The organism is Stenotrophomonas maltophilia complex sp. Om-AH-Sm3 (assembly GCF_059337855.1).
This window is the reverse complement of record NZ_JBYBLQ010000017.1, coordinates 1-56,066: the sequence shown is the minus strand read 5'-3', so window position 1 is coordinate 56,066 and position 56,066 is coordinate 1. Positions and strand designations below refer to the sequence as shown.

Below are 56,066 nucleotides of genomic sequence, written 5' to 3'. Positions count from 1 at the left end.
AGGAACGCAGCAACGGCAGCGTGGCCAGGTCGCGCGGCTGCTTCAGCCGCCGCGCCAATGCCGGGGCGCACAGCGGCGCGAAGGGCGCATTGAGGATCGCCGTGCAGGCCTGGCCCTGCCAGTCGCCATCACCGAAGCGGATGGCCAGATCCAGCCCCTCGCCGGCCAGGTCGATGCGGTTGTTGTGGGTCTGCAGGCGCAGCTCGATGTCCGGATGCGCGGCCTCGAATGCGGCCAGCCGTGGCAGCAGCCAACCGGTGGCGAAGGTGCCGACCACCCCCAGCGTCAGCACTTCGCGGGCGGGCCCGCCGGTGTAGCGCGCGATGCTGGCCGAGATGCGTTCGAACGATTCGTTGAGCACCGGATACAGTGCTGCGCCTTCATCGGTCAGCGCCACGCCGCGCGGCAGGCGATGGAACAGGCGGATGCCGAGCCGGTCTTCCAGACCCCGGATCTGGTGGCTCAGCGCGGCCTGGCTGACGCACAACTCGAGCGCGGCACGGGTGAAGTTCTGATGGCGGGCGGCGGCTTCAAAAGCACGCAGCGCGTTGAGCGGCAGGGTCGGGTGCAGCATCGGAAAGCCGTGAGCCAGGGTGATGGCTGATCCTACCGTTCAATAAGGAATTTCGTAAATCTCAACAAGTTGATTACGACAGGCATGAGTTCAACTTATGGCTTTCCTTGATTCTTCGCGCTGGTCGGCTGCAGGGGAAGCGCCAATAATCGAGCGGTCACCAGGAGAACCCCTATGCTCGCCCGTCGCCGATTCCTGCAGTTCAGTGGTGCTGCCGTTGCTTCCTCGCTGCTTGCCCCGGCGTTGGCGCGAGCTGTTTCCCCATCGTCCGGCATATCCGCCGCGAACGCCGCCATTGCCGGCGCCGCCGATTTCGCCGCGCTGGAGAAAGCCAGCGGTGGCCGTCTGGGCGTCACCGTGCTGAACACCGGTAACGGCCGTCGCATCGGCGGACATCGTCAGGACGAGCGCTTCCCGATGTGCAGCACGTTCAAGTCGATGCTGGTTGCCCATGTGCTGAGCCTTGCCGATGCAGGCCGCGTTTCGCTCGACACACGTGTGCCCATCGCCGAAAAGGATCTGCTGTCCTACGCCCCGGTGGCGCGCCGCCATGTGGGCAAGGACCTGACGGTGCGCGACCTGTGCCGGGGCACGCTGACCACCAGCGACAACACGGCGGCCAACCTGCTGCTGGAGGTGGTGGGCGGGCCGTCGGCGCTGACGGCATTCCTGCGCGGGCAGGGCGACCGCGTTACCCGCAATGACCGCAACGAGCCGGACGTGAATCTGTTCGCGAAGGGAGACCCGCGCGATACCACTAGCCCGGCCGCGATGGCCACCAGCTTGGCCCGCTTCGCGGTGGGCAATGGCCTGCAGCCGGCATCGCGCCAGCAGTTCACTGATTGGCTCATCGACAACCAGACCGGCGATGCCTGCCTGCGCGCCGGGCTGGGCAAGCGCTGGCGGGTGGGGGACAAGACCGGCAGCAACGGTGATGACACGCGCAACGACATTGCCGTGCTGTGGCCGCATGCGGGCGGCGCAGCGTGGGTGGTCACCGCCTATCTGCAGGGCGCGTCGGTCGATGACGATCAGCGCGCAGCGGTGCTTGCACGGGTGGGGGCGCTGGCTGACGCGATGATCGGATGAGGTAACCGGGGTCATTCGAAAATGGCTTGCCGGATCGGTTCAGCGCGCGCATCCTGCGCGCGTTCCAACCCCACGGAAGACCCCATGAGCCATGAACTGATCTACCTGTTGCTGATCTTCGCGCTGCTGGTGATCCCACGCGCGTTGCAGCGTTTCAGCCTGCCTGCCCCGTTGACCTGCCTGCTGTTCGGCATCATCGGCATGCTCTGGCTGGGGGATCAGGCACATGATGCGGTGATCGGACTGCTGGCCACCCTGGGCATTTCCTCGCTGTTCCTGTTCGCCGGCCTGGAAGTGGATCTGCAGGCGCTGCGCCGGGGTATGTGGCCGCTGCTGGCACATCTGGTCATCCGTACCGGCACGCTGTTCGGCGTCGGCTGGTTGGCCTGGCGTTACGCAGGATTGCCGTGGCAGGCCGCCGGGCTGCTGGCGTTGGCGCTGCTGACGCCCTCCACCGGTTTCATCATGGACTCGCTGTCGCGGCTGGGCCTGAGTGAGGACGAACGGTTCTGGGTGACCAGCAAGGCCATCGCCGGTGAGCTGCTGGCGCTGGCTGCCTTGTTCATCGTGCTGCAGGCCGGCGATCCGGGCCACATGGCGCTGTCCAGCCTGGCGCTGCTGGCGATGATGGTCGGCCTGCCGCTGCTGTTCATCGCGCTGGGCCGCTGGGTGGCGCCGCACGCGCCGGGTTCGGAGTTCTCGCTGCTGGTGATGGTCGGCATGGTGGCGGCCTACATCACCTACCTGCTGGGCGTGTATTACCTAGTCGGCGCGTTCATTGCCGGCCTGGTCGCGCGCCTGCTGCACCAGCGCATGCCGCTGCTGGCCTCGCACGAGAACCTGCACGCGCTGCGTCTGTTCGCCTCGTTCTTCGTGCCGTTCTACTTCTTCAACGCGGGCACCAAGGTGCCCAGCGAAGCGTTGAGCTTCGAGGCGCTGGGGCTGGGCATCGTGATCACCCTGGTGGTGCTGCCGCTGCGCATCGGCGTGGTCTGGCTGCAGCGCCGGGTGATGTTCGGCGAGAGCTTCCGCAGCAGCCTGCGGGTCTCGCTGGCGCTGGCCCCGACCCTGATCTTCACCCTGGTGCTGGCGGCGATCATGCGCGAGCGCTTCCAGATACCCGCAGTGCTGTTCGGCGCGCTGCTGCTGTACGCCGCACTGACCACGCTGCTGCCGTCGCTGGTGTTCCGCACGCCGTTCGACGTCGATCCGGTGGAGCAGGAACCGGCGGGCGAGGGCGAGGCCGCACCGGTCGCGGCCACCGAAGTCAGCCACGCCGAGCCGCCGAAGGCGCCGCTGCCACCGCTGGGCTGAGCCGCAGCCGCGTGCAGCGGCTTGCACTCCCGCGTGCCAACACAGACACTGCGCGCCCGTGAAGCGCGCCCTGCCGTGGGCGGCCACAGCCAGGAGCAACAGGCGTGACCCAGGAAAGCAACCCAGACCGCAGCCTGTTGCCGGGCAAGATCCTGTTGTGGTTTTCGGCAATCGCGCTGCTGGTCCTGCTGGGCTGCAGCTGGTCGATGCCCCCGGTCGATGCCTCCGGTTTCCGGCAGACGCAGACTGCCCTGTCGATCGACTGGTTGCTACGTGGCGGGCCCTGGCTGGACTACGTGACCCCGGTGCTGGGCGCGCCCTGGTCGATCCCCTTCGAGTTCCCGTTCTACCAGTGGCTGGCGGCGTTGCTGTCCAGCGTCACCGGCATGAGTGCCGACAACAGCGGGCGGCTGGTCTCCACCGTCTTCCATGCCGGCTGCATCTGGCTGGTCTATCGCACGCTGCTGGCATGGCGCCCTGACCGCACGCTGGCGCTGTGCGTGGCCGGCGCATTCGCCGTCTCACCGTACGCGCAGTTCTGGGGGCGCTCGGTGATGATGGAGTCCAGCGCGGTGTTCTTCGGCCTGCTCTTTGTCTGGGCGATGGCACGCCTGCGCAGCCAGCCGCGCGTGTGGGTGGGCCTGGTCGCCATCGTCGCGGCGGTGCTGTCGGCGGCCATCAAGGTCACCTCGTTCTTCGGCTTTGCCGCGTTCGTTGCGCTGGCCTTCCTGTGGCTGGCCCTGCACGAGCACGGCTGGCGCCCGCGGTGGCTGCAGCAGCATTGGCAGCTGCTGTTCTGGGGTGGTCTGTCCGCGCTTGCCGCGCTGGCCACGCTCAGCCTGTGGCTGCAGCATGCCGATGCGCTGAAGGCGCAGTCGGCGCTGGGCCGGCAGATCACCTCCGATGCACTGTCCACCTGGAATTACGGCACCCTGCAGCAGCGCCTGGATCCGGCTACCTGGTGGGGCACGGTGTTCAAGAAGCGCTTCTCCGGTGCGATCGGCTCCAACTGGATCTTCCTGGTCTTCGTCATCGCCGGGCTGTGGCAGAAGCGCACGCGCACGGCGGTGGGGATCCTGCTGCTGGCCTACCTGGCGCCGTTCCTGGTCTTCACCAACCTGCACATCGCCCATCCCTACTACCAGGCGGCCAATATCGTGTTCGCCACGTCGATCATCGGCCTGGTGCTGTGGTCGACGGTGCTGGCGGCCGAAGCGGCGGGCAAGCCGCGCCGTGGCGTTGCGCTGGCGATCTTCCTGTGCGTGCTGTCGGTGGGCTTTGGCCTGGTGAAGTCGCTGAAGGACATCAAGGAAGCGCGCGAGCCGACACCGGTTTCGCAGATCGCCGAGGCCATCCGGACCGGCACCCCGGCGCAGGGCGTGGTGGTCGCTTTCGGTCAGGACTGGTCCTCCGAGCTGCCGTATTTCTCCGGCCGCCGTGCCGTGATGATTCCGGACTGGGCATCGGACGACGTGCTCGCATCGCTGGCTGCAGATGACGCAGCACTGGGGGGACTGCCGCTGGCCGCGCTGGTCAACTGCCCCAACCAGGTGGGCAGCAGCCCCGGGCGCGTGCAATGGCTGGCCGAGATCACCCGGCGCTATGCCGCCGGTGGCCAGAAGCAGGACGTGGGCGGTTGCGAGGTCTGGCTGCACCCCTGAAGTGACGTGGCCGGTCAGCGCGGTTTGCGCGCACCGGCCCGGGTCGTTAGGGTTGGGGCATGAGACTGCCTGCCGTTGTTGCCGCTTCCGCCCTCCTGCTCAGCCTCGCTGCCTGCTCGCAGCGTTCCGATACGGTCGCCCATGATCTGGCGACCGCACCGGCCGATGCCTTCATGGCCGCCATCGCCGCGCATTGCGGCCAGGCCTTTGAAGGCCGGGTGGTGGAGGACACGCCGGCGCCGACCGGCAAGGATCCGTTCGCCGGGCAGCGCCTGGTCATGCATGTGCGCGGCTGTGCCGATCCTGCCCATGAATTGCGGATTCCCTTCCATGTGGGGGATGACCACTCGCGCACCTGGGTGCTGACCCGCACCGAAAACGGCCTGCGCCTGAAGCACGATCATCGCCATCAGGATGGCAGCGCGGATGCGATCACCCTCTATGGCGGCGACAGCACGCCACCGGGTACCGCCGAGCGCCAGCAGTTCCCGGCCGACTCCGATTCGGTGGCGATGTTCCGTCGTGCCGACATGCTGGCCTCCACGCACAACACCTGGGCGATGGAGATCGACCCCGACCAGACCTTCGTCTACGAGCTGGGCCGCCCGGACGGCCGCCGCTTCCGCGTGAAGTTCGACCTGAGCAAGCCGGTCGATCTGCCGCCGCCGCCGTGGGGTGACGACAAAGCGCCCGCACCGTGATCGCGGGGTCGGATGCCTCCTGTAAAGCGCTCCGCCCCCGAAAAGACCCCCAGTAGATCCGCGCCATGCGTGGAAGCGGGATACCTGGTCGGGTCAGAGCCGCGGCCGCTGGCCAGGGATCCGACCCCGTAACTCAACGCGTACCGAAGCGCGCCCGGCAACCGTTGCTCACCCACACCTGGCCCCGTGCGTAGCCCCAGCTGCGGCCCTCCTGGCAGGCGCTGCCGGACAGCTGCTGCTGCAGCACCGGCCGGCCCTGGCGCTCATCCCAGTCACAGTTCTGCGTGCGGTTGTTGTTGCTGCTGCAGGTGATGGAGTAGTTGCTGTTGCCGCCGCCCCAGCCACCGCCCCCGCCGCCACCCCATCCGCGAGCTTCGGCGAATTCGGCGCGGCAGCCGTTGCTGACCCACACCGCGCCGTTGCGCACCCCCCAGGTACGGCCTTCGTCGCAGGGGCTGCCGGACAGCTGGCGGACCAGGCGGGCATTGCGCCAGCCGACCGGGCAGCTGCGTTCGCGATTGTTCTGGCTCTCACAGCGGATGGTTTCGCCGGGCCGGCCGTTGTTGCCGCCCCAGCCACCGCCGTTGCCGCCGCCCCAGCCACCACGGGCCTCGACGAATTCGGCGCGGCAGCCATTGGTGACCCAGATGCTGCCATTGCGGCTGCCCCAGGTGCGGCCCTCGTCGCAGGCGCTGCCGGACAGCTGGCGGACCAGCTGCGCATTGCGCCAGCCTGTGTTGCACACGCGTTCTCGGTTGTTCTGGCTCTCGCAACGGATCACCCCGCTTTGCGCGGCGGCCGGGGCCGAGGGCAGGGCGAGCGTGGCGATGGTGCCCAGGCTCAGGGTAAGGGCCAGGCGGGCCAGGGACAGCGGATTCATGGCGGCATCCCATACGGTGGCAGGTGCCTGACTATAGGGAGGGGGATGATCAAGCCGGTGTGACTGGCCGGATTTGCCCCGGCCGGGGCCTCGGCCGCAGAATACGAGGCTTTCCGGCCCCCATCCGGTGCCGGCGTTCTCCAGCGGAGCTTCCCCCAATGCGTACCCACTTCTGCGGCCTGGTCGACGAGACCCTGATTGGCCAGACTGTCACCCTCGCCGGTTGGACCGACGTGGCCCGTAACCAGGGCGGCGTCTGCTTCATCGATCTCCGCGATCATGAAGGCATCGTGCAGGTGACCGTGGAGGTCGACAACGCCGAAGTGTTCGCCGTGGCGGCTTCGCTGGGCTACGAGGACGTGCTGCAGGTGGAGGGCGTCGTGCGCGCCCGCCACGCGGTGAACGACAAGATGCGCACCGGCAAGGTGGAAGTGATCGCCACTGCTATCACTGTGCTGAACAAGGCCGCGCCGCTGCCGTTCCACGCCCACGAGAACCCCGGCGAGGAAACCCGCCTGAAGTACCGCTACCTGGACCTGCGCCGTCCGGAAATGCAGCGCATGCAGCGCACCCGCATCAAGCTGGTGCAGGCCCTGCGCCGCCACCTGGACGAGAAGGGCTTCCAGGACATCGAGACCCCGATCCTGACCAAGGCCACCCCGGAAGGCGCGCGCGACTTCCTGGTGCCGGCGCGCATGCACCCGGGCGAGTTCTACGCCCTGCCGCAGAGCCCGCAGCTGTTCAAGCAGATCCTGATGGTGGCCGGCTTCGACCGCTACTACCAGATCGCGCGCTGCTTCCGCGACGAAGCGCTGCGTGCCGACCGCCAGCTGGAGTTCACCCAGCTGGACATGGAATTCGCCTTCGTGCGCGAGCGCGACGTGCAGGACTTCGTCGAAGACATGATCCGCGCCATCTTCAAGGAAGTGGTCGACGTCCAGCTGGATGCCAGCTTCCCGCGCATGACCTGGGCCGAGGCGATGCGCCGCTACGGTTCGGACAAGCCGGACCTGCGCATCGCGCTGGAGCTGGTCGACGTGGCTGAACTGGTCAAGGACAGCGAGTTCGCAGTGTTCACCGGCCCGGCCAACGATGCCGAAGGCCGCGTCGCCGCGCTGCGCATCCCGGGCGGTGCAGCGCTGAGCCGCAAGCAGATCGACGAGTACGCCGCGCACGCCGCCAAGTACGGCGCCAAGGGCCTGGCCTACATCAAGATCGCCGACAACGGCGAAGTCAGCTCGCCGATCCAGAAGTTCTTCAGCGAGGCCTCCTTCGCTGCGCTGGTGGCCCATGTTGGCGCCGGCAACGGCGACATCGTGTTCTTCGGTGCCGGTGGCTACAACAAGGTCTCCGACTTCATGGGCGCGCTGCGCCTGAAGGCTGGCAAGGACTTCGGCCTGATCGCCGATGGCTGGGCGCCGCTGTGGGTCACCGACTTCCCGATGTTCGAATGGGACGAGGAAGAACAGCGCTACGTCGCGCTGCATCACCCCTTCACCGCACCGGCCGTGGATGACATCGCCGATCTGCGCGCCAACGCCCGTACCGCCGTCTCGCGCGGTTACGACATGGTGCTCAACGGCAATGAAATCGGCGGCGGTTCGATCCGTATCCACCGTCCGGACATGCAGAGCGCAGTGTTCGAGCTGCTCGGCATCGGTGCCGAAGAAGCCCGCGCCAAGTTCGGCTTCCTGCTCGACGCGCTGAACTACGGCGCGCCACCGCACGGTGGCATCGCCTTTGGCATCGATCGCATCGCCGCGCTGATGGCCGGCACCGAATCGATCCGCGACGTCATCCCGTTCCCCAAGACCACCGGTGCACAGGATCTGATGACCGACGCGCCGTCGCCGATCGTCGACGCGCAGCTGGCCGAAGTGCACATCCAGGTTCGCCCCAAGACCAACTGATCAGGAGATCCAGGCAATGACCGAGTTTGCGTTTTCGCTGGAGTGGGAAAAGCTGGGCAATGAAGGCTCCGAGGCCAACCTGGTCACCGAGCGTGCACGCGTGTTCGGTGGTTGGCTGGTCCGCGTCGGTACCAACCCGGCGGCAATGGCCCTGACCTTCGTCGCCGACGGCGAAGGCCGTTGGGACGGTGAAGACTTCGGCGTCGAGGATTACGAGGACGACGAAGAGGAAGAGTACGACGAGGACGAGGAAGGCGAGGAAGAAGACGACGAGGACGAAGAAGAGTACGAGGAAGAGGACGAGGAAGAAGAAGCGGAGTCGCCTGAAAAGGCTTGACCCCCGCTTCGCCCTGGCGTCAACTTCCTGCATGTATTCGATCCGCCGCGCCACTGTGGACGATGCGCCGACCCTGTCGGCGCTGGCCGCCCGCACGTTCACCGAAACCTTCGGCCATCTGTACCCGCCGCAGGACCTGCAGGCCTTCCTGGAGGAGGCCTACACGCTCGAGCGCCAGCGCGTGATCCTGGCCCATCCCGATTACGCGGTGTGGCTGCTGGAACTGGATGGGGAGGCGGTCGGCCATGCCGCCGCCGGCCCCTGTGGCCTGCCGCATCCGGATGTGAAACCCGGTGACGGCGAACTCAAGCGCCTGTACCTGATCAAGACGCAGCAGAGCTGCGGCTGGGGCAGCCGGCTGCTGGAAACCGCGCTGGCCTGGCTGGAGCGCGAAGGCCCGCGCACGCTGTGGCTGGGCGTGTGGTCGGAGAACTTCGGCGCGCAACGCTTCTACGCCCGCTATGGTTTCGAGAAGGCCGGCGAGTACCTGTTCCCGGTTGGCGATACCAACGATCTTGAATTCATCCTGCGCCGCGCACCGCGCGCGGCCTGACGTTCACCGCCGCTTGCTGCGCGCGCGTGTTCAATCACCTCACGTTCCTGCCCCGCTGACCGCCAGGCTGTTTGCATGACTCCCCCCGTATTGCTGCTGCATGGCATCTGGAATGCCCGCGCCTGGGTCGGGCCGCTGGCCTGGCGCCTGCGCGCGCGTGGTTTCCAGGTGCATGCGTTCGGTTACTCCTCGGTGTTCGGTGGTCCCGACGTGGCGGTGCCCCAGCTGCTGGAACGGTTGGCCGACGCCGGGCCGTTGTCGCTGGTCGGCCACAGCCTGGGCGGGTTGCTGGCGCTGGAAGCGCTGCGGCGCAATCCGCAGCTGCCGGTGCAGCGGGTGGTCTGCCTGGGTTCACCGCTGCGCGGCAGTGGCACCGCACGCTCGTTGTCCGAGCACGGCTGGGGCCTGGCGCTGGGACGCAGCAGCGAGCTGCTGCTCGATGGCCTGCCGGACTGGCAGGGCAGGGCCGAGGTTGGCCTGATCGCCGGCTCGGTGCCGCATGGTCTGGGCAGCCTGTTGGGTGCCATCGACGATGCCTCCGACGGCACCGTGGCACTGGCCGAGACCCGGCTGCCGGGCCTGGCCGACCATTGCGTGGTCCGCACCAGCCACAGCGGCCTGGTGGTGTCGCCCGACGCCGCGCGGCAGACCGCGCATTTCCTGCGTCATGGCAAGTTCGACCACAGCCGCGACGCGGCGGCAGCATAGGGGCAGGGGAGGCAGGCCGCCCTGTAGAGCCGAGCCCATGCTCGGCTGCATTCCGTCGGGCCCATTGAGCCGAGCATGGGCTCGGCTCTACAACAATACGGGCCTAGACACGGTTGCAGCGCCCGATCAGGTAGAATCCGCGCCTTGATCCTGAAGCAGCCAGACGGTAGCACCCATGGGTAGAGGCCCCTCCATCGAAGCCCGCAAGAACGCGTCCGACGCGAAGCGCGGCAAGATTTTCACCAAGATCATCCGCGAGATCGGCGTTGCCGCGCGCGGCGGTGGAGGCGACCCCAACAACAATCCGCGCCTGCGCGTGGCCGTGGACAAGGGCCTGGCCGTGAACATGTCCAAGGACGTGATCGAGCGTGCCATCAAGAAGGCGACCGGTGAGCTGGAAGGCGTCGACTACGAGGAAGTCCGCTACGAGGGCTACGCCCCGGGTGGCGTGGCCGTGATCGTCGACTGCCTGACCGACAATCGCGTACGCACCGTGGCCGATGTCCGCCATGCGTTCAGCAAGTGCGGTGGCAACATGGGCACCGAGGGCTCGGTGGCCTTCATGTTCAAGCGCCTGGGCGTGCTCAGCTTCGCTGCAGGGGCCGACGAGGAAGCCATCACCGAAGCGGCCATTGAGGCCGGTGCCGATGACATCGTGGTCTACCCCGATGACGGCTCGATCGATGTGGTCACCAGCCCTGACGCGTTCAACGCGGTGAAGGATGCGATGGCCGCCGCCGGCCATGTCGCCGACCACGCCGAGATCACCTTCCGCGCGGACAACGACATCAAGGTTGAAGGCGACGTCGCCCTGCAGGTCAAGAAGCTGCTGGACATGCTCGAAGACCTGGACGACGTGCAGGACGTGTATTCCAACGCCGAACTCGGCGCCGACGCCTACGCCTGAGCCGTCTTCGACGGCCTGGGCGCGGGCCGTTGAACGGTCACCGCGGACAGTCATGAGCCCCTACGCCTGCCAGCGCATCCCGTTCCGCCCCGCCAGGAGTGCAGCATGACCCGCATCCTCGGCATCGACCCCGGTTCGCAGCGGACCGGGGTCGGCATCATCGATGTCGATGCCGCCGGCCGCGTCACCTACGTGCACCACCAGCCATTGGTGCTGCTGGGCGCCGACGACTTCCCGCAGCGCATGAAGCTGCTGGTGCTGGGCCTGGCCGACCTGTGCCGCGAGTACCAGCCGCAGGAAGTGGCCATTGAAAAGGTGTTCATGGCCCGTAATCCCGATTCGGCGCTGAAGCTGGGCCAGGCCCGGGGCGCGGCGATCTCGGCCGTGGTGCTGCGCGACCTGCCGGTGCACGAATACGCCGCCAGCGAGATCAAGCTCGCCGTGGTTGGCCGTGGTGGCGCCGAAAAGCAACAGGTTCAACACATGGTCGGGCTCATGCTCAACCTGAAAACCAAGCTGCAGGCCGACGCGGCCGACGCGTTGGCGGTGGCGATCACCCATGCCCACGTACGGGCAACGGCCAACCGCCTGGGGCTCAGTGCCCGCCAGGCGTGGGGCCGCAAATGAGGAGCTGCACGCAATGATCGGTCGACTGCGCGGCATCGTCGCCTACAAGGCGCCGCCGTGGCTGGTGGTGGACGTGAACGGGGTGGGCTACGAACTGGAGGCGCCGATGAGCACCTTCTACGACCTGCCCGAGCTCGGCCGCGAGGTCACGCTGTACACCCACTACGCGCAGAAGGAAGACAGCGTTTCGCTGTACGGCTTCCTGCGCGAGGGGGAGCGGCGCCTGTTCCGCGACGTGCAGAAGGTCAGTGGCATTGGCGCGAAGATCGCGCTGGCGGTGCTGTCCGGCGTTTCCGTCGAGGAGTTCGCGCGCATGGTCCAGGCCGGTGACATCACCGCACTGACCCGCATTCCCGGCATCGGCAAGAAGACTGCCGAGCGCATGGTGCTGGAACTGCGTGACCGTGCCGCCCAGTTCGGCGCCGGCGGCGCGCTGCCCACCGGCAGCGGCCCGGCCCCGGCCGACCCGCTGTCCGATGCCACCGTGGCCCTGCAGCAGCTGGGCTACAAGCCGGCCGAAGCGGCACGCATGGCCCGCGACGCCTTCAACGAAGGCGACGAAGTGGCCACCGTGATCCGCAAGGCGCTGCAGTCGGCGCTGCGCTGAGCCGCGTCCCTTTCCTTCAACGAACCGCCTGAGCGTCGCCAGGAGTCCCATGTCCAGCAGTCAAACCCCGCACGCAGCTGCCCCCGGCAGCCACGGTCACGCCCCTCCAGCAGGAGGCATGGCGCTGATCATCGGTGCGATCGGCGTGGTGTTCGGCGATATCGGTACCAGCCCGCTGTACACGCTGAAGGAGGCGTTCTCGCCACACTACGGGCTCAACAGCGACCACGACACCGTGCTGGGCGTGCTGTCGCTGGCGTTCTGGGCGCTGAACATCGTGGTCACGCTGAAGTACGTGACCATCATCATGCGCGCCGACAACGACGGCGAGGGCGGCATCATGGCGCTGATGGCGTTGACCCAGCGCACGCTGCGCAACGGCTCGCGCTCGGCCTACGTGGTCGGCATCCTCGGCATTTTCGGTGCCTCGCTGTTCTTCGGCGACGGCGTGATCACCCCGGCGATATCGGTGTTGGGTGCGGTGGAGGGCCTGGAGGTGGCCGCGCCGGGCCTGCATGCCTTCATCGTGCCGATCACGGTGGTGGTGCTGTTGATGGTGTTTGCGGCGCAGCGCTTCGGTACCGAGAAGATCGGCAAGGCCTTCGGCCCCATCACCTCGGTCTGGTTCATCTCGCTGGCGGCGATCGGCATCTACAACATCGTCGATGCGCCGGAAGTGCTCAAGGCGTTCAACCCCTGGTGGGCGATCCGCTTCTTCATGGAGCACAGCTGGCATGGGATCTTCATCCTCGGCGCAGTGGTGCTGGCGGTGACCGGTGGCGAGGCGCTTTACGCCGACATGGGCCACTTCGGCGCCAAACCGATCCGCCACGCCTGGTATTTCTTCGTGCTGCCGTGCCTGGTGCTGAACTACCTGGGGCAGGGCGCACTGGTGCTCAACCACCCCGAGGCGCTGAAAAACCCGTTCTTCGAGGCGGTGCCGCCGTGGGCGCTGTACCCGATGATCATCCTGGCCACCATGGCGGCGGTGATTGCCTCGCAGTCGGTCATCACCGGTGCGTTCTCGGTCTCGCGTCAGGCGATGCAGCTGGGCTACATCCCGCGCATGCGCATCAAGCACACCTCGCACGACACCATCGGCCAGATCTACATCCCAGGCATCAACTGGGGCATCGCGGTAATGGTGATCGGCCTGGTGCTGGCCTTCCGCAGCTCGTCCAACCTGGCAGTGGCCTACGGCATCTCGGTGTCGGCCACCATGCTGATCGACACCCTGCTGCTGGCCCTGGTGGCCCGGTCGCTGTGGCCGAAGGCGCGCAAGTGGATCCTGCCGCTGTGCGTGGTGTTCTTCATCATCGACCTCGGCTTCGTCATCGCCAATGGTGCCAAGCTGCTTCAGGGCGCCTGGTTCCCGGTGGTACTGGGCATCTTCCTGTTCACCATGATGCGGACCTGGCGCCGTGGCCGCGAGCTGCTGCGCGATGAGATCCGCAAGGACGGCATCCGCCTCGATACCTTCCTGCCTGGGCTGATGCTGGCACCGCCGGTGCGCGTGCCGGGCACTGCAGTGTTCCTCACCGCCGACCCGACCGTGGCCCCGCATGCGCTGATGCACAACCTCAAGCACAACAAGGTGCTGCACGAGCGCAACGTGTTCCTGCACGTGGAGACCCTGCCGATCCCGTATGCGATGGAGGGGCAGCGGCTGAAGATCGAATCGGTGGGCGACGAGTTCTACCGCGTCTACGTGCGCTTCGGCTTCATGGAGACCCCGGACGTGCCACTGGCGCTGATGCGCTCGTGCGACCACGGTGGCATCTACTTCGACCCGATGGACACCACCTTCTTCGCCAGCCGCGAAACCATCGTGGCCACCGCCAACCGCGGCATGCCGATCTGGCGCGACAAGCTGTTCGCGCTGATGCACCGGAACGCCGCGCCGGCCACGGGCTTCTTCCGCATTCCCGGCAACCGCCTGGTCGAACTCGGGGCCCAGGTCGAGATCTGAGGTCTGGTAGTGCCGGCCCCGGAATGCAACCATTTACCGCATAATCACGGTATGACCGACGACCGCATCATCGGCGCCGGCGCCACCCGCGAGGATGACGCCGCCGACGCCAGCATCCGCCCCAAGCGCCTGGCCGACTATCTTGGCCAGGCCCCGGTGCGCGAGCAGATGGAGATCTACATCGAAGCGGCCAAGGGGCGTGGCGACGCGCTCGACCACGTGCTGATCTTCGGGCCGCCCGGCCTGGGCAAGACCACGCTCAGCCACGTCATCGCCAACGAACTGGGCGTGGCCCTGCGGGTGACCTCCGGCCCGGTGATCGAGAAGGCCGGCGACCTCGCCGCGCTGCTGACCAACCTGCAGCCGCACGACGTGCTGTTCGTGGACGAGATCCACCGCCTGTCGCCGGTGGTCGAGGAAGTGCTGTACCCGGCGATGGAAGACTTCCAGATCGACATCATGATCGGTGAGGGCCCCGCGGCCCGTTCGATCAAGATCGACCTGCCGCCGTTCACCCTGATCGGTGCCACCACCCGCGCCGGCCTGCTGACCGCGCCGCTGCGCGACCGCTTCGGCATCGTCCAGCGGCTGGAGTTCTACAGCGTCGAGGAGCTGACCCGGATCGTGCGCCGCTCGGCCACCATCCTCGGCATCGACTGCACCGCCGATGGCGCCGGCGAGATCGCGCGCCGCGCGCGCGGCACCCCGCGTATCGCCAACCGCCTGCTGCGCCGCGTGCGCGACTATGCGCAGGTGAAAGCGGGCGGCCACATCGACGAGGCCGTGGCACAGGCCGCGATGAAAATGCTCAAGGTTGATCCGGAGGGCTTCGACGAGCTCGACCGGCGCCTGCTCAAGACCCTGGTCGACTACTTCGACGGCGGCCCGGTCGGCATCGAATCGCTGGCCGCGGCGCTGTCCGAAGAGCGCGGCACGCTGGAAGACGTGGTCGAGCCGTACCTGATCCAGCAGGGCTTCCTGGTGCGCACCGCGCGCGGCCGCATGGCCACCCACAAGGCCTACCGGCACATGGGCCTGAAGCCGAAGAACCCGCCGCAGGACCTGTTCGCGGAGGTTCCCGATGTCGGTTGAGCCACTATTCAGTTGGCCGACACGCATTTACTGGGAAGATACCGACGCAGGCGGCGTGGTCTACCACGCCCGCTACGTGGCCTTCATGGAACGGGCACGGACCGAATGGATGCGTGCTCTCGGCTACGGCCAGGAGCGCATGCGCGCCGAGCACGGGATGGTCTTCGCAGTGCGTTCGATGCAGATGGATTTCATCAGGCCGGCACGGCTGGATGACACCCTGCAGGTGAGCGCCCGCCTGGTCCAGCTGAAGAAGGCCAGCATGGTCTTCGACCAGCAGATCCTGCGCGACGGCGAGCTGCTGCTGTCGGCCCAGGTCCGCATCGCCGCACTGGAAGCGGCCAGTTTCCGCCCGCGTGGCATGGACGAGGCCGTCCTTGCCATGCTGCAACCCCACCTCCACCCCGAATCCGAACACTGAGGAACAACGGATGATCGCAACGCTCCTGGCCCTGCAGGCCACGGTCACCGAGGCACTGCCGGCCGACGTCAGCAACGCCGCGACACAGACCCTTGCCCAGGCCACCACCGGCGGCGGCATCAACTACCTCGAACTGATGGCCAAGGCCAGCCTGCCGGTGAAGATCATCGTGCTGCTGCTGCTGGTCGGCTCGTTCGTCAGCTGGGTGATCATTTTCCGCAAGGCCCGCGTGTTCAAGCAGGCCACCCGCGAAGCCGACGAGTTCGAGAACCGCTTCTGGTCCGGCGCCGACCTGGGCAAGCTGTACAGCGCCGCCACCGACCGCAGCCGCAGCGTGACCGGCCTGGAAGCCATCTTCGAAGCCGGTTTCCGCGAGTACACCCGCCTGCGCGACAAGCGCCGCCTGGATGGCCGTGCGCAGCTGGAAGGCGCGCAGCGTGCCATGCGCACCACCTACACCCGCGAAGTGGACCAGCTTGAGCGCAACCTGGAACTGCTGGCCAACATCGGTTCGACTGCCCCGTACGTGGGCCTGGTCGGTACCGTGTTCGGCATCATGGTGACCATGCACGACATGATCAGCAGCGGTGCGCAGGCCGGTATCGCCGCCGTCGCGCCAGGCATCTCCGAAGCCCTGTTCGCCACCGCCATCGGCCTGTTCGTGGCGATCCCGGCGGTGTGGGCCTACAACCGCTTCACCACCCGCGTGGAGCGCATGTCGGTGCGGTTCGAGACCTTCGCCGAAGAGTTCAGCTCCATCCTGCAGCGCCAGAGCGCTGGCGACGAGTAAGCGCCTGACCCGGGAGTCCAAGCCATGTCCGCTGCCATCGGTCGCCGCAAGCGCCGCAAGCTGAAATCGGAAATCAACGTCGTTCCCTACATCGACGTCATGCTGGTGCTGCTGATCATCTTCATGGTCACCGCGCCGCTGCTCACCCTGAGCTTCGACGTCGACCTGCCGCAATCCAACGCCAAGGCGCTGGAAAGCAAGCAGGACCCGGTGATCGTCTCGGTGCGCCAGGACGGCCAGCTCAGCCTGAAGCTGCCCGACGCCAAGGAGCCGACCGCCGTGTCGGCCGAGGAACTGGAAGGCCGCCTGGCCGGCATCGCCGCCCAGGACAAGGGCGTGCGCGTGATCGTCGCCGCCGACCGTACCGTGGCCTATGAAAAGGTCATCGCCGCGATGGATGTGATCAAGCGCGCCAAGGTAGACAAGGTAGGCCTGGCCACCGATGCACGCTGACGCCCTGCCACCTCCACAGCAGCGCGAGCCCGGCTGGGGCCTGCCCCTGGCGCTGGCGTTGCTGGTGCACCTGCTGGTCGCGCTGGTCTTCATCGTGGCCTGGTTCTGGTCGCCCGAGCGCAACACCGACGCCGCCGCCGGTGATCCGTCGGTGGAGGCCAGCCTGGCCCTGTCCGCGTCCGAGGCGTCCGCCGCCCGCCAGGCCCTGCGCCAGTCCGAAAAGCTGGAGGACCTGCCGCCGCCGGTGGCCGAGCCGGTTCCGGTGCCGGAAGACACCATTCCGGCGCCACAGCCGATTCCCGAGCCGCGCCCACAGGACGCCCCCACGCCGCAGCAGCAACAGGCACAGGAGCGTGTCGCGCAGCCGGATACCAAGGACCAGGAAGCGGTAAGTGCGCTGGCCATCTCGCAGGAGAAGGCCAGGCAGGAGCAGGAAGCCAAGCGCCGCCAGGAGCAGATCGACCTGACCGAACGCAAGCGCCAGGAAGAGGCCGAGCAGAAGCTGCGCCTGGCCAAGCAGCAGGAAGAAGACGCGAAGAAGAAGCTGGCCGATCAGGCGCGTCAGGCTGCGGACAAGGCCGAGGCCGAGAAGCAGAAGAAGATCGCCGAGATCCGTGCCCGTCGTGAGCAGGCCGAGAAGGAAGCCAAGCTGGCCGAGCAGAAGCTGCGCCAGGTGGCTGCTGCGCGCAATGCCGCCGGCAGTGCCGCAGCCGGTTCCAGCGGTGCGTCCCAGCCGGCTGCCGGTGGTGGTGGCAACAGCGATGATCTTTCGGCCAAGTACGCCGCGGCGATCCAGGCCAAGGTGCTGTCGCAGTGGGTGCGGCCGGACACGGTGCCGCTGGGCCAGCGCTGCCAGATCACCATCACCCAGATTCCGGGTGGCACGGTGATGCAGGCCAAGGTCAGCCCGAACTGCCCGTACGACGAGGCCGGCAAGCGTTCGATCGAGGCCGCCGTGCTCAACGCGCAGCCGCTGCCGTACCGTGGCTTCGAGTCGGTGTTCGCACGCACGCTCAACTTCACGTTTACTGCCCAGGATCGCTGAGGCAGCCGGCCAGGGAGGCTCTCGGGCCAACCGCGCCCACCGTTGTCGCGCTTGCCTCTGGTGTGCTCGGTTTCGACCGGGCAGGCTGTGGGCTGCTGTCGAACACCGTCCTCCGGGGCGGCGTGACCAGGGCAGACGGTGCGATGTTAGCCACGACGTTAACGGTGCGTGAGAAGACGGGCTGGAACTGACCCGGAATTCACGTACCCTTGGTTCATGATTGCGAAGCGGTTCACTCCCGCTTTGTTATCCCTCGTTCCGGTTTCCCCTTATTGAGCGCTCCATGAAAAAGATGCCTCGCTGGCTTGCCGTGTTTGCGGCCCTGTTGCTGCCCTTTGCTGCCGTCGCGCAGCAGAAGGGGCTGGATATCGACATCATCGGCGGCAATGCCTCCGCGCTGCCGATCACCATCGTGCCGATGCCCTATCAGGGTTCGTCGGCCGCTCCGCAGACCGACGTCGCCGGCGTGGTCCGTGCCGATCTGGAGCGTTCGGGCCAGTTCCGCACGCTGCCGGAAGCGCAGATCGTCGAGAAGCCCGTGCGGGGGGGGGATATCCAGTTCGCGACCTGGCGCGCGCTGAAGCAGAACTACATCGTGGTCGGCCGCGTGCTTGATGCCGGTGCGGGTGCCTACCGCGTCGAGTACGAACTGTTCGACGTGCCCAAGGGCGAGCGCCTGCTGGGCCTGGCGATGACCGCCCGTGGCAACGCCATGCGCGACGTTGCCCACCAGATGGCCGACGCCATCTACGAAAAGATCACCGGTGTGCGCGGCGCCTTCTGGACCCGCATCGCCTACGTGACCGCCAGTGGCAAGGGCGACGCCATGCGCTACGCGCTGATGGTGGCCGATTCCGATGGCTTCAACCCGCAGACCATCGTGCGCTCGGCCGAGCCGCTGCTGTCGCCGTCGTGGAGTCCGGATGGCAGCAAGCTGGCCTACGTCAGCTTCGAGCGTGGCAATTCGGCCATCTACATCCAGAACATCGGCACCGGTGCACGCGAGCTGGTCACCAGCTTCCGCGGCATCAACAGCGCCCCGGCGTTCTCGCCGGACGGTCGCAAGCTGGCCCTGACCCTGTCGCGCTCCGGTAACCCGGAAATCTACGTGATGGACCTGGGCAGCAAGCAGCTGACCCAGCTGACCAACCACTTCGCCATCGATACCGAGCCGACCTGGGCACCGGACGGCAGCGCGGTGTACTTCACCTCCGATCGCGGCGGCCGTCCGCAGGTCTACAAGGTCGGTGCCGGTGGCGGCAGCGCCGAGCGCGTCACCTTCCAGGGCAACTACAATGCCAAGCCCTCGGTGTCCTACGATGGCAAGAAGATCGCCGTCGCCCAGGGCTCGGGCAACAGCTACAAGATCGCGATGATGGACAGCTCGCTGGGGTCGCCCCGCTGGAGCACGCTGTCCCCGGGTTCGCTGGATGAATCTCCGAGCTTTGCGCCCAACGCAAGCATGGTGCTGTACGCCGCCCGCGAAGGTGGCCGTGGTGTGTTGTATGCCGTTTCGGCCGATGCGCGGGTTCGCCAGCGCCTGGTCCTGGCTGACGGTGATGTGCGCGAACCGGCATGGTCCCCATACCGTACCCAGCGCTAAAAGAGTGTTAATATTTTCGTTGTCTTGAACCCCTCATCGGCTTAGGAGCCACAAAGGTATCGCCATGAACAAGTCCACCCGCGTTCTGCTTGTTTCCCTGCTGTCTGTGGCCGTCCTGGCCGGTTGCTCGAAGAAGGTGAAGGAAGAGCCGGCAGCCCCGGTCGACACCGGCACCTCGACCACCACCCCGACCGGTCCGTCGACCTCCGGCCTGTACGGCCCGGGCGACCTGGACACCGACGCCTGCCTGCGCCAGCGCGTTGTCTACTTCGACCTGGACAAGGAAGACGTGAAGCCGGAATTCCAGGCCATCATGGCGTGCCACGCCAAGTACCTGCGTGACCGTCCGTCCTCGCGCATCACCCTGCAGGGCCACACCGACGAGCGCGGTTCGCGCGCGTACAACCAGGCCCTGGGCGAGCGTCGTGGCAACGGCGTAAGCTCGGCCCTGCAGGCCAACGGTGGTTCGGCTTCGCAGCTGACCGTCGTGTCCTACGGTGAAGAGCGTCCGGTCTGCACCGAGTCGAACGAGTCGTGCTGGTCGCAGAACCGTCGCGTCGAAATCGTCTACACCGCGCAGTAATCCATGCGCATTGGCATCAAACTGATGCTGGTCGTTGCGGCAGCCCTCGTGGCTGCCGCACCGGCGCACGCACAGCGACAGAGCCTGGCTGACCGTGTCGGCGCGCTCGAGCAGCAGATGTACAACAACAGTGCCAACCAGGACCTGTTGAACCAGATCAATCAGCTGCGGCAGCAGGTCACCAGCCTGCAGGCCTCGATCGAGCAGTTGCAGCATGACAACGCCCAGCTCAAGCAGTCCGCCCAGGACCAGTACCTGGATCTGGACAGCCGCCTGAATCGGCTGGAAGGGGGCAATGCCGCCCCGGCCCTGCCGCCTGTTCCGGCGAGCGCGCCGAAGGCCGCACCGGCCCCGGCAAAACCCGCAGCGGCGGCCACTTCCGAGCGGCCGCCTTCCGTCCATGGTGATGCTGGCAGCCTTGCCGCCACCGGCGACGAGCGCACCTCCTACAACGTTGCCTTCGATGCGTTGAAGGCCGGCAGGTACGACGATTCGGCGCAGCTGTTCCTGAGCTTCCTGGAGTTGTACCCGAACGGCGTCTACGCGCCGAACGCGCTGTACTGGCTGGGCGAGAGCTACTACGCCACCCGCAATTTCCCGATGGCCGAGGCCCAGTTCCGAGAGCTGCTCTCGCGCTATCCGACCCACGACAAGGCCGCGGGCGGCCTGCTCAAGATCGGCCTGTCGCAGTACGGCGAGGGAAAGGTCGACCAGGCCCAGCAGACGCTGGAGACCGTCGTGGCGCAGTACCCCGGCTCGGATGCCGCGCGCACCGCGCAGGACCGTCTGCAGTCCATCCGCCTGGGCAAGCAGATCCGCTGATCCGCTGGGCGGGCGTACAATAGGTGCCCTGTAGAGCCGAGCCCACGCTCGGCTGCTTTCGTTTCCGGACCAGCAAAGCCGTCCGGTTGCTGTTGTAGAGCCGAGCCATGCTCGGCTGTTTTCGTTACCGGCCACGGTAGCCCACCCGCCACGTGTCCCACCAAGAAGTACCCGCCATGACCGCCGTTACCCCGTCAAACGCCGTCGCCACCCCCAGCGACATCGTGCAGTCGCCGCTGCCGCGCCTGAAGATCACCGAGATCTTTACCTCGCTGCAAGGCGAGGCCGATACCGCCGGCTGGCCGACCGTGTTCGTGCGCCTGACCGGCTGCCCGCTGCGCTGCCAGTACTGCGACACCGCCTATGCCTTCCACGGCGGCACCTGGTGGGACATCGACGACATCGTGGCCGAGGTGCTGGCCCAGGGCGTCCGCCACGTCTGCGTGACCGGCGGCGAGCCGCTGGCGCAGAAACGCTGCCTGGTGCTGCTGCAGAAGCTGTGCGACGTGGGCATGGATGTCTCGCTGGAAACCTCCGGCGCGCTGGATGTCAGCGCAGTGGACCCGCGCGTGTCGCGCGTGGTCGACATCAAGACGCCGGGTTCGGCCGAAGTGGCGCGCAACCGCTGGGAAAACCTGCCGCTGCTGACCGCGCGCGACCAGATCAAGTTCGTCATCTGCAGCCGCGAGGACTACGACTGGGCCAAGGCCATGGTCGCCGAGCACGGCCTGGTGAAGCGTTGCACCGTGTTCTTCTCGCCGAGCAAGGGCGAGATCACCGCGCGGCAGTTGGCCGACTGGATCGTCGAAGACCGGTTGCCGGTGCGCTTCCAGATGCAGTTGCATAAAATCCTGTGGAACGACGAGCCGGGCCGATGAGCCGGCGCAGCGTTCCCTGATGTAGCTCCGGCGCGGGACAGCGTGCTGGCTTTCCCCTCCCAACCGGAAGATTTCCCATGAAGAAGGCAGTCGTGCTTCTCTCCGGCGGCATGGATTCAGCCGCCGTCATCGCCATGGCCCAAGAACAGGGCTTTGCCGTGCATGCCCTGAGCGTGCGCTACGGCCAGCGCCATACCTCCGAACTGGATGCCGCCGCCCGCGTGGCCAAGGCCCAGGGCGTGGTCGCGCACAAGACCGTGGACGTGGACCTGCGCAGCATCGGTGGCTCGGCGCTGACCGATGACATCGACGTACCGGAGGCGGGCGGTGCCGGCATTCCGGTCACCTACGTGCCGGCGCGCAATACCATCATGCTGTCGCTGGCCCTGGGCTGGGCCGAAGTGCTCGGCGCCAACGACATCTTCTGCGGCGTCAACGCCGTCGACTACTCCGGCTACCCGGACTGCCGCCCCGAGTTCGTGGCCGCGTTCGAGGCATTGGCCAACCTGGCCACCAAGTCGGGCGTGGAGGGCGCGGGCATCAAGGTGCATGCCCCGCTGCAGTTCCTCAGCAAGGGCCAGATCGTCAGCGAAGGCGTGCGCCTGGGCGTGGACTTTGGACTGACCGTGTCCTGCTACAACGCCGACGCCAACGGCGCCGCCTGCGGCCACTGCGACGCCTGCCGCCTGCGCGCGCAGGGCTTCGCCGAAGCCGGCGTGCCCGACCCGACGCTGTACGCCTGACCGCTTCCGGTAGAGCCGGCCGCTGGCCGGCTTCACCGGTGGGGCAATCACTCCCTCGGTGGGTGCCAAGCGCTTGTCCGCACTCCTTGATCTACCGGGCCTGCAACCATCCCGATGCCTCGATGAAGGCCCGCACCGCAGCCGGATCGGCATAGTCCAACTCGATCATCCGCGCGACAGCAGTCCTCTCGTCGGTCTGCCGGCGCATGTACTCCTGCGCAATGCGGTAGCCGGCGTAGTAGCCCAGGTCACTCACCCCGAATGGATTGCGCGCGCTGTTGTACAGCCAGTTGTCCAGGTTGTCCCCGTGCATCTCCGTGCGGAAGCGCGCGCGGATTTCCGCTTCGTGCGCTGGCCCATAGGTGTACAGCGGCAACGCCGGGCGGCGCCCGCTGATGCGCTCTGCCACGTATTCGGCCACGCCTTCGCGTACCGCGTACTGGGCCAGGCTGCCGGTGGTCTCGCGCTGCTGGGTATGCACGTATTCGTGCAGGTTGTTCTGCGCGTTGTTCGCACCCGGCCGGCTGTCGTAGAAGATCCGCAGGCGGTCGCGCATCTTCGCCGGCAGCTCGCTCACGTCCACGCGCTCATCGCCCAGCGCCATCTCCGCGCCGATCAGTACCTTGTCATCCAGCGTGGTGCCACCGGTGCGCAGCACGCCCACCGCATAGGTGATGGTGGCCGGGCGCAGGGCAGGGTAGAGCGCACGGAAGGCGACAAGATCGCGCTCCAGCGTGGCACTGGCCTGCTGCGCGTTGGCGGTGAGCGGTCGTACTGAGGTCCAGAAGCGCGGCCAGGCCTGCATGGCCTCGGCGTATTCGCGGGCGGTGTAGTTGCGCACCTGCATCAGCGCATGCAGGCCGGGGCTGCCCGGATCGATGTAGCGTTGCTGGACCAGCGCCACCCGGCGTTCGGCATCAGGCTCGGCGCGCACCGCATCATAGGTGGCCCAGAAGCGGGCGATGTCGTCAGTGACGACCTGGGATTGGGAGGCCAGGGCTGCGCAGGGCAGCAGGGCGGCAAGCAGGCTGACGATCAGACGCATCCATGGCTCCGGGAAAGGATCACAGATGGGATGCGACAATGGCCCGAAAGGTTTAAGCCCGCTGGTAGTGCCGGCCGCTGGCCGGCATCCTCGACACACCGGGGTTTCACGCGACCGGCCAAAGTAGGGTAGAATGCCCACCCCGCCGAAAGGCTGGGGCAGTGCAATGGGCCGTTAGCTCAGTCGGTAGAGCAGAAGACTTTTAATCTTTTGGTCGAAGGTTCGAATCCTTCACGGCCCACCATTGCGGCATAAGGGTTTCGGAGCGATCCGGAGCCCTTTTTGTTTTTCCGCAATCGCATATCTTTTCCGCAAAACTACTTCGTCGGGGTTGCACGGTCGCCCTTTCGCTTTCGTGTGTAGGTCTCGGTCATCACCACGGACGAGTGGCCCAACTGCCGCTGGGCCTGGCGAATGTCCGCCGCCGAATCGGCTTTATCGGTTCCGGCTTTTGCATGCAAATCACGGAACTGGAACGCCGCCTTGGGCACCCCTGCACGCTCGCGCGCTGCGTCAAACCGGCTCCGCAGCTGACCCTTGCTGAGGGGCTGGCCGTATTCGTCCAGCAGCAGCGCCGTGTGCACAATGACCGCGCCCTTCTGCTTGCCGCGCCGCTTGAACGTCCTGGCGCTGAAGCGCACCAGTAGTTCGGCCAGCTCCCCTTCAATGGCAATGCGCAGCTTGTGCCTCGTCTTGCTCTGGCTGATGTGCAGGAAGCCAGAGCGCACGTCGCGCCTGTCCATGTTAAGGGCGTCCGAAGGGCGCTGACCCGTTAGATAGGCCAGATCCAGCGCGTCCCTCAGCGGCTGATCTGCTGCATCCCACACCGCCCGGTAGACGTCGTCCTCGACGTACACATCGCGGCCTGCTTCGCCGTAACCACGCACACCCTTGCAAGGGGTCTCCGCGTCGGTGAAGCCCCATTCCCTACATTTGTTCCACAGATGACTCAGTAGCGCCTTCTCGCGGTTGGCGCTGACCATGGCCACCGCCCCGTTCTTGGTTCGCCAGTCCAGGTACTGACGAACGTGCAGTGGCCTGATCTTGGCCAGTGGCGCAGGCGGATTGCAGAAGAATTCTTCGAGCTTCGCCAACTCCGCCAGATTGACCTTGGCCGTTGTGCGCGCTTCTTCGGGATGACCAATTGCTTGTACCGCTTGGCGGCATCGCGAAAAGTAACGATTTCCGGCACAGCTGCCTCGGTCGCCATCAGCTCGGCCCACTTGCGCACAGCCTCTGGATAACTCTTGCCCAGTGCTGTTTCCCGGCGCGGCTTGCCGCCGTGGTCGAAGAAGTAATACGTGGTCTTGCCCCGCACACGCTTCCGCATGTGTGGGATGGCACCAGGATCCTTAGATCGTCGTCCCATTACGCTGCGGACCTCATAGCGTTGCTTGACCAAGCGCCATCTGCCTCGGGTGCCTTCTTCGCCGAGCCATCGACTGCCGACCACATGACCACCGGCCATCCGGCCGCGTTAATGGTATGCGGGATACCGTTGCGGGCCAGGTTCTGAATCTGCCTGCGCTTGGTGTGTGCGCCTGTTAGCTCGGCCACATCGCCGTGTGCGCCAGGACGCATGATCTTGTCAGCCGCCGACACGGCGCACCTCCCGATGCGAGGCCAGGAGCGGCAGCTGCAGCACGTTCTCTGGCAGCGTCGGCTGGCGTGGCATCACCGTATGGGACAAGACTGAAGGTGTGCGGCCGCAGTTGGGGCGGTTTCGGAATCAGGCCGAGTACGTGGTCTGGGGCAGCAAGGGCCACATGCCCCTCGGTCGACGGGCGCCGGTGCTGCCCGGGGTCATCCGGGAGAAGGTGAGGAAGGCCGACAAGCACCACATGACCGGTAAGCCAACCGACCTGATGCGGCAGCTGGTGCAGATCTGTGAGGAAGGCGGCCGGATCCTGGATCCGTTCGCCGGCTCTGGCACGACGCTGGTGGCCGCAGATCTTGAGGGCTACAGCTGGACCGGCATCGAGATGACGAGGCACTACTTCGACGTGGCTCGGTCCCGACTGCCCAGCCCGTAACCCTTCCACATTCCAGCCCTTCACAAGCCGCCGACAGGCGGCTTTCTCGCATCTGGCAGCATGGTTCATCTCCCGGCCGCTGGCACGAACGGCCTTGGCTAGGTCCCTGCCGAATCCCGAAACAGTATCCATAACTGCTTGCGGTGTACTGTGTATCGATATATGATACACCAGTCGCCAACGAAGGATCCGCCATTGATACGAACGTACGCAGACAAGGACACGGAACGAATAGCCAGCGGCAAGAAAGTTAAAGCCATGGCTAATCTGGAAAAACAGATTCTACGAAAGCTGGTCTATCTCAACGCTGCAACTTCACTACTTGACCTGAAGGCCCCTCCAGGCAACAGGTTGGAAGCCCTCAAAGGCGACAGGTCAGGGCAGTACAGCATTCGCATCAATGACCAGTTTCGGATCTGTTTCAAGTGGAAAGATGGCGACGTTTACGATGTAGAGATCACCGACTACCACTGATCTGACAAGGCGCCGGGAATGCCTGGCGCCAGCTCCGGCCCTGAGACGTTCCGGCGCTGCATTAGTTCAAGTTCGTTCCACCATATAGAAGCCCACCAAATAGGAGGCGCCGCACCCACAACCTGCGGCGAACTACAAAGCACATGACACGCGCCAACGCAAAAACTGCTATCGCGCTCCCTGCTATCCATCCGGGAGAAATCCTTTCCGAAGAGTTCCTGGTCCCGCTGGGCATGTCCGCACGCGCACTGGCCGCCGAGATCAATGTCACCCCGGCCCGCGTTTCTGAGATCATCGCCGGCCGTCGCGGCATCACCGCCGATACCGCGCTTCGTCTGGGACGCTACTTCGGCACCACGCCACAGCTGTGGTTGAACCTGCAAACGCAGTACGACCTGTTGACCGTTAGCGTGGAACTGGCGGATGTGATCGACCACATCAGCCCCAGGGCCGCGTAATCTGCCGGCTCAAGGGCATAGATGCGGCGTCTTCCGCACCCTCTGGCGACTGGAACCCCTGCCTTGCGGCAGGGGTTTCTTATGTCTGATGCACCGGGAGATTGCCGCCTGTGGGGCACGCCAACTGCTCAGTCCCGCCGCAGTACGGGCAACAGGCACTCTGCCACCTTGTAGCCCGCGTCGCGGCACTCTGCGAACCCGATGCTCTGCCACACCGTGCCTGCTACAGCACCGACGATAGCCAACATGATGCACCAGGCCATGAGCGGGCGCGGCTTGACCTCCTCGGCATTCATATAGCCGGCGAACCGGCGCAGCCCGGCCCCGATGAGCGCAACGGCGATGCCACCGGCGGCACCAATGCCGGTCCAAATTCCCAACGAGAGACCATCAGACATACACACCTTCCTCAATAGATTTGTGGATTCCCCCTGAGCGTGAGCTATCGGCGAGACGGGCCGCAACTTGAGTGCCCGAAGATGAGGGACGGGGATTCCCGGAGGCCACGGAATATGTGGCTACGCGAGCTGGGCTGACCGGTGGGGGCATTGCTCGTCTGTGTGTAGATGTGGGACGAGTACGACACGAATTCGCATCAACGAAGTCAAAGATCGCCGAAACCAGCTGCGGTTTGTCAGGCGATGCTCAATGCCCCGCGCGCGCACTCGTCTCCCCGCCACGCCTGCGGACTTGATAGGGCGGTTTCCCTGCAGCCCCTGCAACTTGCCGAAAGTCCTGCCCTACGTGGGCTCCTGTTCCATGGGCAGCATGGTTCGCCGCCTGCAGATCCCTGCGCTCGGGCAGCTTTGGTGCGGCCAGGGCACTGCTGGTCTGTCGCTGATGAGCGGCCGGAATTCTTCATGTGCCCATCGGAAACAGGCAATCTGTTGGGCCATCTCGCTGGAGCCGACCTATGTCGTTGAATTAGAAGAAGGATTTGAGGTTGCTTGGGAAGGCAATGTGCCGATAATCGGTGCGGGGCGCTGATGCAATGTTATTGATTCATAAAGAGAAATTTCAGGAGGAAGATTGCCCTGTCCCTTAGCAATCTGATTGCAGTTTGATTGCTCATTAGTTGCCAGTGGAGCTGATTCATAACTATATGAATTTGAACGGTATTTGGTGCTTTTCGCTGGGGCGTTACAGAAATTGCCTCTTCCCGATGGGCATCTGAAAATTTCCCTCTATAAGGGCGGGGTACCCATCTCTCTATCCACTCACGCGCTTCCTCTCTTTCCCTCTCGCTTACCTGCGTTGCCTGGCTGTGTGATCCCAGTCCCTGCGACGGCCAGCCGTATCCTGCACGTCTCCTAACTGGTGGACGACGGCTCGTGGTTCGCTTCGCTCGACCGTCACCGATATGGTCCGGGCAGCCCTGCCCGGAGCCGCAGCAGTTTTGAGCAGGGCCAGGCCGGTGCGGAGTTGTGGTTGCCCGGCATCAAGCAAGGCTCCGCTCCGACGTGGCCGCATTGACCAAGTACCGCCAGGCGCTGCGCGCCAACAGGCTGGCCAGGACCGCTGTGGTCCTGCCATTCAGTTGGATGGCAGGAGAGTAGGCTGCCTCCCGGCCCGGCCCGGTCGGGTGCGGGCGATGCGAAGGAGCCTTCGGTACTCCCGGTGCTACCGCGCGTGGCGCAGACGAAGGAAGGCGCGCTTTGCCCAGTAGAGAAGCGTGCCCCCCAGGCCAGAGTTCTGAGCGTTGCGTAGGGCGGCGTTCTCGGAATAGAGCTGCCGGATATGCGCATCGCGTTGCGCGATCACGTCCTTGGCCCATGCGACGTCGTGCGCACTCAGTACGTAGCCCGTGGTGAAGTAGTCTGGTAGTTGGCGCTTGACGTAGTGAACCGTGTGCCGCTCCACCGTTTCTGCGGCAGGTCGAACCTCGGTGTAGAAGAAGAGCGCAATCGATCGCCGGGTGCGCTGAGCGTGTGCTGCCGGCAGACGAACCTGGCTGAAGCCATGCCAGGAGTGTTCGGATGTCGCGAAGATCGCGCACCGATTGAACGTTGGCGGCACTTGCCTCTCGGCGTTTGACGTGGTCCAGGGATCACGGAACAGCTCAAACGAGCCACCCCATTCCGCTTCCCAGGACGGATTCAGATAGATGACGACGTTGAGACGACGGTGCCAGGGTTCGACGGGGTGGAAGTTGGCATCGATGTGCGGGTCGAGGCTGGTCCCGTCTCTGCTTTCGTGGGTTCCACCGCCGAGGTACCACGGGTCGTAGATCAACCCATCAATCCCGGTCAGCCTCGATAGCAGCCGAAGGAACTCGGGACTTCTGATGCAATCGTCGAGCTGACGATAGGCGGTGCCCAGAGAGCGCACCGCCTCGACGGTGGACTTCCCGCCGGGTGTTCCGTCATCTCCCATTGAGTTGCCGCAATCAAAGGGCGGGAACTGCTCGGAGAGAAGCTCAGCGAAGTTCAGGTCGAGAAAGTCATCAACGACCAGGTGGGGAAACGGGGCTCCGCATCTGAACTCTGACTGCAGCTTCTCCGCGTTGGCAACAACGCTGGGATTCAATATGGAGGTACCTGTCTGCATCGACCTGGCCTCTACGCCACCTTTGGGAAGCGAAGTCTAGGTGGTGCAGATCCGCGCCCCCTGCGGTGCGAGGGGAAGTTTCAAACTGTTCCTAACGCTTCAATGACTTGCTGGGGATTCGCAGGCCCCGTGCTCGTTCTGATGCATGCTGGAAGCGACGGTCGCAGGCGCGGACAAAGACCTTGAGGGCGCTAGCGGAGTGGTTACCAGATCTTCTTCCTTGCCATTGATCCTCATATGCTGAAAGCATGCCGGGTGTAGGCTCCCGTCCCTCCCCAGCGACTCTGGAGGTCCGATGCGACCTTCCAGAGCTCCGAGTAAGGCACGTGATGCACTTGGATGATTGCTGACTCCGGGAAGTAGGGGGAGTCGTAGAGATCCACACTGATCTCTTGCTCCCATGGAACTCGAATGTCGTTCTGCGCGTAGGCTATTCCAAGTTCACGAAGCGCTTCCAGGGTCGTCTCGACAACAACCCCATGATCTGAACCTGACTCGTCCAGCTCATTCAGCGCGAAGAACGCAGCGACGGACTTATCTTTGGTGAAGCTCAGCCAACTGTGCCTGTAGCCGGAAGAGTCCATCGCAGTGAAGGTCAGAGCGTTCTGAACGCACCTGCCGACGTAGATGTCAGTGTCTCCTGCAGAGACCCGAGTGTCTCCTGCATGAAACTGTGCCTCGCGTTCCTCGCCCTTTCGCGCAATGCCTTGCCGAGTCTTCCACTGATGCGAGGTCATGCCGCGATAGATCGTCATCGAGGTATTGTCATCTTGATCAGCAGAAAAATAGATCATGAAAACTAGTTCCAGGCTTGGGGGCCGAGTGTCGGCCAGATCAGCGAGATCCGGAGCGGGAGAATTCAGTTGGACCACAAGCAACCGCAGGCGTTTCACGGAAATCGGCCGGGAAAAAACGCGGATGTAGGCCACTGATCCTAAACGATGGTCTAGCCATCTTTTAATCTTTTGGTCAAAGGTTCGAATCCTTCACGGCCCACCATTGCATTCAACGACTCAAGTCATTCAAAAAGGCACCGCTCAGCGGTGCCTTTTGTGTTGTTGCCCGAAAAATGCCTAGTTCGCCTTGGCGCCGCGCGCCCGCGCCGCCTCGCGTTCGGTGGCTGCCTGCGCGGCGACCGCTGCGGGGTTGGCGGCAGCATTCGCAGAGCGTTCCGCTGTCGCACGATCCGCATCGGACCGCGCCTGCCGCTGGGCGCTGTAGGTGCGTTCCAGTTCCAGCGAGGCGAGGAAACTGTCTGGATGCTTTGCGGCGCACGCCCGCTGTACCAGTTGCACAGCATGATCGGACAGCCCGGGCTGGATATTGCCCAGCAGGCAATCGGCATACGGTACGGACGCAGCGGGGCCAGCAGCCAGCGCGGCAACGACCACGACATTCAACACGCAAACCTCCTTGTAGGTTTCGATGGGACCCGGTGCCGGCCGGTCCGGCCCCAGTATGGCCCGGTTCGCGGCACAGGGTGATGCTACTCCGGCCGCACATCCCGGCACACCAGCTCGGCCAGGCTGCGGCAGGCGAAGAACAGCCCTTCAACCACGCCGGCATCCAGATGCCGGTCGGGCGTGGCCATTGCCCGGCAGCGGTCGGCGGCGTGCAGCATTTCCGCCACGGTCAGCATGCTGATGGCGGCCCGTTCCACCCGCGACAGGGCAACCCCGCGCCCGGTGGAAACGCTGGTTTCAGGCCAGGGCTGGCCATCGGCGCCTTCGCCCGCGCGGATGCGCTTGAGGCAGCCCAGAAACGTGCTCAGTTCGGGCGAAGGGTTGTCGCCGTCATCGTGGGTGCTGGCGGTGTACGAAGCATAGGGCGGATGATCGGTCATCTCGGCTTCCTCAGCTCTGGAGTGGGCGTGCCACCGCGCAGAACGGGTGGCGGGCGATGCGTGGCTGCAAGCCGGAATGACATCACGCAGTAACCGGCGGGCCAGAAGGCCCCCACGCAGCGCCCGCCATGAAGGCCGACTGATCACCCGCCGGCACGGTCCAAAGACAGTGTCGGCGGGTGAGCGCAAACAACAGCGTGAATGTCATTACGGGCTTGCAGGCCCGCTGCCACCCGTTGTCGGTGGCGCAGCATGGTGTTTACGCCTGCGCATGGAACTCAATGAGGATTCTCCGAAGAACGATGCGGAATCCAGGCGCGCGCCGATGGTGGCGCAGGCCGCGCCGACGCAGCAAGCGACAGGGCGCGACGCATGTGCTCATGCGCTCGGCCGGTCGCGTTGGACAATGTCGGTAACTGCCGCTGACGGCAGTTTTGCGTGATGGGGAACGTGGAAAGTGCGCGCCACGTTTGCCAGCCGTGGTGGTACGGAACAGCGGGTCACGCACTCAAAAATCGGTGCATCTGCGACGTCCAAGGTGTTGTAGAGCCGAGCCATGCTCGGCTGCGATTTGCATGGGAAACCGGGCCGTACCCGGTTGCGCGCGGGGAGGTCATCCCCCGCATGGCAGGGATCTATGCATCTGGCAGGGATGCTGAGCGTGCAGAAGCCGCCAATGCCTGCCGCTGGGCCGCTATGCTCGGCCTCTTTCCCAGGACGGGTCACCCCATGCGCTTGCTCATGCTGTCGCTGTTGCTGTCCGCCGTCTCCGTCGCGCCGTTGATGGCCGCCGAACCGGCGCTGTCCGCACAATCATCGGTCGCAACCCCGCTGGTGATCGGCGAAACCTTCACCCTCGAATCGAAGGCGTTGGGCGAGACCCGCCGCATCAACGTCTACCGCCCGCAGCCCTGGGGCCTGGACCCGAAGGCGCCGCTGCCGGTGATCTACATGCCCGACGGCGGCATCGGTGAGGACTTCCTGCACGTGGCAGGACTGGTGCAGGTGCTTAGCGGCAATGGCAGCATGCGCCCGTTCCTGCTGGTCGGCATCGAGAACACCGAGCGCCGTCGCGACATGACCGGCCCCAGCAGCGATCCGCAGGACCAGAAGATCGCGCCGCGCATTGGGGGTTCCGCGGCCTACCGCACGTTTCTGCGCGATGAACTGATGCCGCAGGTACGCCAGCGCTACCCGACCACCGACGAGCGCGCGCTGATCGGTGAGTCGCTGGCCGGCCTGTTCGTGGTTGAGACGCTGCTGCAGGAACCGGCACTGTTCAACAGCTACATCGCGCTGGATCCCAGCCTGTGGTGGAACCGCGGCGCGATGCTGGCCGGAGTGGCCAAGCAGTTGCCTGCGGTGACGCGTGCGCAGCCGCACGTGTTCCTGGCCAGCAGCGGGCAGCCGGAGCTGGCCGCCTCTGCCGCACGACTGGCCGCATTGCTGCAGCACGCCTCGCCGTCGCCGCTGGTGAAGTACCTGCCACTGCCGGAGGAAACGCACGCGACGATCTATCATCCGGCCGCGATGCAGGCGCTGCGCACGCTGTTCCCGGCACCACCGCCGGCCTCGCCCTGACCGCACTGGCACCGGGCTGCACGCCATGCAAGGATGCGGCAGCGGTGCCATGCGGTGCGCCGCCCGCAATGGGAGAGTGTGGATGCAGCGTGTGCGTGGATGGAGTATGGCGGCCTGCCTGGCCATGAGTGGCTGTGCGATGTCGGTGGCGCCACCGGCAACGCAGAATGAAGCGAAGGAAAGCGCGGCCACCGCTGCGCCGGGCGTGGTGCTGCCGGATACCGAAGCGCTGCGCGTGCACGATCCGGTGGGCCGCGATTATCCGATCTGGGTAGCACTGCCGGCTGACTACGCGGCGCATCCGGAGAAGCGCTATCCGGTGCTGTACGTGACCGATGCGCTGTACAGCTTCCCGCTGGTGCGCAGCGTGCGCAACATGGTGGGGCAGAAGGGCGTGAACCTGGAGGATTTCATCCTGGTCGGGCTGCCGCCGCAGGAGGGCCTGACGTCCAAGCAGAGCCGCTCGCGCGATTACACGCCCAGCGATCCGGCGCGCACCGATCCGCGTGACTACAGCGACGACGTCAGCTACGGCGGCGCGGCGCACTACCGCGATTTCCTCGCTGAGCAGGTACTGCCGATGATCGATGCGCGCTACCGCACCGATCCGGCGCGGCGCGCCTATGCCGGTCATTCCTATGGCGGCCTGTTTGGCGCCTACGTGCTGACCACGCGCCCGGACATGTTCCACAGCTACATCCTGTCAAGCCCGTCGCTGTGGTTCGACAACCATCGGGTACCGCGCATGCAGGCCGAGGCCACGGCGCCCACGCAGCCGACCACGGTGGTCCTGTCGATCGGCAGCTTCGAAACGGTGAAGCCGGAGCCGCGCTATTTCACCCGCAACGACATGCTGCGCCACAACGCCGAGTTCGCCGAGCAGCTGCGCGCCAGCGGGCGCTCGTTGACGGTGGACAACATGGTGATCGATGACGAGGATCACTTCACCGTGTATCCGGACATGATCACCCGCGCGCTGCTGAAGGTGTTCCCGGGTACCGGACCGTACAGCAGCGGTTGAAGGTGGGCGCCATCCACGCATGGCGTCGATCTACTGCAAGAACCCGGTAGATCCACGCCATGTGTGGATGAACGCCTCACGCTGCCTGCGCATCCGGCCCGATCAATACGCCCGCATCGGCGTGGCGGAAGCACAGGCGGATGGCGTCGAGCAGCTCGCTCATGTTGTAGGGCTTGGGCAGGAAATGAATGCCGTCGCGCAGCTGCGGCAGCACCTGGTGCTGGTCCATGCCCGACGTCACCAGGATCGGCAGCTGGGGATACAGGCCGCGGACCCGGTTGGCAGCTTCAATGCCGCTGATCGGGCCCAGGTTGACGTCGGTGAACAGCAGGTCGAAACGCTCACCTGCGGCCAGCAGGCCCAATGCTGCTTCGGCAGAGCTCACGCCCACCACGTGGCAGGCCTGGCTTTCCAGCGCAAGACGGCTCAGCTCGCGAGTTTCCTCTGCGTCCTCGATCAGCAGGACGCGGGGTTCAACGTGGCGCTTGGACAGCAACATGGCGCTACAGCTCCGGAAAGCAGCAATGAAAAGGCGCGCAAGTATGCGCAAGCCGGGGGTGATCCCGGCGTGCACGGCAGGCTAAGTGAGCGTTACAGCAGGCGCGGGCGTCGCTGGCGTACCTGCCAGGCCAGCACCGCCACCGCCAGCAGCGCGGCGCCGATACGCAGGCTGGTGGCCTGCCAGCCCAGCGCGACGGCGTCGTTGAGGTTGAACACGTTCCACGCCATGTTCATCGATACATGCAGCACCAGGCCGCACCACAGGGTGTCGCCGTCCAGATGGTCAAGCCAAGCGAAGATGAAGCCGCCCAGTGCGATGACCGCGCCGACGAACAGGGCAGTGCCGCCGCCGTCGAAGCCGCCGAAGCCCAGCCAGTGCACCCAACCGAACAGCAGCGCCTGCGGCAGCGCAAGCAGGGACCATGGGCCACGCATGAGCTTCACCAGCAGCACGAAGCCGAGGCTACGGAACAGCACTTCCTCGGCCAGTGGGAACAGCACGGCGAGCATCGTCGCATCGAGTGCGGTCAGTGCGGTGTTGGGCGTGCCCAGCACCGCCAGGCCCAGCCAGCAGGGCAGGCTGGCCAGCAGCACCCAAAACGGGCCGCGCCAGTCGTTCCCGTGCAGCCCCAGGCTGGCCATCAGGCCCACCCCACGCGGGCGCAGCAGTGCGGCCAGGAGCAGCGCCAGCAGGACGGCCAGTGCGTTGTCCAGCAGGCTGCCGCCGTAGGGCATAGGCAAGGCGGGAATCTGCGCGCCTGCGGCCGCAGCGACATCGCGCAGATTGAGGCCCAGGCCGACGCCGAGGAGCACCAGCAGCAGGCGCGCCGCGTTGGGCAGGCGGGACAGGACGGTCATGCACGCACTCCCTGCGGAACCAGCGTGCAGTGTGGAAGGCGGCCGGGGACGCTGGCACGCGCCGGAAGTCCCTGCGCCATCGGTCATGTGTTGCCGCACAGTCATCGGTGGGCAGGTAGAGTCGTTGCCAGACCTTCAGGAGCCATGCCCATGCTGTGCCCCGTGTGCAAGACCCAGACCCTGCAGATGGCCGAGCGCCATGGCATCGAGATCGATTACTGCCCCGGCTGCCGTGGCGTGTGGCTGGACCGTGGCGAGCTGGACAAGATCATCGAACGCGCCGGCGCTGCGCTGCCGCCGCCGGCACCTGTGCAGGCGCAGCCGGCGACCACGCCGCCGCCGGTGATGCATCGTGATACCCGCCACTTGGGCCAGCGCTACGAGGACAACCGGGGCCACGGATACAAGAAAAAGAAAAAGGACAGCTTCCTGTCTGAATTGTTCGATTTCTAGTTTGTAGCGTCGAGCCATGCTCGACTGGATGTTGCCGCCTATAGTCGAGCAAGCTCGACTCTACATGGAGCGCGCGATCACGTCCGCCGCAGGATGAACTCGCGGTCGCGCGTATCCCCGACGATGAAGTCGTACTCGCCGACCTTGCTGCAGCCATAGCGCGCGTAGAAGCGCTGCGCGCCGAAGTTCTCCTCCCAGACGCCCACCCACAGGGTGCGGCGGTGCGGCTGGTCCAGCCAGGCCATGAACGCGTCCATCAGGCGTGCACCATGGCCGCCGTTCTGGTGTGCGGCCAGGATGTAGAACCGCTTCAGTTCGATGTCGCCTTCGCGGGCCTCGGCATGCGGCAGGGTGTTGGCACCAGCAGCCAGGTAGCCGACCACGTTGTCGCCGTCCACCAGCAGCCAGATCGCGCTGCGCGGGTCGGACAGTTCGGCGCGCTGCGGTTCGCTGCTGTAGTGCGCCTGCAGGAAATCCTGCAGCTCCTGCGCCGGGTACGAGTCGCCCCAGGTTTCGTTGTAGGTGGCAATCGCGATGGCCGACAGGGCGTCGACATCGGCAAGGGTGGCGCGGCGGATCTGCAGCGACATGGCGGAGCCTGCATTGGAACGTGGCGCAGTGTAGCCGGCCCCGGCGGCTGCCGGGGCTGGCCAATGCTCACGAACCGCTGCTCAGAACCACATGCGCACGCCCGCCACCCAGCGCGTGTCGCGTGCGTGGTCGCCAGCATGATCGGCGGTGTCGCCAAACGTGCGCTCGTGGCTGATGCCGATGTATGGCGCGAAACGGCGGCTGAACTCATAACGCAGGCGCAGCCCGGCTTCGACCTTGTTCAGTCCGCGACCAATGCCGTACTCCGGCTCATCCTTGGCTGCGACGGTGGCTTCCAGCAGCGGCTGCAGGATCAGGCGGTTGGTCAGCAGCACGTCGTACTCGACCTCGGCCTTGGCCAGCACCTGGCCACCGGAACCCATGTACAGCGTCGCCGAGCTTTCGAACTTGTACGGCGCCAGGCCCTGGATGCCGATGGCCGCCCAGGTGCGCGAGTCGGCCGGCCGGAAGTCCTGGCGCACGCCGATCAGCACGTCCCACCACGGCGATACGCTGCGACCATACAGTGCTTCCAGTGACGACGATTCTGTGCTGCCGCGGCTGCGTTCGCCATCGGTGCGCAACCACAGGCGGTTGATGTTGCCACCGATCCAGCCGGTGGCCTCCCAGGCCTGGCCGGTGCTGTTCTTGCCGTCCCAGTGTTCGAGGCGATCGATCAGCAGCAGGCTGTTGATCTGTGGTGCATGCTCCATCGCACCATGCGCGATCGGAGGGAAGGCGGCAGCGCGGTCGGCATCGGTGGGAACCGGGATCGGCTCGCGCGGTTCGATCGGTGCGGGCGTGCCGTGACCCATGGCGGCGTGATCCATCGTGGAATGGTCCATTGCCGCTGGCTGCATCGCGCCATGGTCCATCTTCGAGTGGTCCATCGTGGAGTGGTCCATGCCGGCTTGACCCGCCGCACCCATGTTCATCTTCGAATGATCCATCTTCGAGTGGTCGACCGGTTCGGCCGGGGTCTTCGCGGTCTTCGGCGGCGGGTCCATCGTGCCCATGTCATGCCCGGCATGCGACTGCGCGAACACCGGCAATGCGGTGGCCAGACCCAGGGCCAGCAGGCTGGGGGAAAGCAGTGAGCGGCTCATTCTTCGATCCTCACTTCGCGCATCATGCCCGCTTCCATGTGGTACAGCAGATGGCAGTGGTAGGCCCAGCGACCGAGCGCATCGGCACGCACGCGGTAACTGCGGCGGGTGCCGGGTGGCATGTCGATGGTGTGCTTGCGCAGCTGGAATTCGCCCTGCGCGTTCTCCAGATCACTCCACACGCCGTGCAGGTGGATCGGGTGCTGCATCATGGTGTCGTTGACCAATACGATGCGCATGCGCTCGCCGTAGTTCAGTCGCAGCGGCTCGGCGCTGGCGAACGGAATGCCATCGAACGACCAGGAGAACTTCTCCATGTGGCCGGTCAGGTGCAGCTCGATCTCGCGGCTCGGCTCGCGGCCATCGGGGTCCTCGAACAGGCTACGCATCGCGCCGTAGGTGAGTACCTGGCGACCGTTGTCGCGCAGGCCGATGCCGGGATCTTCCAGCTTCGGTTCGGTGGCCGAGCTCTGCATGTCCACCAGCGGGTTGTTGCGCTCACTGGCCGGGTGCTTCGGTGCCCTGCTGGCGGTATCGCCGTCGTGGCCCATGCTGGCGCCGCAGCCGCCTTCCATGCCCTTCATCGCGGCCATGTCATGGCCACCATGGCCACCACTACCCATGTCGTGCCCCATGTCGCTCATCGTCAGCAACGGGCGTGGGTCGCGCGCGGGAATCGGTGCCTGCAGGCCATGGCGGACTGCCAGCGTTCCGGCGGCAAAGCCGGTACGGCCCATGTCCTGGCAGAAGATGGTGAACGCATCCTGCCCGGTCGGTTCCACCAGCACGTCGTAGGTTTCGGCCGGCGCGATGCGGAACTCGTCGATGCTGACCGGATGGATGTACTGGCCGTCGGCGGCGACCACGGTCATTTTCAGGCCGGGAATGCGCACGTCGAAGTAGGTCATCGAGGCGCCGTTGATGAAGCGCAGCAGCACTTTCTCGCCGCTGCGGAACAGCCCGGTCCAGTTGCCGGCCGGCGCGGTGCCATTCATCAGGTAGGTGTAGGTGTGCGCATTGACGTCGGAGATGTCGGTGGGCGTCATCCGCATCCGCCCCCACATGCCACGGTCGGACAACGCGGCCGACCAACCGTCGCGCTTCACGTCACGCAGGAAGTCGGGCAGGGTGCGCTTGTAGTAGTTGTCATGCTCGGCGAGCTTCTTCATGCGCCGGAACAGCGCGCCGGGGTCCATGTCGGTCCAGTCGGACAGCAGGATCACGTGCTCGCGGTCGTGGTGGTAGGGCGCCGGCTCGGCCGGGTCGATGATCAGCGCTCCGTACAGGCCGGCCTGCTCCTGGAACATCGAGTGGCTGTGGTACCAGTAGGTACCCGACTGCTTCAGTTCGAAGTGGTAGTGGTAGGTCTCACCGGGGCCGATGCCATTGAAGCTCAGTCCCGGCACACCGTCCATGTTCGCAGGCAGCAGGATGCCGTGCCAATGGATCGAGGTCGGGTGGCGTTCCAGGGTGTTGCGCACGAACAGGTCCACGGTCTGGCCTTCGCGCCAGCGCAGGATCGGTGCCGGCAGCGATCCATTGACGGTGATCGCCGGACGGGTGCGGCCAGTGAAGTTGGCCAGCGATTCGCCGATGGCCAGTTCGATGCGGGTGTCGCTGAGCACGGCGGGGGCGCCGGCCAGGCGTGGGGCGGCAGTGGCGGCGGCGAGCGCGCGCTGCGGCACGCCGACAGCGGCGATGCCGGCAACCACGCCACCGGCGGCCAGGCCCTGCACGAACAGGCGGCGCGACGGCATGGGCACAGGGCCCGGACCGCGGGGGATACGGGTATTCATGGTGGTGACTCCAGACACGTAAAGACGCCGGCAGGCGGCCGGCTGCGGTGCGCAGGGCGCACGGTGCGTGTGGAATCAGCCGATGGGAGGGCGTGAGATCGGCGGCAGCGGCGGCGCCGGCCGGCCGGTGGCCGGCATCGGCTGCGGGGCCAGCGACAGCGCCGGTCCGGCCATGAACGGCAACGGCTGCACCACCAGCAGCGGGTGCTGGGCGCAGCTGCGCACGCAGTCCTTGATCTGGCAGTGGGCGTCGTGGGCCGGGGCCTTGGCCTGCGGGGCCGGGTCGGCCTGCATGCCCGCGTGGTGGTGGCAGTCGGCAGTGCCGCCATCAACAGCCGCGGCTGCGGCGTGAGCCATCCGCCCCATTTCTTCGTGACCACGGGCCAGGGCCGCGTTCAGCCCGTTGAGCAACAGGCTGAGCATGAGCACGACGCGGAGCAGGGTCGAGGCCAGGGACATGACGCTAATCTAGCCGCAAGCGGACGCGGATGCACTTCCGGCTGAATGGCCGGTTCAAGATTGGACCTGCACCAGCGTAGAGCCGAGCCCACGCTCGGCTGCTGTTCGCGCAGAGGCAGCCGAGCGTGGGCTCGGCTCTACAGGGGCGCCCGCGCGCCGTTGGGGCCATGCCCGGCGGCCGCGCAGCGCGGCAACGCGATACCGTCAGCCCTCTTCACGCACGATCTCGACCAGGCGCGGGCCGTAGCGGCTCAGTTTGGTGCCGCCGATGCCGCCGACCCGGGCCAGTTCATCCAGGCTGGTCGGGCGCTGCTCGGCGATGTTGCGCAGGGTGCTGTCGTGGAAGATCACGAACGCCGGTACGTTCTGTTCCCGGGCCAGTTCGGCGCGCAGGCCGCGCAGCGCGTTGAACAGGGCCAGGTCCTGCGGCAGCACCGACAGGCCGGTGCGCTGCGCGCTGCGCTCGCGTCCGCTGGTGCTGCTGGCCGGGTCGCGGCGCATGCTGATCTGGCGGCGGCCGGTCAACACGTCGCGGCTGGCATCGGTCAGGCGCAGGCCACCGTGACCCTCGCTGTCCACTTCCAGCAGGCTGGCCGCGACCAGCTGGCGGAACACGCTGCGCCAGGTGCGTGCATCGAGGTCGCGGCCGATGGCATAAGTGCTCAGCTTGTCGTGGCCCTGCTGCCTCACCTTCTCGTTCTCGCTGCCGCGCAGGATGTCGATCAGGTGGCCGACACCGAAGCGCTGGCCGCTTCGATAGACGCAGCTCAGCGCCTTCTGTGCCGGTATGGTCGCGTCCCACGAGGCCGGTGGCGTCAGGCAGTTGTCGCAGTTGCCGCAAGGCTGGGGGTAGGTCTCGCCGAAGCCGGCCAGCAGCACCTGGCGGCGGCACTGCATCGATTCGCAGTAGCCCAGCAGATGGTCGAGCTTGGCCCGCTCCAGCTGCTTGCGCTCTTCGCCCGCCTCGGACTGCTCGATCATCTGCTTGAGCAGTACCACATCACCCAGGCCGTAGCACAGCCAGGCCTCGGCGGCTTCGCCATCGCGGCCTGCGCGTCCGGTTTCCTGGTAGTAGCCCTCCATCGACTTGGGCAGGTCGGTATGCGCGACGAAGCGCACGTCCGGCTTGTCGATGCCCATGCCGAAGGCGATGGTGGCACACATCACGATGCCGTCCTCGCGCAGGAAGCGGCGCTGGTTGCCGGCGCGCACTTCCGGCGGCAGGCCGGCGTGGTAAGGCAGAGCGTTGAAGCCCTGGCCGCAGAGGAATTCAGCGGTCTCCTCGACCTTGCGCCGCGACATGCAGTAGACGATGCCGGCCTCGCCACGGTGGCCGCGCAGGAAGTCGGTCAGCTGCTTGCGGGCGTTGTCCTTCTGCACCACGGTGTAGCGGATGTTGGGACGGTCGAAGGAACTGACAAAATGGCGCGCTTCCTGCAGATCGAGGCGCTCGGCGATCTCGCGCTGGGTCGGCGGATCGGCGGTGGCGGTCAGCGCGATCCGCGGGATCTGCGGCCAACGCTCGTGCAGCACGGTCAACTGGCGATATTCGGGGCGGAAGTCATGGCCCCACTGCGACACGCAGTGTGCTTCGTCGATGGCGAACAGGGCGATCTGGCTGCGCGACAGCAGCGACAGGAAACGCCCGGTCAGCAGCCGCTCAGGGGCGACATACAGCATGTCCAGTTCGCCGGCGAGCAGCTCGCGCTCGACGCGGCCGGCGGTCTCGGCATCCAGGGTTGAATTCAGGTACTCGGCGCGCACGCCGAGCTGGCGCAGGGCTTCGACCTGGTCCTGCATCAGTGCGATCAGCGGCGAGATGACGATGCCGCAACCGTCACGCAGCAGGGCCGGGACCTGATAGCACAGCGATTTGCCGCCGCCGGTGGGCATCAGCACCAGGGCGTCGTGACCGGCAGCCACATGCTCCACGATGTCCTGCTGCGGACCACGGAAATCGTCGTAACCAAAGACGCGTTGAAGCAGGTCGTGCGCGGGACGGGAAGCCATCCGGTTAGTTTACCTCCCGGAGGCGGCGGCAGGGCTGCGCCCTGGGAACGCGCCATCGCATGCGCGCTGCCGCTCCCACGCTTCGCTGCGCGAAACGCGGGCCCCACTTTCCAGCTCCCAGACCCCCGCCGCTTCGCGTCCGCCCCCTGACTCAGGGGGCTCTCCCCCAGACTTGGCCCGGTAGCGGGTAGATCCACGCCATGCGTGGATGAAATCTGTCAGATATCGACAATCAAAATGGGGTCAGATCCGTTTTCCTGCGGAAAACGGATCTGACCCCAAGCAATGCCCTGGCAGATCGCGGAAATCTGTCGAAGGCGGGGTGGGTCCGGTCGAGGGGGACGCCGTAAACCCGTCCATGGGGGCTTGGTCGCGGCATCCATGCCGCTCACCCCCCCTCAACCGGACCCACCCCGCCAACCTTCAGGAAACTGGCTTTTGCTCTGGCTCTGGCTTGAAGGCTTCGGCGGGTGCAGGGCTGCAAGCCCTGCCGAACACCCCCAACCCTTACTGCAACAGCGAGCGCAGCATCCAGGCGTACTTCTCGTGGGTCTGCAGGCGCTGGGTCATCAGATCCTCGGTCGGGGCATCGTCACCCTTGGCCGCCACATCCAGCACTTCACGCGCCGTACGGCATACCGCTTCGTTGGCGACCACCAACTGGCGTACCATTTCACGCCAGTCCGCACTGTCGGTCAGGCCCGGTTCCTCGACGATCGAGGTCAGCGCAGCGAATTCCCGGTAGGAGCCCGGGGCATTGAAGCCCAGCGCGCGGATGCGCTCGGCCACGTCGTCCAGTGCCGCCCACTGCTCGGTGTACTGCGTCTCGAACATGGTGTGCAGCGAGTTGAACATCGACCCGGTCACGTTCCAGTGGAAGTTGTGCGTCTTCAGGTAGAGCGTGAACGCATCGGCCTGGAAGCGCGACAGACCGTCGGCGATCTTCTTGCGGTCGCCCTGGGTGATCCCGATATCGATGTTCGGCGCCGACGGTGCCGCCGCTGCAAGCTTCTGCTTGCCGGTCTTGGCCTTGGTCGTGCTTTTGGTCTTCGCCATGAGGTTCCTCCTTATGGAATCGTTGGCCTTCACAATAAACCGGTCGTGATGACTGGTCGCTTTCAAAGTTTTGAACGAACCGATTGATGAACTCTATCGATAAAAATCCATCGCCCCGCCTGCGCCAACAGCGCGCCGCCATCGACGGCGCCATGAGCCGCGACCGGGGCCGTTTGCTGGGAATGCTCTCGCGTTGCCAGGCCAAGCCGCAGGATGCGGCACTGGCCGCTACTTTCGAGCAGGCCTTGCAGGCGTCGGTGCAGCGCCGGCAGGTGCGGGCGCAACAGCAGCCGTCCATTACTCTGGACCCGCAGCTGCCGATTGCGCGTGAAGCCGACGCGATCATCAAACTGATCCGCGACCACCAGGTGGTGGTGATCGCCGGTGAAACCGGTTCGGGCAAGACCACCCAGCTGCCGAAACTGTGCCTGGCCGCAGGCCGTGGCCAGGCCGGCATGATCGGCTGCACCCAGCCGCGACGGATCGCCGCACGTGCGGTGGCCAGCCGCGTGGCGCAGGAACTGCAGAGCGAACTGGGCCAGCTGGTGGGCTACCAGGTACGCTTCAATGACAAGGTCAGCGACGACAGCCGCATCAAGTTCATGACCGACGGCATCCTGCTGGCGGAGATCGCCAGCGACCGCTGGTTGTCGAACTACGACACGATCATCGTCGACGAGGCACACGAACGCAGCCTCAACATCGACTTTCTGCTGGGCTACCTGAAGCAGCTGCTGCGCAAGCGCCCGGACCTGAAGCTGATCGTCACGTCGGCCACCATCGACACCGAACGCTTCGCCCAGCATTTCGACAACGCACCGGTGATCAGCGTCGAAGGCCGCACCTACCCGGTGGAAGTGCGCTACCGCGCGCTGGAAGGCGAGGGCGAAGACCAGGGCGAACGCACCGTCAACGATGCCATCGTGTCGGCTGTCGACGAGATCACCCGCCTGGACGCACGCGGCGACGTGCTGATCTTCCTGCCGGGCGAGCGCGAGATCCGCGATGCGCACCAGTCGCTGGAACGGCGCAAGTACCGCAATACCGAGGTGCTGCCGCTGTACGCGCGCCTGTCCAACCAGGACCAGGACCGGGTGTTCAACCCCGGGCCGAACCGGCGCATCGTGCTGGCCACCAACGTGGCCGAGACCTCGCTGACGGTGCCACGCATCCGCTACGTGGTCGATCCGGGCTTCGCCCGCGTCAAGCGCTACAGCCCGCGCAACAAGCTGGATCGCCTGCACATCGAGCCGATCTCGCAGGCCAGCGCCAACCAGCGCAAGGGTCGCTGCGGCCGAATCGCCGAAGGCATCTGCTACCGCCTGTACGCCGAGGCGGATTTCCAGGCGCGGCCGGAGTTCACCGATCCGGAAATCCGCCGTTCCAGCCTGGCCGGCGTGATCCTGCGCATGCTGCAGCTGGGCCTGGGCCGCATCGAGGAGTTCCCGTTCCTGGAGGCGCCGGACGAGCGTGCCGTTGCCGATGGCTGGCAGCAGCTGACCGAGCTGGGCGCGATCGATGCCGAGCGGCGCATGACCACCATCGGCAAGCAGATGGCACGCCTGCCGGTGGACGTGAAGCTGGCGCGCATGCTGGTGGCCGCACAGGCTGCAGGCTGCCTGCGGCCGATGCTGGTGATTGCCTCGTTCCTGGGCATCCAGGACCCGCGCGAACGCCCGCCGGAAGCGCGCGGTGCCGCCGACAACGCGCATGCGCAGTTCGCCGATGGCCGCTCCGAGTTCGTCGGCGTGCTGCGCCTGTGGGATGCCTACCGGCAGGCCCACGAAGACCTGACCCAGTCCAAGCTGCGCGACTGGTGCGGACGTCATTTCCTCGGCTTCCTGCGCATGCGCGAGTGGCGCGAGCTGCATCGCCAGCTGCGGCTGCTGTGCGAGGAACTGGGCTGGAAGGAAGAGGCCAGCGAGGCATCGATGGCACCGCTGCTGGCCGGCAGCAGTGCGCCGGCACCGGCACGTGATGACGCGGCCTCAGTAAAGGCCACCCGCGGCCAGTTGCATCGTGCCGCGCGCCTGGCCCGCGAAGGCAAGGCCGAGGCCGCACCGGCACCGGTGGCCGTGCGCGCGCAGAAGGAACAGGCGCCCGCCGGCGGCGGCTTCAGCGAACGCGTGCGTGCCGCTGCCTACCAGACCCTGCACCGGGCGCTGGTGGCGGGCCTGCCGACGCAGATCGGCCACCGCACCGAGAAGGGCGATTTCCAGGCACCACGCCAGCGCCGCTTCCTGCCGTTCCCCGGTTCGGCGCTGGCCAAGCGGCCACCGCCGTGGCTGCTGGTGGCCAACCTGCTGGATACGCAGAAGGTATGGGGCATGACCCTGGCCGCGATCGAGCCGGACTGGGTGATCGCCGAACTGCCGCACCTGCTGCTGCGCAAGCACTTCGACCCGCACTGGTCGCGCGCGCAGGGCCAGGTACTGGCGTCCGAGCAGATCAGCCTGTTCGGCCTGGTGCTGGCACCGAAGAAACCGGTCCATTACGGCCGCATCGCGCCGGGCGAGGCGCATGACATCTTCGTGCGCCAGGCGCTGGTGACCGGCGAGATCAATACCCGTGCCAGTTTCGTCGCCGACAACCAGAAGGTGCTGGAGGTCGCGCGCGAGGAAGAAGCCAAGCTGCGCCGCGCCGGCATCGTTGCCGACGAAGACTGGCAGGCACGCTGGTACCTGGACCGGGTGCCGCCGCAGATCCACTCGGCGGCGGGACTGGATAGCTGGTGGAAAGGGCTGGCGCCGGAGCAGCGCAAGGCGCTGCACTGGTCGTTGGCAGACCTGTTGCCCGGTGAGGGCAGCGAACAGGAGCGCTATCCGAAGTACCTGGCGCTGGGCCAGGCGCGCTTGCCGCTGCACTACCGCTTCGAACCGGGGGCCGACGACGATGGCGTGACCCTGGACGTGCCGCTGCACCTGCTCAACGCATTGGATCCGGTGCAGCTGGGCTGGCTGGCGCCGGGCTTTGTCGCCGACAAGGCCTCGGCACTGATCCGCAGCCTGCCAAAGGCGATGCGCCGCAACTACGTGCCGGCGCCGGACTTCGGTCGCGCGTTCTACGAGGCCTTCCCGCAGCCCAGCGCTGATGCCATCACTGGCGAGCTGGCGCGTTTCCTGTCACGTGCGACCGGCGCGACGGTGACCGCACTGGATTTCGAGCCGGGTTCGATCGAGCCGCACCTGCACATGAACCTGCGGCTGCGCGACGAACAGGGCAAGGTGCTTGCCACCTCGCGTGATCTGGAAGCGCTGCGCGCGAAATTCGGTGGCCGTGCTGGCGATGCCTTCGCCGCGCGTGCCGGGCGCGAGATGGCGGCTGACGGCCTGCGCACGTTCCCGGCCACGCCGATTCCGCTGCAGGTACCCGGTGAAGCCGGCGTGCCAGCCTATCCGGCGCTGTTGGACGAGGGCGACAGCGTGGCGCTGCGCATCTTCGCCGATCGCCAGCAGGCGCAGGACGCCCATCCGCTGGGCGTGCGCCGCCTGCTGGAGATCGCCCTGGCCGAGAAGGTGAAGCAGGCACGCAAGCAGTTGCCGGTCGGTGCCAAGACCGGCCTGTTGTATGCCGCGATCGAATCGCAGGAGCGGCTGCGTGGTGACCTGGTCGATGCGGCGATGAACGCGGTGCTGGCCGAGGGCCTGGAGGAAATCCGCGATGCGACGGCGTTCGAGCAGCGTCGCGAACACGCCGCCAAGGCCCTGTTTGGCGAGGCGATGTCGCGGCTGAAGCTGGCCGAGACCATTCTGGCGCTGGTGGCGGAGCTGAAGCCGATGCTGGAAGCGCCGTTGATGGGCTGGGCGCGCGGCAACCTGGACGACATGGAAGCGCAGCTGGCCGGGCTGATCCACCCCGGCTTCCTGCGCGACACGCCGGCCGACGCGCTGGCGCAGTACCCGCGCTATCTGAAGGCGATGATCCTGCGCACCGAACGTGCCAAGCGTGATCCGCCGCGTGACCAGGCGCGCATGCTGGAACTGCATCCGTTCCTGGAAGCGCTGGAGGCGGGCGAGCAGCAGGGCCTGCGTGATCGCCCGCAATGGCAGGCACTGCGCTGGGATCTGGAAGAACTGCGGGTATCGCTGTTCGCGCAGGAGCTGGGTGCACGCACCGGTATCTCGGCGAAGAAGCTGGCGCAGCGCGTGGCTGCATTGCGCCAGGCCTGAGCGCGCCACGGTCGCCCCGTCGGGCGACCGTGGCCGGCCGGGCAGGGAGCCGGCATGGCCGGAATGCCGGGCGTTACTTGGTGCGGCGAACCTTCGGCTGCACGTTCACCCCGTCCACCTTCATATACCAGGCGCCCATCACCCCTGGGCGCATGCTGACGCCCGGGGCGTCCTTGCGGCCACCGGAATAGTGCGTGGCGTCTATCTGCTCCCACTCCTGGCCGTTCTGCAGCACGTAGCGGCGGCCCTGGCCGAATCCACGGAATTCGCCCTGCAGGTTGCTTTCGATCGGTTCGCTGCTGCCGAAGTCCAGGAAGCCGCGGTTCTTCTTGATCACTTCCTGGCGGCCTTCTTCGCGCGCTGCGGCGACGGCCTGGGTGGTGGCCGCCTCGACCTTGCCCTGCAGCCAGCGGTTGAGCGTGGCCAGTTCACCGGCACTGAGCTTGTCCAGGCCGGCGGCCTTGAACTCGGAGGGCGACATCTGCTGCTGCAGGTCGCCCTCCACCACGCGCTGGGCCAGCGCAGGCGCGGACAGGGACAGCAGCACGGCGGCACAGGCCAGCAGCCGTGGACGGACGCGCGGGGCAATCGAAGGCATGGCGGGTCTCTCCTGGGTGTGTGGGCGAGTGTAGCGGCATGTCTTCATGCCGGGTGATGGTGGGTGCAGTGATTGTCCCTGAACGGCGCCGGCGCTAGTGTAGGGGCCTCTGTCTTGCCTGCTCGATGCTGTGAACCGCGCTTCCGTCCCTGGCCTGGATGCCTTGTTGAACCGTCCCTCGGCAGCGGTGCTGCCTGCTCCGTTGCGCCAGGCCCTGCGTGAGCATTGGGAAGCGCCGGATTGCGAGCACCAGATGCGTGCCACCTGGTCGGTGCTGGGCGATACCCTCGATGCGCTGGCGATGCTCTCGGCCGATGAAGGCGCAGTGGTGGCCGCATTGCTGTTCGACCTGCCGGGCCTGCGCGCCAGCCTGGACCAGCTGCCGCTGGGCAACCACAAGGCGGCGGTGATCGGCCTGCTGGATGGCCAGGATGCGGCCGACCCGGTGTGGGCGCTGCACGCCGGCCGTGAGGCGGGGCGCAACAGCGAAGGCCTGCGCCGGCTGCTGCTGGCGATCATCCGCGACCTGCGCGTGGTGCCAATCCTGCTGGCACGGCAGCTGGCGCGGATGCGCGCGGCCGACAAGCTGGACGAGGAGCAGCGCCGCGCGCTGGCCCAGCTGACCCGCGACATCCACGCGCCCCTGGCCAACCGGCTGGGCATCTGGCAGCTGAAGTGGGAGCTGGAGGACCTGGCGTTCCGCCACCTGGAACCGGAAACCTACCGCCGCATCGCCCGCGAGGTGGATGAAACCCGCATCGCCCGCGAGCGTTACGTCGAGAACGTCAAGAAGGTGCTGTCGCGCGAGCTGGTCGCCCAGGGCATCAAGGCCGAAGTCAGCGGCCGCCCGAAGCACATCTACAGCATCTGGCGGAAGATGCAGAAGAAGCGGCTGGCCTTCGACCAGCTGTATGACATCCGTGCGGTGCGCGTGATGGTCGACGACGTCGCCGCCTGTTATGCCGCGTTGGGCGTGGTGCACGCGCTGTGGGCACCGGTACCCAGCGAGTTCGATGATTACATCGCCAGGCCCAAGGCCAATGACTATCGCTCGCTGCACACCGCCGTGGTCGGCCCGGAAGGGCGCACCATCGAAGTGCAGATCCGTACCCACGAGATGCACTCGCAGGCCGAGCTGGGCGTGGCCGCGCACTGGAAGTACAAGGAAGGTGGCAAGGGCGCGGAGAAGTCCTTCGACCGCAAGATCACCTGGATGCGCCAGTTGCTGGAACAGGCGCAGGACGGGCAGGGCAATGAACTGGCCGGGGCGCTTGATGCCGAGCTGACCGAGGACCGGGTCTATGCGCTGAGCCCGAAGGACGAGGTGCTGGACCTGCCGCAGGGCGCTACCCCGCTCGATTTCGCCTACCAGGTGCATACCATGGTCGGGCACCGCTGCCGCGGCGCAAAGGTCAACGGCCGCATCGTGCCGCTGACCTACCGCCTGCGCAGCGGCGACCGCGTCGAGATCCTGACCGGCAAGGAGGCCGATCCGCGCCGCGACTGGCTGATGCCGGCCAACGGCTTCCTGGCCAGCAACCGCTCGCGCGAAAAAGTGCGCAGCTGGTTCCACAAGCTGGACCGCGCGCGCAACGTGCAGGCCGGTCGCGAGCTGCTCGAGCGCGAGCTGAAGCGGCTGGGCCTGCAGCACGCGGACCTGGCCGTGGCGGCGAAGAAGTTCCATGCCGACAGCGTCGATGACCTGTACATCCAGGTGGCGCTGGGCGATACCGGCCCGAACCAGGTCAGCCGTGCGCTGCTGGAGGCGGAGCGTGCCGCCAGCCAGCCCGCACCCGCACCGGCCCTGCCGCGGCCGACCGCGCGCCGCGAGAACCTGGGCAAGTCCAAGTTCACCGTGCAGGGCGTGGGCAACCTGCTGGTGCAGCTGGCACGCTGCTGCCAGCCGGTGGCCGGCGAGCCGATCATCGGCTACCTGACCCGTAGCCGGGGTGTCACCGTGCATCGTGCAGACTGCGCCGCGCTGGCCCGGCTGGCGGCCAGCAGCCCGCAGCGCATCCTGCCGGTGGAGTGGGGCCAGGCCGGGGGCGGCTACGAGGTGGACGTGGTGGTCGATGCGGTCGATCGCCGCTGGCTGCTGAAGGACATCACCAACCTGATCGCCCAGGAAGACGCCTACGTGCTCGACATCCACAGTGACAACGTGCGCAACAGTGGCCGTGCCCACCTTCGGCTGCGCCTGAAGGTCAGTGACTACGGGCAGTTGTCGACGCTGCTGGGCAAGCTCGATGCGCTGCCGGGCGTGAGCGAGGCGCGTCGCCTCGGCTGAGCTTCACGCTGCCCCGGCTACCCTGCACGCATGGAACGCGAGCCCCCGCATCGCCCGCATGGCGCTGAACACCCTGCGCTGGACCGCGTCCGTCGCGAGGGGCGTTGGTGGTGGCTGCAGGCGCGCCATGCGCGCCGGATCTGGCGCTGGGCGCTGCTCGCAGCGCTGGCCGTGTTCGTGCTGCTGGTCCTGCTGCGCAAGCCGTTGGCAGACTGGTTCTGGGATGAGCCGCAGATCGAACAGCTGCTGGCTGAGGGGGATCGTGCATTGGCGGCTGGGCGCCTGAGCGATGCCGATGGCAGTGGTGCGCGCGAGCGCTACCAGGCGGCGCTGGCGCTGGACGGTGATCGCCCGCAGGCGCGCCAGGGCCTGGCCAATACCGGCGCGGCAGCGCTGCAACAGGCGCGCGATCGCCTGCAGGCGGATGACCTGGACGGCAGCGCGCAGGCTCTGGCACTGGCCCGTGAGCTGCAGGTGCCGCAGGGCGACGCCGATGCGGTTGCCCGCCAGTTGCAGGCGCGACGCAGCGCCGGAGCCGGTATTGGTGCGTTGTTGGCGCAGGCGCGTAACGCGTTCGCGGCCGGACGCCTGGATGACGGCGACAGCAGTGCGTTGCCCTTGTTCCAGCGCATCCTGGCCCTGCAGCCGGACAACCTGCCGGCGCTGGAAGGGCGCGAAGATGCGCTGAGCGACCTGCTGCTGCAGGCACGCACGCTGGCGGAGCGAGGGGAGTTGGCCGAGGCGGCCGCGCTCCTGCGTCGTGCCCGTCAGTTCGATGCTGGTCATGCCGATCTACCGGCGAGCGAGGAGGCCCTCGCGCGCGCCGCCGACCGGCGCCTGCGGCAGGCGCAGCGTGCGTTGCGACGGCAGCAGCTGGAAGCTGCGGCCAAGGGCTTCCAGGCGGTGCTGGTAGTGGCCGCCGATGATTCCAATGCGCAGCGCGGGCGTGAGCAGACCCTGCAGGCAGTGGTTGCACGCAGCCAGAAGTCCGCCGACGACTTTCAGTTCGATGCGGCGCAACGTGATGCGGCCCTGGCGGCGGAGCTGGGGGCTTCGCAGGCAGTCCGGCAACAACTGGCGCAGCGCCTGCAGCGCGCGCAGCAGGCGCAGCGGGCCCTGCAGCAGCCCGCAGTCAGCACGGCGCAGCGCGAACGCCAGCTGCGCGACCACCTGCGGAAGATCGAACGTGCCGAGCGCGCGGGGCAGTGGATCAGCCCACCCGGGCACAGCGCGTTCGACGCGTTACGCGAAGCCCAGTCGCTGGCTCCCCGCGATGCGCGGGTGAAGGCAGCCGCCGCACGCTTGCTGCCCGCCAGCCGACGCTGCTTCGACGACAATCTGCGGCAGAACCGCGTGCAGGCGGCAGGCGCCTGCCTGCAGGCCTGGCAGACCCTGTCACCGACCGCAGCCGGACTGCCCTCGGCGCGGCTGCGGTTGGCCCAGCGCTGGCTGGCGATCGGCAGCGAGCGGCTCGGTAACGGTGACCTGGCCTTCGCTGCGCATGCCGCCGAACAGGCGCGGTTGCTGCAGCCGGATCTGGCCGAACTGCCGCCGTTTGAAGATCGCCTGCGCCGCGCCGGTGGACGGGCGGACTAGGCGAAGAACACCCGCTGCACGGTCGCACGGGCGGCATCGAGTGAGAAATGTTCGGCGACGTTGGCCAGGCCGGCATCGGACAATTGCTGCCACAGCTGCGGGTCCTGGTACAGGCGGACCACCGCATCGGCGAAACCGGTAGCGTCATCGGCCACCAGTACGTCCTGGCCGGGATGCAGGTGCATGCCTTCCACGGCGCAGGTGGTACCGACTACCGGTTGGCCATGGGCCATGCTCAGGTTGATCTTGCCTTTTACGCCGGCACCGAACCGAAGCGGTGCGATGGCAATGCGCGCGCCGTCCATGTAGGGCGTGATGTCTTCGACGAAGCCGTGCATCTGCACGCCGGGGTGGCGTGCGGCCAGTGCCAGCAACGATTCCGGCGCCGCGGCGCCGATGCAGTGCAGGCGTACCTCCGGTAGCTGGGCGCGGATGTGGGCGAAGACCTCGCCGATGAACCACTCCATCCCGTCCAGGTTCGGCGGATGGCGGAAGCCACCGACAAACACCAGATCGTGTCGTTGCTCGTAGACGGCGCCGGCGCCGGCAACCTCGTGCAGGTTGGAAATCAGTTCCACCCGTACCCGCGGCGCATCGGCCTGCAGCTGCTCCCGTTCGGCCGCACTGACCAGCACGGTGATGTCGCACTGCTCCATCACTGCCAATTCACTGCTGCGGGTGCGTTCTGCTGCGCGCAGCAGCGCCGTATCACCGGCCACTTCGGCACCGCGGCGTTCGCGCAGGTAGTGCAGGTCGACCGTGTCGAACACGGTTCGTGCCTGCGGCGCATAGCGCTTGAGCAGGGGCAGGCACTCGTGGGCGACGTGGTGGCGCACCAGCATCGCCACGTCGAAACGCGACCCATGGCTGCGCAGCCAGCCGGCCACGCCGTCCAGGAAGGGGGCGTACCAGACTTCCACGCCCATCCGCTGCAGCGCCTCGGTCGCCGCGCCGGCATGCTCGCGCCGGGTCGGGACGAATACCACGTGGGCACCGCCCTGCAGCAGCAGGCGGATCAGATTGACCTGGCGCAGCGACCCGGAATCGCGATCGGGCTGCGGTACTTCCTCGTCCAGGATCAGCACCTGGCGCCGGCCGCGCAGCAGCAGCGCTGGCGACGGCACTGCGCCGACCGCCGGATGGCGGGCCAGCTCGGTGGCCCAGCGCGCGGCGAAGATGGCCTGGTTGCGCACCTGGTAGGCCTTAACCCCGCTGCCGGTGTCGGTGCCGTTGCTGGTGCCTTCGTCGTGGATCACCCGGCTGGCCGGCTGCACCAGCACGCGCAGGCCCTGTGCACGCACGCGGAAGGCCAGGTCGGTGTCCTCGTAGTACGCCGGCTTGTAGCGGGTATCGAAGCCGTCCAGCTGCTGCCAGAGGGTACGCGGCAGCATCAGCGCCGCACCGGAGCAGTAGTCGACGTCGCGCAGGCTGGCAAAGCGCGGGTCGTCAGCGGCCTCGAAGCGGCCATAGCTCCAGCCACTGCCATCGGCGAAGATCACTCCGCCCGATTCCTGCAGGCGGCCATCGGGATACAGCAGCTGGCTGCCGACCAGGCCGGCGTCGGGGACGCTGCCGAAGGTGTCCAGCAGGGCGTCGAGCCAGCCCGGCTGCGGCACCGTATCGTTGTTGAGCAGCACCACGTAGCGGCCGCGTGCGCGCGATACACCCTCGTTGCAGGCTTCGATGAAGCCGCCGTTGTGCGCACGCACCTCATAGCGCAACCCCGCCACCTGCGGCATCCACTGTGCGGTGGCGTCGCTGCTGCCGTCATCCACCACCAGGATCTCGCACGCGGCTGCGGGCGGGTGTGCCGCCAGGGCGCGGAGGCAGGCCAGGGTGTGGCCGACATGGTTGTAGACCGGGATGACGATGCTCACCTCCGGCGACTCGCTGAATGGCACCGTGAAGGGGGCGAAAGCCTGTGCTGGCGGCAGGAACAGGGGCGTGCGCGGCGCGGGAACGGCGCGCTGGGTGTGCACGCGGATGCGTTGCCAGGTGGCCCGCCACCCGCGGGTGCGCAGGCTTGCCAGGCTCCGGCGGGCCAGGCCCGACAGGCGGTTGATCAGGTATCGGATCTCGGCCAGGGACATCGCCATCCGGTTGCAACTCCAGCTTAAGCAGGGGAACCCGGGAGAATTCGCCAGCCGCAGTGGCTGGGGTAGACTCGCCAGACCCTACATTCTCGCATTCCCGTGCCCCGACGCTACGATTCCGACGACATCGACGATTTCGACGACGACCAGCAGGACAGCGGTCCGCTGTGGCGGCGCCGGCTGATCACCTGGAGCATGGCTGCGGTCGCATTGGGATTGGGTTTCCTCATTCCCTATACGCTGTACCTGAACCAGCAGGTGACCCAGCGTTTCGGCGAGCTGCGCTGGCAGATTCCGACGCGCGTGTATGCGCGCCCGCTGGTGCTCACCCCCGGCAAGGCGATGGATGCGTCCACGCTGAAGACCGAACTGGCCGCCTCCGCCTATCGTGATGACGGGCAGGGCAAGGAGCCGGCCACCTATGCGGTGAACGGCGGTCGCTTTGTGATCTCCAGTCGTGGCTACAACGACGTCGATGGCCGGGTGGCGCCGCGCCGGGTGGAGCTGTCGCTGGCCGATGGCGGCGTGGCCTCGCTGCGCGACGCCGACAGCCGCAAGGCACTGAAGGCCGCGCGGCTGGATCCGGCGCGCATCGCCACGCTGTACGGCCAGAAGCAGGAAGAACGCCGCCTGATCCGCATGGACGAGGCGCCGGACCTGCTGGTGACCGGCCTGCAGGCAGTGGAAGACAAGGACTTCAACCGCCATCACGGCATCGACCTGTCAGGCATCGCGCGCGCGGTGTGGGTGACGATCCGTTCCGGTGGCCAGAGCCGCCAGGGCGCTTCGACGCTCACCCAGCAGCTGGCCCGCAGCGGCCTGCTTGGCATCGGCAAGGAACAGACGCTCACCCGCAAGTTCAATGAGGTGCTGTACGCGCTGATCATGGAAGCGCGCTACGACAAGCGCACGATTTTCGAGGCGTATCTCAACCAGGTGTACCTGGGCCAGCGCGGCAGCCAGGCGATCCATGGCATGTCCTCCGGCGCCGAATTCTGGTTCGGGCGTGACCTGCAGTCGCTGGAGACCGAGCAGATCGCCCTGCTGATCGGCCTGGTCAAGGGGCCGTCCTTCTACGACCCGCGGCGCAACCCGGAACGCGCGCTGGATCGCCGCAACTTCGTGCTGGGCAAGCTGCACGACGCCACGCTGATCGACGATGCCGAGTACCAGCGCGCGCTGAAGGCTCCGCTGGGCGTGCCCAAGACACCGGGCCTGGTGGCTGCCAACCGCTTCCCCGCCTACGTCGACCTGGTCCGCCGGCAGCTTGCGCATGACTATCCGGAATCTGCGCTGCAGGGCGCGGGCCTGAGCGTGATGACCGGCATGTCGCCGTCCGCGCAGGCCTATGCCGAAGGCGCGGTGACCCGCACCATCAAGTCGCTGGAAAGCCAGCGTCGCCCTGAGCTGCAGGCCGGCATGGTGCTGACCGACGTGCACAACGGCGACGTGCTGGCGGTGATCGGCAGCCGTGAGGTGTCCGAGGTCGGCTTCAATCGTGCGATCGAGGCGCAGCGCCCGGTCGGTTCGCTGCTCAAGCCGTTCGTGTACCTGCTGGCCCTGGCGCAGCCTGACCGCTATTCGCTGGCCAGCTGGGTCGATGATTCGCCGGTGACGGTGCAGCTCGGCCGCGGCCGCAACTGGAGCCCCGGCAACGCCGACAACCGCAGCCACGGCACGGTGCGCCTGATCGATGCGCTGGCGCATTCGTACAACCAGGCGACGGTGCGCTTGGGCATGCAGGTCGGCCCCGAGCGCGTGACCCAGCTGATCCATGTGCTGGCCGGCATCAAGGCCGAGGCCAATCCGGCGGTGATCCTCGGCTCGACCGACCAGAGCCCGTATGCGATGGCGCAGCTGTACCAGTTCCTCGCGTCCGGTGGTGAGATCCAGCCGTTGCACGCCGTGCGTGGCGTGCTCGATCCGCAGGGCAAGCTGCTCAAGCGCTACGACAAGACCCCGGCACCGGCACAGGAAGGCGATTCGATTGCCGCCAACCTGATCAGTGTCGGCCTGCAGCAGGTCGTCGCCAGCGGTACCGCGCAGCGGCTCAATGCTGATGGCCTCGGCCGTCTGCAGCCAGCCGGCAAGACCGGCACCACCAACGATGGCCGTGACAGCTGGTATGCCGGCTACACCGGCGACCACCTGGCGGTGATCTGGATCGGCAACGATCAGAACCAGCAGGCCGGCCTGTATGGCGCCACTGGCGCGATGCGGGTCTGGTCGGGCATCTTCCAGCGCCTGCCGAGTGCGCCATTGCGGGTCAGCAACAAGGGCCTGGATTGGCAGCCGGTGGCTCCCACCGGTCTCAACAGCACCGATGAAGGCTGCCCCGGCGCGCGCCGTTTCCCGTTCGTGGTGGGCTATGCGCCTGCCTATGCGCCGTGCGCGCCGGCCGCGTCGCCCGAGGGGCAGGGCGAGGCTGAAGGCGAGGGCGGTGGCTGGCGCAGCTGGTTCGGCCTGGACCGCAAGCCGGAAGCACCCGCCGAACCTGCCGCCACCACTTCTCCCCCGAGCCGATGATGCCGATGAACATGCGTACCCTGCTGCAGCCCCTGGCCCTGACCGGCCTAAGCCTGGCCTTGGCCGCCTGCGTGAGCAGCGCGCCGCCGGTAGTCAAGCCGGTCGATACCACCACGCCGGCGCAGCGCCTGGCGGCCGTGGATGCTGCAGCGGGTCCGGACGACAAGGAACTGTCGGTGCAGCCGCTGCGTGATTCGCAGGTGGAAGACCTGAGGCTGGCCGCACAGGCGCAGCGCCAGGCCAACGACCTCGCCGGTGCCGCCAGCAGTCTGGACCATGCGCTGGAGATCGTGGCCGGTGACCCGGCCGTGCTGCAGGAGCGTGCCGAACTGGCGCTGCTGCAGGGGCAGTGGGCACAGGCGGAGACGTTCGCGCGCAAGGCCGTGGATCTGGGCTCGAAGACCGGGCCGCTGTGCCGCCGGCACTGGGCGACGATCGAGCAGTCGCGGCTGGCCCGGGGCGAGAAGGAGAATGCGGTGTCGGCGCATGCGCAGATTGAAGGCTGCACGGTGCCGGGGATCAAGCGGTACTGAGTTTTCAGCCAACGGCACAGCCCCTCGTGGCTGTGGGTTGGTCGCTGAAGCCAGAAGCAAAAGCCGCGCTTGGCCGGGCGGGGTGGGTTCGCGGGGGACGCCGTGAACCCGTCCCTGGGGGCTTGGCCGCGGCATCCATGCCGCGGACACCCCCGCGAACCCACC

General features: G+C 66.6%; 51 protein-coding genes, 1 tRNA gene and 2 pseudogenes (1 of these 54 running past the window's edge). 34 read left to right on the top strand and 20 right to left on the bottom strand.

Annotated features, from left to right (window positions below; genetic code table 11):
• On the bottom strand, positions 1-574 hold the 5' portion of the coding sequence (gene ampR, locus AC10QF_RS17225; RefSeq protein ID WP_053501019.1) for a LysR family transcriptional regulator AmpR. The gene continues 293 nt to the left of window position 1, outside the view; the window shows 574 of its 867 coding nt (coding positions 1-574); the start codon lies at positions 572-574; its stop codon lies beyond the left edge, outside the window.
• Positions 575-748: 174 nt separating this feature from the next.
• Between ampR and blaL2 the strand changes: the two genes are divergently transcribed.
• From blaL2 to AC10QF_RS17205, 4 genes are all read left to right on the top strand, one after another.
• Positions 749-1,663 (top strand): L2 family extended-spectrum class A beta-lactamase, encoded by a 915-nt coding sequence (gene blaL2, locus AC10QF_RS17220; RefSeq protein WP_494542574.1) that lies wholly within the window; start codon positions 749-751, stop codon positions 1,661-1,663.
• Between the two features lie 84 nt (positions 1,664-1,747).
• Positions 1,748-2,977, top strand: a complete 1,230-nt coding sequence (locus AC10QF_RS17215) for a cation:proton antiporter (protein ID WP_065178906.1) — start codon at positions 1,748-1,750, stop codon at positions 2,975-2,977.
• Positions 2,978-3,081: 104 nt separating this feature from the next.
• A complete protein-coding gene (locus AC10QF_RS17210) occupies positions 3,082-4,638 on the top strand; it encodes a glycosyltransferase family 39 protein (RefSeq protein WP_164262864.1) in 1,557 nt (518 codons plus the stop codon).
• Between the two features lie 59 nt (positions 4,639-4,697).
• Entirely contained in the window at positions 4,698-5,339 is a 642-nt protein-coding gene (locus AC10QF_RS17205) for a hypothetical protein (protein ID WP_053501011.1), read from the top strand.
• A 133-nt stretch (positions 5,340-5,472) separates the two neighbouring features.
• On the opposite strand, the gene AC10QF_RS17200 is transcribed toward AC10QF_RS17205, so the two are convergent.
• Positions 5,473-6,219 carry a DUF3011 domain-containing protein gene (locus AC10QF_RS17200; protein WP_494542573.1) on the bottom strand — a complete coding sequence of 249 codons (747 nt, stop codon included), beginning with the start codon at positions 6,217-6,219 and terminating at the stop codon, positions 5,473-5,475.
• A 158-nt stretch (positions 6,220-6,377) separates the two neighbouring features.
• Here AC10QF_RS17200 and aspS point away from each other — a divergent pair, with 158 nt between their 5' ends.
• From aspS to queC, 18 genes are all read left to right on the top strand, one after another.
• Complete coding sequence (aspS, locus tag AC10QF_RS17195; protein WP_069139339.1) at positions 6,378-8,129, top strand: aspartate--tRNA ligase; 1,752 nt, start codon at positions 6,378-6,380, stop codon at positions 8,127-8,129.
• Positions 8,130-8,145: 16 nt separating this feature from the next.
• Positions 8,146-8,466, top strand: a complete 321-nt coding sequence (locus AC10QF_RS17190) for a hypothetical protein (RefSeq protein WP_005418522.1) — start codon at positions 8,146-8,148, stop codon at positions 8,464-8,466.
• A gap of 31 nt (positions 8,467-8,497) precedes the next feature.
• On the top strand, positions 8,498-9,019 hold the full coding sequence (locus AC10QF_RS17185) for a GNAT family N-acetyltransferase (protein ID WP_005418521.1): 522 nt from the start codon (positions 8,498-8,500) through the stop codon (positions 9,017-9,019).
• Between the two features lie 75 nt (positions 9,020-9,094).
• Positions 9,095-9,727, top strand: coding sequence for an esterase/lipase family protein (locus AC10QF_RS17180; protein WP_032954421.1), 633 nt, complete (start codon positions 9,095-9,097; stop codon positions 9,725-9,727).
• A gap of 175 nt (positions 9,728-9,902) precedes the next feature.
• Positions 9,903-10,634: a YebC/PmpR family DNA-binding transcriptional regulator gene (locus tag AC10QF_RS17175; RefSeq protein WP_005418519.1), complete on the top strand. Its 732-nt coding sequence runs from the start codon at positions 9,903-9,905 to the stop codon at positions 10,632-10,634.
• Positions 10,635-10,739: 105 nt separating this feature from the next.
• Positions 10,740-11,261 (top strand): crossover junction endodeoxyribonuclease RuvC, encoded by a 522-nt coding sequence (gene ruvC / locus AC10QF_RS17170; RefSeq protein WP_005418518.1) that lies wholly within the window; start codon positions 10,740-10,742, stop codon positions 11,259-11,261.
• 13 nt (positions 11,262-11,274) lie between these two features.
• Positions 11,275-11,868 (top strand): Holliday junction branch migration protein RuvA, encoded by a 594-nt coding sequence (gene ruvA, locus AC10QF_RS17165; protein ID WP_005418517.1) that lies wholly within the window; start codon positions 11,275-11,277, stop codon positions 11,866-11,868.
• 49 nt (positions 11,869-11,917) lie between these two features.
• Positions 11,918-13,837 carry a potassium transporter Kup gene (locus AC10QF_RS17160; RefSeq protein WP_032954420.1) on the top strand — a complete coding sequence of 640 codons (1,920 nt, stop codon included), beginning with the start codon at positions 11,918-11,920 and terminating at the stop codon, positions 13,835-13,837.
• Positions 13,838-13,888: 51 nt separating this feature from the next.
• Positions 13,889-14,929: a Holliday junction branch migration DNA helicase RuvB gene (gene ruvB / locus AC10QF_RS17155; protein ID WP_005418515.1), complete on the top strand. Its 1,041-nt coding sequence runs from the start codon at positions 13,889-13,891 to the stop codon at positions 14,927-14,929.
• Positions 14,919-15,350, top strand: coding sequence for a tol-pal system-associated acyl-CoA thioesterase (gene ybgC, locus AC10QF_RS17150; protein ID WP_005418514.1), 432 nt, complete (start codon positions 14,919-14,921; stop codon positions 15,348-15,350). The genes ruvB and ybgC overlap by 11 nt, the downstream gene beginning before the upstream one ends.
• A 10-nt stretch (positions 15,351-15,360) precedes the next feature.
• Positions 15,361-16,140, top strand: a complete 780-nt coding sequence (tolQ, locus tag AC10QF_RS17145; protein WP_005410752.1) for a protein TolQ — start codon at positions 15,361-15,363, stop codon at positions 16,138-16,140.
• A gap of 24 nt (positions 16,141-16,164) precedes the next feature.
• Positions 16,165-16,593 carry a protein TolR gene (tolR, locus tag AC10QF_RS17140; RefSeq protein WP_065196677.1) on the top strand — a complete coding sequence of 143 codons (429 nt, stop codon included), beginning with the start codon at positions 16,165-16,167 and terminating at the stop codon, positions 16,591-16,593.
• Positions 16,583-17,638 (top strand): cell envelope integrity protein TolA, encoded by a 1,056-nt coding sequence (gene tolA, locus AC10QF_RS17135; RefSeq protein WP_111175711.1) that lies wholly within the window; start codon positions 16,583-16,585, stop codon positions 17,636-17,638. The genes tolR and tolA overlap by 11 nt, the downstream gene beginning before the upstream one ends.
• A gap of 283 nt (positions 17,639-17,921) precedes the next feature.
• Complete coding sequence (gene tolB / locus AC10QF_RS17130; RefSeq protein WP_005418511.1) at positions 17,922-19,241, top strand: Tol-Pal system beta propeller repeat protein TolB; 1,320 nt, start codon at positions 17,922-17,924, stop codon at positions 19,239-19,241.
• Between the two features lie 64 nt (positions 19,242-19,305).
• Positions 19,306-19,824 (top strand): peptidoglycan-associated lipoprotein Pal, encoded by a 519-nt coding sequence (gene pal, locus AC10QF_RS17125; RefSeq protein ID WP_005418510.1) that lies wholly within the window; start codon positions 19,306-19,308, stop codon positions 19,822-19,824.
• Positions 19,825-19,827: 3 nt separating this feature from the next.
• The gene (ybgF, locus tag AC10QF_RS17120) at positions 19,828-20,646 is read left to right on the top strand and encodes a tol-pal system protein YbgF (RefSeq protein ID WP_005418509.1); all 819 of its coding nucleotides are present in this window, start codon (positions 19,828-19,830) and stop codon (positions 20,644-20,646) included.
• Positions 20,647-20,822: 176 nt separating this feature from the next.
• Positions 20,823-21,524 carry a 7-carboxy-7-deazaguanine synthase QueE gene (queE, locus tag AC10QF_RS17115; RefSeq protein WP_494542572.1) on the top strand — a complete coding sequence of 234 codons (702 nt, stop codon included), beginning with the start codon at positions 20,823-20,825 and terminating at the stop codon, positions 21,522-21,524.
• Positions 21,525-21,601: 77 nt separating this feature from the next.
• Positions 21,602-22,267: a 7-cyano-7-deazaguanine synthase QueC gene (gene queC, locus AC10QF_RS17110; protein ID WP_005418507.1), complete on the top strand. Its 666-nt coding sequence runs from the start codon at positions 21,602-21,604 to the stop codon at positions 22,265-22,267.
• A 91-nt stretch (positions 22,268-22,358) separates the two neighbouring features.
• Here the strand turns inward: queC and AC10QF_RS17105 are convergent, their stop codons facing one another.
• Positions 22,359-23,312 (bottom strand): DUF2268 domain-containing putative Zn-dependent protease, encoded by a 954-nt coding sequence (locus tag AC10QF_RS17105; RefSeq protein ID WP_494542571.1) that lies wholly within the window; start codon positions 23,310-23,312, stop codon positions 22,359-22,361.
• Positions 23,313-23,480: 168 nt separating this feature from the next.
• Here AC10QF_RS17105 and AC10QF_RS17100 point away from each other — a divergent pair.
• Positions 23,481-23,556, top strand: a tRNA-Lys gene (locus AC10QF_RS17100).
• A gap of 73 nt (positions 23,557-23,629) precedes the next feature.
• Here AC10QF_RS17100 and AC10QF_RS17095 read toward each other — a convergent pair.
• Together AC10QF_RS17095 and AC10QF_RS17090 are read right to left on the bottom strand one after the other, a co-directional pair.
• Positions 23,630-24,681: pseudogene (locus tag AC10QF_RS17095) on the bottom strand (tyrosine-type recombinase/integrase).
• On the bottom strand, positions 24,681-24,893 hold the full coding sequence (locus AC10QF_RS17090; protein ID WP_369333468.1) for a DUF4224 domain-containing protein: 213 nt from the start codon (positions 24,891-24,893) through the stop codon (positions 24,681-24,683). Before AC10QF_RS17090 ends, AC10QF_RS17095 begins: the two are co-directional and overlap by 1 nt.
• Before the next feature lie 83 nt (positions 24,894-24,976).
• Here AC10QF_RS17090 and AC10QF_RS17085 point away from each other — a divergent pair.
• The 3 genes and pseudogenes from AC10QF_RS17085 to AC10QF_RS17075 form a co-directional block, all read left to right on the top strand.
• Positions 24,977-25,345: pseudogene (locus tag AC10QF_RS17085) on the top strand (DNA methyltransferase); the annotation flags it as partial.
• Positions 25,346-25,540: 195 nt separating this feature from the next.
• Positions 25,541-25,819, top strand: coding sequence for a type II toxin-antitoxin system RelE/ParE family toxin (locus AC10QF_RS17080; protein WP_494542570.1), 279 nt, complete (start codon positions 25,541-25,543; stop codon positions 25,817-25,819).
• 143 nt (positions 25,820-25,962) lie between these two features.
• Positions 25,963-26,277 (top strand): HigA family addiction module antitoxin, encoded by a 315-nt coding sequence (locus AC10QF_RS17075; protein ID WP_111175729.1) that lies wholly within the window; start codon positions 25,963-25,965, stop codon positions 26,275-26,277.
• A 128-nt stretch (positions 26,278-26,405) separates the two neighbouring features.
• Here the strand turns inward: AC10QF_RS17075 and AC10QF_RS17070 are convergent, their stop codons facing one another.
• The 5 genes from AC10QF_RS17070 to AC10QF_RS17050 all read right to left on the bottom strand — a co-directional run bounded on the left by AC10QF_RS17070 (position 26,406) and on the right by AC10QF_RS17050 (position 30,667).
• Positions 26,406-26,675, bottom strand: a complete 270-nt coding sequence (locus tag AC10QF_RS17070) for a hypothetical protein (protein ID WP_494542569.1) — start codon at positions 26,673-26,675, stop codon at positions 26,406-26,408.
• Between the two features lie 1,222 nt (positions 26,676-27,897).
• Complete coding sequence (locus AC10QF_RS17065) at positions 27,898-28,824, bottom strand: 2OG-Fe(II) oxygenase (protein ID WP_494542568.1); 927 nt, start codon at positions 28,822-28,824, stop codon at positions 27,898-27,900.
• 233 nt (positions 28,825-29,057) lie between these two features.
• On the bottom strand, positions 29,058-29,618 hold the full coding sequence (locus AC10QF_RS17060) for a hypothetical protein (protein WP_494542567.1): 561 nt from the start codon (positions 29,616-29,618) through the stop codon (positions 29,058-29,060).
• Between the two features lie 279 nt (positions 29,619-29,897).
• Positions 29,898-30,227: a hypothetical protein gene (locus tag AC10QF_RS17055; RefSeq protein WP_494542566.1), complete on the bottom strand. Its 330-nt coding sequence runs from the start codon at positions 30,225-30,227 to the stop codon at positions 29,898-29,900.
• An 83-nt stretch (positions 30,228-30,310) separates the two neighbouring features.
• A complete protein-coding gene (locus tag AC10QF_RS17050) occupies positions 30,311-30,667 on the bottom strand; it encodes a hypothetical protein (protein WP_494542565.1) in 357 nt (118 codons plus the stop codon).
• A gap of 729 nt (positions 30,668-31,396) precedes the next feature.
• On the opposite strand from AC10QF_RS17050, the gene AC10QF_RS17045 reads away from it, so the two are divergent.
• Positions 31,397-32,248 (top strand): alpha/beta hydrolase, encoded by an 852-nt coding sequence (locus AC10QF_RS17045; RefSeq protein ID WP_494542564.1) that lies wholly within the window; start codon positions 31,397-31,399, stop codon positions 32,246-32,248.
• Positions 32,249-32,330: 82 nt separating this feature from the next.
• Positions 32,331-33,269 (top strand): alpha/beta hydrolase, encoded by a 939-nt coding sequence (locus AC10QF_RS17040; protein WP_069139351.1) that lies wholly within the window; start codon positions 32,331-32,333, stop codon positions 33,267-33,269.
• A gap of 76 nt (positions 33,270-33,345) precedes the next feature.
• Here AC10QF_RS17040 and AC10QF_RS17035 read toward each other — a convergent pair whose 3' ends face one another.
• Together AC10QF_RS17035 and AC10QF_RS17030 are read right to left on the bottom strand one after the other, a co-directional pair.
• Positions 33,346-33,768, bottom strand: coding sequence for a response regulator (locus tag AC10QF_RS17035; protein ID WP_069139352.1), 423 nt, complete (start codon positions 33,766-33,768; stop codon positions 33,346-33,348).
• Between the two features lie 92 nt (positions 33,769-33,860).
• Positions 33,861-34,628 carry a CPBP family glutamic-type intramembrane protease gene (locus tag AC10QF_RS17030; RefSeq protein WP_494542563.1) on the bottom strand — a complete coding sequence of 256 codons (768 nt, stop codon included), beginning with the start codon at positions 34,626-34,628 and terminating at the stop codon, positions 33,861-33,863.
• Positions 34,629-34,778: 150 nt separating this feature from the next.
• On the opposite strand from AC10QF_RS17030, the gene AC10QF_RS17025 reads away from it, so the two are divergent.
• Complete coding sequence (locus tag AC10QF_RS17025) at positions 34,779-35,081, top strand: TFIIB-type zinc ribbon-containing protein (RefSeq protein WP_053499357.1); 303 nt, start codon at positions 34,779-34,781, stop codon at positions 35,079-35,081.
• 77 nt (positions 35,082-35,158) lie between these two features.
• On the opposite strand, the gene AC10QF_RS17020 is transcribed toward AC10QF_RS17025, so the two are convergent.
• The 6 genes from AC10QF_RS17020 to AC10QF_RS16995 all read right to left on the bottom strand — a co-directional run bounded on the left by AC10QF_RS17020 (position 35,159) and on the right by AC10QF_RS16995 (position 42,099).
• Entirely contained in the window at positions 35,159-35,671 is a 513-nt protein-coding gene (locus tag AC10QF_RS17020; protein WP_005418491.1) for a GNAT family N-acetyltransferase, read from the bottom strand.
• Between the two features lie 81 nt (positions 35,672-35,752).
• Positions 35,753-36,778 carry a copper resistance protein B gene (locus tag AC10QF_RS17015; protein ID WP_065185411.1) on the bottom strand — a complete coding sequence of 342 codons (1,026 nt, stop codon included), beginning with the start codon at positions 36,776-36,778 and terminating at the stop codon, positions 35,753-35,755.
• Positions 36,775-38,574 carry a copper resistance system multicopper oxidase gene (locus tag AC10QF_RS17010; protein ID WP_494542562.1) on the bottom strand — a complete coding sequence of 600 codons (1,800 nt, stop codon included), beginning with the start codon at positions 38,572-38,574 and terminating at the stop codon, positions 36,775-36,777. The genes AC10QF_RS17015 and AC10QF_RS17010 overlap by 4 nt, the downstream gene beginning before the upstream one ends.
• Positions 38,575-38,649: 75 nt before the next feature.
• Entirely contained in the window at positions 38,650-39,033 is a 384-nt protein-coding gene (locus AC10QF_RS17005) for a CopL family metal-binding regulatory protein (protein ID WP_005418474.1), read from the bottom strand.
• 204 nt (positions 39,034-39,237) lie between these two features.
• Positions 39,238-41,043: a DNA helicase RecQ gene (gene recQ / locus AC10QF_RS17000; RefSeq protein ID WP_005418471.1), complete on the bottom strand. Its 1,806-nt coding sequence runs from the start codon at positions 41,041-41,043 to the stop codon at positions 39,238-39,240.
• Between the two features lie 507 nt (positions 41,044-41,550).
• A complete protein-coding gene (locus tag AC10QF_RS16995) occupies positions 41,551-42,099 on the bottom strand; it encodes a Dps family protein (protein WP_005418469.1) in 549 nt (182 codons plus the stop codon).
• A gap of 86 nt (positions 42,100-42,185) precedes the next feature.
• On the opposite strand from AC10QF_RS16995, the gene hrpA reads away from it, so the two are divergent.
• The gene (gene hrpA, locus AC10QF_RS16990) at positions 42,186-46,268 is read left to right on the top strand and encodes an ATP-dependent RNA helicase HrpA (protein ID WP_065185415.1); all 4,083 of its coding nucleotides are present in this window, start codon (positions 42,186-42,188) and stop codon (positions 46,266-46,268) included.
• 73 nt (positions 46,269-46,341) lie between these two features.
• Here hrpA and AC10QF_RS16985 read toward each other — a convergent pair whose 3' ends face one another.
• Positions 46,342-46,866, bottom strand: coding sequence for a hypothetical protein (locus AC10QF_RS16985; protein WP_053500608.1), 525 nt, complete (start codon positions 46,864-46,866; stop codon positions 46,342-46,344).
• Positions 46,867-46,996: 130 nt separating this feature from the next.
• Between AC10QF_RS16985 and AC10QF_RS16980 the strand changes: the two genes are divergently transcribed.
• Positions 46,997-49,153, top strand: coding sequence for a RelA/SpoT family protein (locus AC10QF_RS16980; protein WP_032954415.1), 2,157 nt, complete (start codon positions 46,997-46,999; stop codon positions 49,151-49,153).
• Positions 49,154-49,183: 30 nt separating this feature from the next.
• Entirely contained in the window at positions 49,184-50,749 is a 1,566-nt protein-coding gene (locus AC10QF_RS16975) for a hypothetical protein (protein WP_329848153.1), read from the top strand.
• Here AC10QF_RS16975 and AC10QF_RS16970 read toward each other — a convergent pair.
• Positions 50,746-52,845 carry a glycosyltransferase gene (locus AC10QF_RS16970; protein WP_494542561.1) on the bottom strand — a complete coding sequence of 700 codons (2,100 nt, stop codon included), beginning with the start codon at positions 52,843-52,845 and terminating at the stop codon, positions 50,746-50,748. The genes AC10QF_RS16975 and AC10QF_RS16970 overlap by 4 nt on opposite strands.
• A 96-nt stretch (positions 52,846-52,941) precedes the next feature.
• Here AC10QF_RS16970 and mrcB point away from each other — a divergent pair, with 96 nt between their 5' ends.
• On the top strand, positions 52,942-55,368 hold the full coding sequence (mrcB, locus tag AC10QF_RS16965; protein WP_069139358.1) for a penicillin-binding protein 1B: 2,427 nt from the start codon (positions 52,942-52,944) through the stop codon (positions 55,366-55,368).
• Positions 55,365-55,901 (top strand): hypothetical protein, encoded by a 537-nt coding sequence (locus AC10QF_RS16960; RefSeq protein ID WP_050562713.1) that lies wholly within the window; start codon positions 55,365-55,367, stop codon positions 55,899-55,901. Before mrcB ends, AC10QF_RS16960 begins: the two co-directional genes overlap by 4 nt.
• Positions 55,902-56,066: the final 165 nt, after the last annotated feature.

What these genes read in the sequence shown, in the direction of transcription:
- AC10QF_RS17180 (WP_032954421.1), top strand. Translation starts at nt 9,095, where the DNA reads ATGACTCCCCCCGTATTGCTGCTGCATGGCATCTGGAATGCCCGCGCC.
- AC10QF_RS17030 (WP_494542563.1), bottom strand. Translation starts at nt 34,628, where the DNA reads ATGACCGTCCTGTCCCGCCTGCCCAACGCGGCGCGCCTGCTGCTGGTG.
- aspS (WP_069139339.1), top strand. Translation starts at nt 6,378, where the DNA reads ATGCGTACCCACTTCTGCGGCCTGGTCGACGAGACCCTGATTGGCCAG.
- tolA (WP_111175711.1), top strand. Translation starts at nt 16,583, where the DNA reads ATGCACGCTGACGCCCTGCCACCTCCACAGCAGCGCGAGCCCGGCTGG.
- AC10QF_RS17070 (WP_494542569.1), bottom strand. Translation starts at nt 26,675, where the DNA reads ATGTCTGATGGTCTCTCGTTGGGAATTTGGACCGGCATTGGTGCCGCC.
- recQ (WP_005418471.1), bottom strand. Translation starts at nt 41,043, where the DNA reads ATGGCTTCCCGTCCCGCGCACGACCTGCTTCAACGCGTCTTTGGTTAC.
- ruvB (WP_005418515.1), top strand. Translation starts at nt 13,889, where the DNA reads ATGACCGACGACCGCATCATCGGCGCCGGCGCCACCCGCGAGGATGAC.
- AC10QF_RS17185 (WP_005418521.1), top strand. Translation starts at nt 8,498, where the DNA reads ATGTATTCGATCCGCCGCGCCACTGTGGACGATGCGCCGACCCTGTCG.
- AC10QF_RS16975 (WP_329848153.1), top strand. Translation starts at nt 49,184, where the DNA reads ATGGAACGCGAGCCCCCGCATCGCCCGCATGGCGCTGAACACCCTGCG.
- queC (WP_005418507.1), top strand. Translation starts at nt 21,602, where the DNA reads ATGAAGAAGGCAGTCGTGCTTCTCTCCGGCGGCATGGATTCAGCCGCC.
- AC10QF_RS17005 (WP_005418474.1), bottom strand. Translation starts at nt 39,033, where the DNA reads ATGTCCCTGGCCTCGACCCTGCTCCGCGTCGTGCTCATGCTCAGCCTG.
- AC10QF_RS17190 (WP_005418522.1), top strand. Translation starts at nt 8,146, where the DNA reads ATGACCGAGTTTGCGTTTTCGCTGGAGTGGGAAAAGCTGGGCAATGAA.
- tolQ (WP_005410752.1), top strand. Translation starts at nt 15,361, where the DNA reads ATGATCGCAACGCTCCTGGCCCTGCAGGCCACGGTCACCGAGGCACTG.
- hrpA (WP_065185415.1), top strand. Translation starts at nt 42,186, where the DNA reads ATGAACTCTATCGATAAAAATCCATCGCCCCGCCTGCGCCAACAGCGC.
- AC10QF_RS16995 (WP_005418469.1), bottom strand. Translation starts at nt 42,099, where the DNA reads ATGGCGAAGACCAAAAGCACGACCAAGGCCAAGACCGGCAAGCAGAAG.
- tolR (WP_065196677.1), top strand. Translation starts at nt 16,165, where the DNA reads ATGTCCGCTGCCATCGGTCGCCGCAAGCGCCGCAAGCTGAAATCGGAA.
- AC10QF_RS16960 (WP_050562713.1), top strand. Translation starts at nt 55,365, where the DNA reads ATGATGCCGATGAACATGCGTACCCTGCTGCAGCCCCTGGCCCTGACC.
- AC10QF_RS17215 (WP_065178906.1), top strand. Translation starts at nt 1,748, where the DNA reads ATGAGCCATGAACTGATCTACCTGTTGCTGATCTTCGCGCTGCTGGTG.
- AC10QF_RS17050 (WP_494542565.1), bottom strand. Translation starts at nt 30,667, where the DNA reads ATGACCGATCATCCGCCCTATGCTTCGTACACCGCCAGCACCCACGAT.
- AC10QF_RS17205 (WP_053501011.1), top strand. Translation starts at nt 4,698, where the DNA reads ATGAGACTGCCTGCCGTTGTTGCCGCTTCCGCCCTCCTGCTCAGCCTC.
- ruvA (WP_005418517.1), top strand. Translation starts at nt 11,275, where the DNA reads ATGATCGGTCGACTGCGCGGCATCGTCGCCTACAAGGCGCCGCCGTGG.
- AC10QF_RS16985 (WP_053500608.1), bottom strand. Translation starts at nt 46,866, where the DNA reads ATGCCTTCGATTGCCCCGCGCGTCCGTCCACGGCTGCTGGCCTGTGCC.
- ybgF (WP_005418509.1), top strand. Translation starts at nt 19,828, where the DNA reads ATGCGCATTGGCATCAAACTGATGCTGGTCGTTGCGGCAGCCCTCGTG.
- AC10QF_RS17035 (WP_069139352.1), bottom strand. Translation starts at nt 33,768, where the DNA reads ATGTTGCTGTCCAAGCGCCACGTTGAACCCCGCGTCCTGCTGATCGAG.
- AC10QF_RS17010 (WP_494542562.1), bottom strand. Translation starts at nt 38,574, where the DNA reads ATGAATACCCGTATCCCCCGCGGTCCGGGCCCTGTGCCCATGCCGTCG.
- AC10QF_RS17105 (WP_494542571.1), bottom strand. Translation starts at nt 23,312, where the DNA reads ATGCGTCTGATCGTCAGCCTGCTTGCCGCCCTGCTGCCCTGCGCAGCC.
- ybgC (WP_005418514.1), top strand. Translation starts at nt 14,919, where the DNA reads ATGTCGGTTGAGCCACTATTCAGTTGGCCGACACGCATTTACTGGGAA.
- blaL2 (WP_494542574.1), top strand. Translation starts at nt 749, where the DNA reads ATGCTCGCCCGTCGCCGATTCCTGCAGTTCAGTGGTGCTGCCGTTGCT.
- queE (WP_494542572.1), top strand. Translation starts at nt 20,823, where the DNA reads ATGACCGCCGTTACCCCGTCAAACGCCGTCGCCACCCCCAGCGACATC.
- AC10QF_RS17060 (WP_494542567.1), bottom strand. Translation starts at nt 29,618, where the DNA reads ATGATCTATTTTTCTGCTGATCAAGATGACAATACCTCGATGACGATC.
- AC10QF_RS17090 (WP_369333468.1), bottom strand. Translation starts at nt 24,893, where the DNA reads ATGCGTCCTGGCGCACACGGCGATGTGGCCGAGCTAACAGGCGCACAC.
- AC10QF_RS16970 (WP_494542561.1), bottom strand. Translation starts at nt 52,845, where the DNA reads ATGGCGATGTCCCTGGCCGAGATCCGATACCTGATCAACCGCCTGTCG.
- AC10QF_RS17045 (WP_494542564.1), top strand. Translation starts at nt 31,397, where the DNA reads ATGCGCTTGCTCATGCTGTCGCTGTTGCTGTCCGCCGTCTCCGTCGCG.
- AC10QF_RS17065 (WP_494542568.1), bottom strand. Translation starts at nt 28,824, where the DNA reads ATGCAGACAGGTACCTCCATATTGAATCCCAGCGTTGTTGCCAACGCG.
- AC10QF_RS17175 (WP_005418519.1), top strand. Translation starts at nt 9,903, where the DNA reads ATGGGTAGAGGCCCCTCCATCGAAGCCCGCAAGAACGCGTCCGACGCG.
- ruvC (WP_005418518.1), top strand. Translation starts at nt 10,740, where the DNA reads ATGACCCGCATCCTCGGCATCGACCCCGGTTCGCAGCGGACCGGGGTC.
- AC10QF_RS17025 (WP_053499357.1), top strand. Translation starts at nt 34,779, where the DNA reads ATGCTGTGCCCCGTGTGCAAGACCCAGACCCTGCAGATGGCCGAGCGC.
- AC10QF_RS17020 (WP_005418491.1), bottom strand. Translation starts at nt 35,671, where the DNA reads ATGTCGCTGCAGATCCGCCGCGCCACCCTTGCCGATGTCGACGCCCTG.
- AC10QF_RS17015 (WP_065185411.1), bottom strand. Translation starts at nt 36,778, where the DNA reads ATGAGCCGCTCACTGCTTTCCCCCAGCCTGCTGGCCCTGGGTCTGGCC.
- AC10QF_RS17040 (WP_069139351.1), top strand. Translation starts at nt 32,331, where the DNA reads ATGCAGCGTGTGCGTGGATGGAGTATGGCGGCCTGCCTGGCCATGAGT.
- AC10QF_RS17200 (WP_494542573.1), bottom strand. Translation starts at nt 6,219, where the DNA reads ATGAATCCGCTGTCCCTGGCCCGCCTGGCCCTTACCCTGAGCCTGGGC.
- pal (WP_005418510.1), top strand. Translation starts at nt 19,306, where the DNA reads ATGAACAAGTCCACCCGCGTTCTGCTTGTTTCCCTGCTGTCTGTGGCC.
- AC10QF_RS17075 (WP_111175729.1), top strand. Translation starts at nt 25,963, where the DNA reads ATGACACGCGCCAACGCAAAAACTGCTATCGCGCTCCCTGCTATCCAT.
- tolB (WP_005418511.1), top strand. Translation starts at nt 17,922, where the DNA reads ATGAAAAAGATGCCTCGCTGGCTTGCCGTGTTTGCGGCCCTGTTGCTG.
- AC10QF_RS17160 (WP_032954420.1), top strand. Translation starts at nt 11,918, where the DNA reads ATGTCCAGCAGTCAAACCCCGCACGCAGCTGCCCCCGGCAGCCACGGT.